The 57,671-nt window shown below is 47.3% G+C and carries 49 protein-coding genes and 1 pseudogene (1 of these 50 running past the window's edge); 16 read left to right on the top strand and 34 right to left on the bottom strand.

Annotated features, from left to right (window positions below; all coding sequences use genetic code 11):
* Window positions 1-195: the 3' portion of a sigma-G-dependent sporulation-specific acid-soluble spore protein CsgA gene (locus tag ABMB67_RS19420; RefSeq protein ID WP_251193662.1), read on the top strand. Its footprint begins 57 nt before the window's first position; 195 of the gene's 252 nt are visible here — the last part of the coding sequence; the start codon falls outside the window, past its left edge; the stop codon is at window positions 193-195.
* Between the two features lie 51 nt (window positions 196-246).
* On the opposite strand, the gene ABMB67_RS19415 is transcribed toward ABMB67_RS19420, so the two are convergent.
* The 6 genes from ABMB67_RS19415 to ABMB67_RS19390 form a co-directional block, all read right to left on the bottom strand.
* Complete coding sequence (locus ABMB67_RS19415) at window positions 247-1,305, bottom strand: S-layer homology domain-containing protein (RefSeq protein WP_354573079.1); 1,059 nt, start codon at window positions 1,303-1,305, stop codon at window positions 247-249.
* A gap of 158 nt (window positions 1,306-1,463) precedes the next feature.
* Window positions 1,464-1,835, bottom strand: coding sequence for an iron chaperone (locus ABMB67_RS19410; protein ID WP_354573078.1), 372 nt, complete (start codon window positions 1,833-1,835; stop codon window positions 1,464-1,466).
* A 187-nt stretch (window positions 1,836-2,022) separates the two neighbouring features.
* Entirely contained in the window at window positions 2,023-2,769 is a 747-nt protein-coding gene (map, locus tag ABMB67_RS19405; protein ID WP_251225097.1) for a type I methionyl aminopeptidase, read from the bottom strand.
* A gap of 49 nt (window positions 2,770-2,818) precedes the next feature.
* Window positions 2,819-3,370, bottom strand: coding sequence for a DUF4825 domain-containing protein (locus ABMB67_RS19400; RefSeq protein WP_251225096.1), 552 nt, complete (start codon window positions 3,368-3,370; stop codon window positions 2,819-2,821).
* Entirely contained in the window at window positions 3,360-4,043 is a 684-nt protein-coding gene (locus tag ABMB67_RS19395) for a hypothetical protein (RefSeq protein WP_354573077.1), read from the bottom strand. Before ABMB67_RS19395 ends, ABMB67_RS19400 begins: the two co-directional genes overlap by 11 nt.
* On the bottom strand, window positions 4,040-4,387 hold the full coding sequence (locus ABMB67_RS19390; RefSeq protein ID WP_354573076.1) for a PadR family transcriptional regulator: 348 nt from the start codon (window positions 4,385-4,387) through the stop codon (window positions 4,040-4,042). Before ABMB67_RS19390 ends, ABMB67_RS19395 begins: the two co-directional genes overlap by 4 nt.
* Before the next feature lie 161 nt (window positions 4,388-4,548).
* On the opposite strand from ABMB67_RS19390, the gene ABMB67_RS19385 reads away from it, so the two are divergent.
* From ABMB67_RS19385 to fbpA, 4 genes are all read left to right on the top strand, one after another.
* Entirely contained in the window at window positions 4,549-5,535 is a 987-nt protein-coding gene (locus ABMB67_RS19385; protein ID WP_354573075.1) for an ABC transporter substrate-binding protein, read from the top strand.
* Between the two features lie 38 nt (window positions 5,536-5,573).
* A complete protein-coding gene (locus tag ABMB67_RS19380; protein WP_390188847.1) occupies window positions 5,574-6,584 on the top strand; it encodes a FecCD family ABC transporter permease in 1,011 nt (336 codons plus the stop codon).
* The gene (locus tag ABMB67_RS19375; RefSeq protein ID WP_354573074.1) at window positions 6,581-7,600 is read left to right on the top strand and encodes a FecCD family ABC transporter permease; all 1,020 of its coding nucleotides are present in this window, start codon (window positions 6,581-6,583) and stop codon (window positions 7,598-7,600) included. Before ABMB67_RS19380 ends, ABMB67_RS19375 begins: the two co-directional genes overlap by 4 nt.
* Before the next feature lie 153 nt (window positions 7,601-7,753).
* Window positions 7,754-7,921, top strand: a complete 168-nt coding sequence (gene fbpA / locus ABMB67_RS19370) for a Fur-regulated basic protein FbpA (protein ID WP_251193671.1) — start codon at window positions 7,754-7,756, stop codon at window positions 7,919-7,921.
* Between the two features lie 48 nt (window positions 7,922-7,969).
* On the opposite strand, the gene ABMB67_RS19365 is transcribed toward fbpA, so the two are convergent.
* From ABMB67_RS19365 to ABMB67_RS19340, 6 genes are all read right to left on the bottom strand, one after another.
* Entirely contained in the window at window positions 7,970-8,584 is a 615-nt protein-coding gene (locus tag ABMB67_RS19365) for a YitT family protein (RefSeq protein WP_251193672.1), read from the bottom strand.
* 23 nt (window positions 8,585-8,607) lie between these two features.
* The gene (locus ABMB67_RS19360; RefSeq protein ID WP_354573073.1) at window positions 8,608-9,873 is read right to left on the bottom strand and encodes a glycosyl hydrolase family 18 protein; all 1,266 of its coding nucleotides are present in this window, start codon (window positions 9,871-9,873) and stop codon (window positions 8,608-8,610) included.
* Window positions 9,874-9,932: 59 nt separating this feature from the next.
* Window positions 9,933-10,769, bottom strand: coding sequence for an STAS domain-containing protein (locus ABMB67_RS19355; RefSeq protein ID WP_251225090.1), 837 nt, complete (start codon window positions 10,767-10,769; stop codon window positions 9,933-9,935).
* A gap of 205 nt (window positions 10,770-10,974) precedes the next feature.
* On the bottom strand, window positions 10,975-11,925 hold the full coding sequence (locus ABMB67_RS19350; RefSeq protein WP_251225089.1) for an agmatinase family protein: 951 nt from the start codon (window positions 11,923-11,925) through the stop codon (window positions 10,975-10,977).
* Window positions 11,926-12,001: 76 nt separating this feature from the next.
* Window positions 12,002-12,196, bottom strand: coding sequence for a PLDc N-terminal domain-containing protein (locus ABMB67_RS19345; RefSeq protein ID WP_354573072.1), 195 nt, complete (start codon window positions 12,194-12,196; stop codon window positions 12,002-12,004).
* Between the two features lie 147 nt (window positions 12,197-12,343).
* The gene (locus ABMB67_RS19340) at window positions 12,344-12,838 is read right to left on the bottom strand and encodes a YtxH domain-containing protein (RefSeq protein ID WP_354573071.1); all 495 of its coding nucleotides are present in this window, start codon (window positions 12,836-12,838) and stop codon (window positions 12,344-12,346) included.
* Window positions 12,839-13,112: 274 nt separating this feature from the next.
* Between ABMB67_RS19340 and ABMB67_RS19335 the strand changes: the two genes are divergently transcribed.
* Window positions 13,113-13,868 carry a gamma-glutamyl-gamma-aminobutyrate hydrolase family protein gene (locus ABMB67_RS19335; RefSeq protein ID WP_251225088.1) on the top strand — a complete coding sequence of 252 codons (756 nt, stop codon included), beginning with the start codon at window positions 13,113-13,115 and terminating at the stop codon, window positions 13,866-13,868.
* A gap of 149 nt (window positions 13,869-14,017) precedes the next feature.
* Here the strand turns inward: ABMB67_RS19335 and ABMB67_RS19330 are convergent, their stop codons facing one another.
* Together ABMB67_RS19330 and ABMB67_RS19325 are read right to left on the bottom strand one after the other, a co-directional pair.
* Window positions 14,018-15,256 (bottom strand): L,D-transpeptidase family protein, encoded by a 1,239-nt coding sequence (locus ABMB67_RS19330; protein WP_349775640.1) that lies wholly within the window; start codon window positions 15,254-15,256, stop codon window positions 14,018-14,020.
* Between the two features lie 39 nt (window positions 15,257-15,295).
* The gene (locus ABMB67_RS19325) at window positions 15,296-16,612 is read right to left on the bottom strand and encodes a stalk domain-containing protein (RefSeq protein ID WP_354573070.1); all 1,317 of its coding nucleotides are present in this window, start codon (window positions 16,610-16,612) and stop codon (window positions 15,296-15,298) included.
* Window positions 16,613-16,936: 324 nt separating this feature from the next.
* Between ABMB67_RS19325 and ABMB67_RS19320 the strand changes: the two genes are divergently transcribed.
* The 3 genes from ABMB67_RS19320 (at window position 16,937) to ABMB67_RS19310 (ending at window position 22,077) form a co-directional block, all read left to right on the top strand.
* Window positions 16,937-18,235 (top strand): M14 family zinc carboxypeptidase, encoded by a 1,299-nt coding sequence (locus tag ABMB67_RS19320; RefSeq protein ID WP_354573069.1) that lies wholly within the window; start codon window positions 16,937-16,939, stop codon window positions 18,233-18,235.
* Between the two features lie 71 nt (window positions 18,236-18,306).
* The gene (locus tag ABMB67_RS19315) at window positions 18,307-19,944 is read left to right on the top strand and encodes a stalk domain-containing protein (RefSeq protein ID WP_354573068.1); all 1,638 of its coding nucleotides are present in this window, start codon (window positions 18,307-18,309) and stop codon (window positions 19,942-19,944) included.
* A 234-nt stretch (window positions 19,945-20,178) separates the two neighbouring features.
* On the top strand, window positions 20,179-22,077 hold the full coding sequence (locus ABMB67_RS19310) for a copper amine oxidase N-terminal domain-containing protein (protein WP_354573067.1): 1,899 nt from the start codon (window positions 20,179-20,181) through the stop codon (window positions 22,075-22,077).
* A 193-nt stretch (window positions 22,078-22,270) separates the two neighbouring features.
* Here the strand turns inward: ABMB67_RS19310 and ABMB67_RS19305 are convergent, their stop codons facing one another.
* Window positions 22,271-23,491: a DUF6612 family protein gene (locus tag ABMB67_RS19305; protein WP_354573066.1), complete on the bottom strand. Its 1,221-nt coding sequence runs from the start codon at window positions 23,489-23,491 to the stop codon at window positions 22,271-22,273.
* Between the two features lie 229 nt (window positions 23,492-23,720).
* On the opposite strand from ABMB67_RS19305, the gene ABMB67_RS19300 reads away from it, so the two are divergent.
* Window positions 23,721-25,235: a glycine betaine uptake BCCT transporter gene (locus ABMB67_RS19300; protein ID WP_354573065.1), complete on the top strand. Its 1,515-nt coding sequence runs from the start codon at window positions 23,721-23,723 to the stop codon at window positions 25,233-25,235.
* 78 nt (window positions 25,236-25,313) lie between these two features.
* On the opposite strand, the gene ABMB67_RS19295 is transcribed toward ABMB67_RS19300, so the two are convergent.
* The 7 genes from ABMB67_RS19295 to ABMB67_RS19265 form a co-directional block, all read right to left on the bottom strand.
* The gene (locus ABMB67_RS19295; protein WP_354573064.1) at window positions 25,314-25,766 is read right to left on the bottom strand and encodes a hypothetical protein; all 453 of its coding nucleotides are present in this window, start codon (window positions 25,764-25,766) and stop codon (window positions 25,314-25,316) included.
* Window positions 25,767-26,030: 264 nt separating this feature from the next.
* The gene (locus tag ABMB67_RS19290) at window positions 26,031-27,611 is read right to left on the bottom strand and encodes an S-layer homology domain-containing protein (RefSeq protein WP_354573063.1); all 1,581 of its coding nucleotides are present in this window, start codon (window positions 27,609-27,611) and stop codon (window positions 26,031-26,033) included.
* A 165-nt stretch (window positions 27,612-27,776) separates the two neighbouring features.
* On the bottom strand, window positions 27,777-28,352 hold the full coding sequence (locus ABMB67_RS19285) for a TetR/AcrR family transcriptional regulator (protein ID WP_354573062.1): 576 nt from the start codon (window positions 28,350-28,352) through the stop codon (window positions 27,777-27,779).
* Complete coding sequence (locus tag ABMB67_RS19280) at window positions 28,342-31,449, bottom strand: efflux RND transporter permease subunit (protein WP_251225294.1); 3,108 nt, start codon at window positions 31,447-31,449, stop codon at window positions 28,342-28,344. Before ABMB67_RS19280 ends, ABMB67_RS19285 begins: the two co-directional genes overlap by 11 nt.
* A gap of 1 nt (window position 31,450) precedes the next feature.
* Window positions 31,451-32,851 (bottom strand): efflux RND transporter periplasmic adaptor subunit, encoded by a 1,401-nt coding sequence (locus ABMB67_RS19275; RefSeq protein ID WP_251193686.1) that lies wholly within the window; start codon window positions 32,849-32,851, stop codon window positions 31,451-31,453.
* 364 nt (window positions 32,852-33,215) lie between these two features.
* A complete protein-coding gene (locus ABMB67_RS19270; protein WP_354573061.1) occupies window positions 33,216-33,893 on the bottom strand; it encodes a stalk domain-containing protein in 678 nt (225 codons plus the stop codon).
* 276 nt (window positions 33,894-34,169) lie between these two features.
* Complete coding sequence (locus ABMB67_RS19265) at window positions 34,170-34,736, bottom strand: CBO0543 family protein (protein WP_354573060.1); 567 nt, start codon at window positions 34,734-34,736, stop codon at window positions 34,170-34,172.
* A 280-nt stretch (window positions 34,737-35,016) separates the two neighbouring features.
* On the opposite strand from ABMB67_RS19265, the gene trpB reads away from it, so the two are divergent.
* Entirely contained in the window at window positions 35,017-36,171 is a 1,155-nt protein-coding gene (gene trpB / locus ABMB67_RS19260) for a tryptophan synthase subunit beta (RefSeq protein ID WP_390188849.1), read from the top strand.
* Between the two features lie 150 nt (window positions 36,172-36,321).
* On the opposite strand, the gene ABMB67_RS19255 is transcribed toward trpB, so the two are convergent.
* Both ABMB67_RS19255 and ABMB67_RS19250 read right to left on the bottom strand, forming a co-directional pair.
* Complete coding sequence (locus ABMB67_RS19255; protein WP_354573058.1) at window positions 36,322-37,524, bottom strand: mandelate racemase/muconate lactonizing enzyme family protein; 1,203 nt, start codon at window positions 37,522-37,524, stop codon at window positions 36,322-36,324.
* A gap of 26 nt (window positions 37,525-37,550) precedes the next feature.
* Complete coding sequence (locus ABMB67_RS19250) at window positions 37,551-38,198, bottom strand: GntR family transcriptional regulator (protein WP_354573057.1); 648 nt, start codon at window positions 38,196-38,198, stop codon at window positions 37,551-37,553.
* A gap of 321 nt (window positions 38,199-38,519) precedes the next feature.
* Between ABMB67_RS19250 and ABMB67_RS19245 the strand changes: the two genes are divergently transcribed.
* Together ABMB67_RS19245 and ABMB67_RS19240 are read left to right on the top strand one after the other, a co-directional pair.
* Window positions 38,520-39,890 (top strand): T7SS effector LXG polymorphic toxin, encoded by a 1,371-nt coding sequence (locus ABMB67_RS19245; protein ID WP_354573056.1) that lies wholly within the window; start codon window positions 38,520-38,522, stop codon window positions 39,888-39,890.
* 24 nt (window positions 39,891-39,914) lie between these two features.
* Entirely contained in the window at window positions 39,915-40,571 is a 657-nt protein-coding gene (locus ABMB67_RS19240) for a hypothetical protein (protein WP_354573055.1), read from the top strand.
* A gap of 79 nt (window positions 40,572-40,650) precedes the next feature.
* Here ABMB67_RS19240 and ABMB67_RS19235 read toward each other — a convergent pair whose 3' ends face one another.
* Entirely contained in the window at window positions 40,651-41,265 is a 615-nt protein-coding gene (locus tag ABMB67_RS19235; RefSeq protein WP_354573054.1) for a class D sortase, read from the bottom strand.
* 17 nt (window positions 41,266-41,282) lie between these two features.
* Window positions 41,283-46,346, bottom strand: a complete 5,064-nt coding sequence (locus ABMB67_RS19230; protein WP_354573053.1) for a collagen binding domain-containing protein — start codon at window positions 46,344-46,346, stop codon at window positions 41,283-41,285.
* 316 nt (window positions 46,347-46,662) lie between these two features.
* On the opposite strand from ABMB67_RS19230, the gene ABMB67_RS19225 reads away from it, so the two are divergent.
* Window positions 46,663-47,793, top strand: coding sequence for a response regulator (locus tag ABMB67_RS19225; protein ID WP_354573052.1), 1,131 nt, complete (start codon window positions 46,663-46,665; stop codon window positions 47,791-47,793).
* A 190-nt stretch (window positions 47,794-47,983) separates the two neighbouring features.
* Here ABMB67_RS19225 and ABMB67_RS19220 read toward each other — a convergent pair whose 3' ends face one another.
* The 3 genes and pseudogenes from ABMB67_RS19220 to ABMB67_RS23480 form a co-directional block, all read right to left on the bottom strand.
* On the bottom strand, window positions 47,984-49,948 hold the full coding sequence (locus ABMB67_RS19220; RefSeq protein WP_354573051.1) for an amidase family protein: 1,965 nt from the start codon (window positions 49,946-49,948) through the stop codon (window positions 47,984-47,986).
* A 175-nt stretch (window positions 49,949-50,123) separates the two neighbouring features.
* The gene (locus ABMB67_RS19215; protein WP_435528588.1) at window positions 50,124-51,326 is read right to left on the bottom strand and encodes a type II asparaginase; all 1,203 of its coding nucleotides are present in this window, start codon (window positions 51,324-51,326) and stop codon (window positions 50,124-50,126) included.
* A gap of 111 nt (window positions 51,327-51,437) precedes the next feature.
* Window positions 51,438-51,608: pseudogene (locus tag ABMB67_RS23480) on the bottom strand (S-layer homology domain-containing protein); the annotation flags it as partial.
* Between the two features lie 363 nt (window positions 51,609-51,971).
* On the opposite strand from ABMB67_RS23480, the gene ABMB67_RS19205 reads away from it, so the two are divergent.
* The gene (locus ABMB67_RS19205) at window positions 51,972-52,496 is read left to right on the top strand and encodes a sigma-70 family RNA polymerase sigma factor (protein WP_354573050.1); all 525 of its coding nucleotides are present in this window, start codon (window positions 51,972-51,974) and stop codon (window positions 52,494-52,496) included.
* A gap of 60 nt (window positions 52,497-52,556) precedes the next feature.
* Here the strand turns inward: ABMB67_RS19205 and ABMB67_RS19200 are convergent, their stop codons facing one another.
* A complete protein-coding gene (locus ABMB67_RS19200; RefSeq protein WP_251224369.1) occupies window positions 52,557-53,054 on the bottom strand; it encodes a competence protein ComK in 498 nt (165 codons plus the stop codon).
* Between the two features lie 409 nt (window positions 53,055-53,463).
* Here ABMB67_RS19200 and ABMB67_RS19195 point away from each other — a divergent pair, with 409 nt between their 5' ends.
* On the top strand, window positions 53,464-53,937 hold the full coding sequence (locus ABMB67_RS19195) for a DUF4306 domain-containing protein (RefSeq protein WP_354573084.1): 474 nt from the start codon (window positions 53,464-53,466) through the stop codon (window positions 53,935-53,937).
* A 38-nt stretch (window positions 53,938-53,975) separates the two neighbouring features.
* Here ABMB67_RS19195 and tatC read toward each other — a convergent pair whose 3' ends face one another.
* The 4 genes from tatC to ABMB67_RS19175 form a co-directional block, all read right to left on the bottom strand.
* Complete coding sequence (gene tatC / locus ABMB67_RS19190) at window positions 53,976-54,701, bottom strand: twin-arginine translocase subunit TatC (RefSeq protein ID WP_251224367.1); 726 nt, start codon at window positions 54,699-54,701, stop codon at window positions 53,976-53,978.
* Window positions 54,702-54,931: 230 nt separating this feature from the next.
* The gene (gene tatA / locus ABMB67_RS19185) at window positions 54,932-55,135 is read right to left on the bottom strand and encodes a twin-arginine translocase TatA/TatE family subunit (RefSeq protein ID WP_251224366.1); all 204 of its coding nucleotides are present in this window, start codon (window positions 55,133-55,135) and stop codon (window positions 54,932-54,934) included.
* Window positions 55,136-55,165: 30 nt separating this feature from the next.
* Complete coding sequence (locus ABMB67_RS19180; protein ID WP_354573049.1) at window positions 55,166-55,693, bottom strand: Rid family hydrolase; 528 nt, start codon at window positions 55,691-55,693, stop codon at window positions 55,166-55,168.
* Window positions 55,694-55,724: 31 nt separating this feature from the next.
* Entirely contained in the window at window positions 55,725-57,329 is a 1,605-nt protein-coding gene (locus ABMB67_RS19175; RefSeq protein ID WP_354573048.1) for a flavin monoamine oxidase family protein, read from the bottom strand.
* Window positions 57,330-57,671: the final 342 nt, after the last annotated feature.

Here is a 57,671-nt window from a genome sequence, read left to right as displayed (position 1 = left end):
CCGCTTTGCCAGCATATGTACGATAAGCTGGAGCAGTCTGCTTACAAAGACGAGGAGCAATTCGTCCGCAGCCTGAATGAACAGGAAACAGAAATTCTCAATCTGATCCTCCGCGCCGAGATCAACTATGCCCGACAGGAGGAGGATCAGGTCAGGGAAGAGCAATTGATTGGCGTTTATGAATTATTAATTTAGAAAAAGGGTGTGTCCGAAAGGTAAATCCCCTTTTGACACACCCTGCCTTCCTTATGACAATGCTTCAAATTCAAGCGGCATGTCGCTATAATAAATCTTCCATATGCCGTCTGTTTTCTTCAGATAATAAACCGGATGATAGTCAATCGTCGTTTCGAAATTCGTCGTCCGGTCTTGATAGCGAACATTCAACTCGCCCTGCAACGAAACTTGCGCAAAGCGGTTGCTGCTCTGCTTCATTTCAAGTTTCGGCTCTGCTGCAAATGCCATCGTTTCTGTCGTCTCATCGTCAAAATACCACATCGCCAAATCATCGGCCAATGCTTTTTGGTAACCAGTCAAATACTTCTTATTATGGCTCAGCAAGCCCGAAGCATCCTTTTGTTCAAAAAGCGGAAAGCTTTCCACCTCACTGTCCTTGACAATCTGCATCAGCTCGTTCGCATTTGGCAGGTTACTCGTTTCCTTTTGGAGAGCCCGGTGCAGCATGACTCCAGCCTCGCCTCTTGTTGCCTTTTTATTGAAGCCGAATTGCGTGCTAGTGATGCCCCGGACGATTTCAGCGCCAGCCGCTTTCGCAATGGATGGAGCAGCCCAATGATCTGACGCGACATCATGGAAGGACTGACTCCCCTCTGCCGGAAATGAAACCGTATCTGAAAAGGCGCGGACGATCATCGCCGCAATTTGCTCACGAAGCACCGGCTCATTCGGGGCGAAACGGCCCGCGCCGACACCTTCAATAATTCCATGATCGCTTGCTATCGCGATTTCAGCCTGAAGGCTATGCGTCACCGGGATATCGTCGAAGCGTTCTCCCTCTCCCGTCGCCTGCAGGTCAAGCGCCCTTACGATGATCGCAGCGAACTCCGCTCTCGTGATAAGATGATCAGGCTTAAACGAATACTCATGATCTCCCGTTGGAAATCCTTTAAATATATCGGCATTGACGAGGTCATCAAGCTCTTCAAAGCCCCAATGCTCCCAAATATCTTCAAGAATGTAGCTTTCCACCGTTCTCACTTCTTCTTTTGCTAAAGCCGGCGTACCTCCTGAAAATCCGCCGATAACAAGGATACTCGCCAACACCCATGCTCCAATTTTTTTCAATTTATTTCCCTTCTCCCTCAGTGGACTTACGACAATGACAAGCAATGTCATACATCGTCATAATATTGCACGGGAAATAAATTCACACGGGAAATTAGTCGGATTTTCGCCAGGGAATTACAGGAAACTGCTGTTTTCCCGCTAAAACAGCATCTCCTTTACTTTCGCCAAAACGTTTCACAGTCAGCCTTGTCCATTATATTGAATTCGATTATTCTCTCAAGCAAGGAATAATCAACCGGGCGGTCCCAAGGCATACGGATTAACTCTTTCGTATGGTCATAGCCTGCCTGGATAATGTCATTGGCAAAATGAATCATCGCCGCCCGCTCAGGCGCAACTGCCAAATGATGCTTAGCGACGCTAAACCCGATAATATACGTCCCGTGGTCGGTAAACATCGGCTGCTTCCATTTGATTTCCTGCATTAAGGCTGGAAATTTTTTCGCCACCCAAGCCAAAACCTCTTCCGTTCGCTGCTGATGCTGCGGGTTCTTGATGCCCGCTAAAAATTCTGCAAATGCGTCCATTTTCTTTCCTCCTACCCATCTAGTCTGGAGAACAACTTTTCATACAATTCGAGGCATTGATACGCTTCTCCTGTTCCCCGCTTTTATTTTCACCTTTTTTCTACTAGTCATTGCTTCAAGCTTGTCTCAAAGGAAAAAAATCGACCTTTCGGAACGATGCCGATTTGGTCGATCTTATCTAAATGAGTCATTGCTCTGTTAAGATGAGAGGGCCATTCTTCGTGATCGCGATTGTATGCTCATATTGAGCGGAACGTTTGCCATCAACAGTTTTTGCCGTCCAGCCGTTCCCTTCCATCCTGCTTTGCCATGCCCCTTCATTAATCATCGGCTCAATCGTAATGACCATTCCTTCCTTAAGACGCAGCCCTTTTCCCGCTTGCCCGTAATGAAGAATTTGCGGGGCTTCATGCAGTCCTGGTCCGATCCCATGTCCCGTAAAATCGCGTACGACCGAAAAGCCTTCCGCCTCGACATACGACTGAATCGCATGCCCAATATCCCCCGTTCTTTTGCCAACAAGCGCTTGTTCGATCCCTTTATCCAATGCCGTTCTAGTAACGGCAAGCAAGCGCTCCGACTCTTCTGAAATCGGACCAACCGCGTAGCTCCACGCCGAATCAGCGAGGCCGCCATTCAAATTCACGACCATGTCAATCGTGACAATGTCGCCTTTTTTCAATGGCGCCTTACGTGGGAAGCCATGGCAGATCTCGTCATTAATGGAGGCGCAAGTGGCGTATTTATAGCCTTTATAGCCTTTCTGCTCCGGTGTTGCGCCATTCTCCTTTAAAAAACGTTCGACAAATTGATCGACTTCCATTGTCGAAATACCCGGTTCAATCAATTTGGCAATTTCTTTATGGCAAGCCGCCAGCAGCTTGCCGGCCTCATGCATCAAATTAATTTCCCGCTCTGATTTTAACGTAATCATCTTCATCACACCTTACTCTCTAATTCATTCACTAAGAAAAACTCTTATTTCAAAAAAATGCTTCAGTACAGCTTTCGAGATAGTCAGCATCCGCAAGCGGCTGTCTCACCATTTTCTCCCAGCTGCCATCCTCTATTAGGGATGGCAACGGCTGCTCATACCATTCCTCTACCGCCTCGCGCTCGACAACAAAAGAGCGGTCATTAAAGTGAAAATCAATTTCCTGCAAGTTTCCAATCAAGGCAAAGGCTGCTGTCGCATTATAGATAAACGCCTGTTCCCGCTTCCGTCGATCCAGCTCATCAACATTACCTTCAAAATTCACTTGAACGCGATAACGCTCCGAATCGAGTTCAAAGCTCATCGGCACTTCACGTAATGGCAAAGAGCGAAACAGTTGCGTCAAATTCCCCGCATCTCCCATATAGTTATGCTGATAGCGCCTACTTTGTTCAATGTCATGGCTCATCGCTTCATTCTGCGCTGCCTGATATGCTTCTTCTTTTTCAGCGATGGAAGGAAGGACCATTGTCTGTACGATGAAAAAGCCGATCACCCCAATGACACTTATCATCATAATCAATCGATGCCTAACGTTCAACTTCATCACCTACTTTATACTTGTCAACGAGCCGAAGTGCAGCTGAGACGACGAGTGGAAGAATAAGGCTGACAAACGGCAGGCCATAGCTGACAGCCAGTGTTGCGAATTGGTAAGGCCCTGAAATCGAAACAGGCCGCTGAAACCAAATATTGCTGCCGAACTGTGAAAGCGTCAGCCCGATGAGCAGAGCAAGGATCAAAGCACTCCAGCCAATCCAGACAAGCTTCCGCAGACGGAGCAGCGCTTTTCTACTGAATGACACAATTCTCTCATCCAGACGGCCGCCTCTTCTGAGATATAACGAAAAATAAATGAGGCCAATTACAACCGAAGCAAGCAATAGCACGAAATGAAGGCGCATCGCCAGGCCGAGAACGGTCAACGGAATCGTGATAACCCAGGCAATCAGCGTGTACAGGAGCAGGATTTGGATGACCTCCAATCTCCAGCGGTTGAGATAGAGCGCGACAGTGTCGGCAAAGAAAAAGTCCACTCTTTCCAATGTACTGACCGCCTTTTGATCAGCTTCCGCCGCTTCAAGACCCTCGGCCTGAAAGTCCGCTGACTTTGCTTCCAGGTTACTAAGAATTTCCTCTTTTAATTCCTTCACTTCTGCTGTCTCCTGATAACTAGCAAACAGTTTTTCAACGTGTCGCTCTAAGCTGTTCACTCCGTTTCCTCCTTCATCTCAATTAATTGATCGATCAGCCGGCGGGCTGTTTTCCAGGCGCTGACATTGTCACGGTATGCTTTTATCCCGCTCGTAGTAATCTGATAATACTTCCGCCGTCCTCCCTGGCTTTCGTTCCCCCAGTAGGATTCGATCAGCCCGTGCGCTTCCAGTCTCTTTAAGCTTGTGTATAACGAAGGCTCTTTCAGCTCATAGTGTCCGCCGCTATTTTTGAAAATGGCTTTCATAATTTCATAACCGTAATTATCGCCTTCCATTAGCACCCGCAAAATAATTGTATCGATGTTACCTCGAATCAGCTCACGACTAATCCTTTCTGCCATCCCCTTCACCTCACTATTACAATGTAGTTTATATTACTATGTATGTCAATGTAATATGTAACAAATAACATCCAAAAAAAAGTTTGACATCTTGACTGCAACAACTTATTCTTTAATTGATAATGATAATCAAAATCAGATGATGAGGAAAGGTGAGAACAATGCAGCAAAAACGGAAGCTCTCTTTATCCATTTTTCTTATTAGCAGCTTTCTTATCGGCTTAGGGGCATGCGGAAGTGAAGATACTTCGTCACCAAATGAAGACGGAGAAGCACCTCCTGTGGCTGCAGAAGATGTCCGTGAAATTATCCATCCACTCGGGACAACAGTAATCGAAGGAACGCCCGAACGGATTGTGACCCTCTATCAAGGAGCAACTGATGCGGCGAATGCGCTCGGGATTGTCCCTGTCGGCGCTGTTGAATCATGGGAAGAAGCTCCTGTGTACGAATATTTAAGACCGGAGTTAGAAAATATGGCCATCGTCGGGGTCGAAACGCAGCCAAATGTCGAGGAAATCGCCAAGCTGGAGCCTGATTTAATCGTTGCCTCCCACATCCGTCATGAGGAAATTTACGAACAATTATCGCAAATCGCGCCGACTGTCGTGAATGAAACGATCTATGATTTCAAAGAATCGCTTCAGCTGCTTGCAGATGCAACGAACAACGAGGAAAAGGCCGAGGAGATTTTAAGTGCATGGGATGAGCGTGTCGCCGATTTCCAGACGAAGATCAAAGAGAAGCTCGGAGATGAATGGCCGATCAACGCTGCTGTACTAAACTTCCGCGCCGACCATGCCCGGATTTATGTAACCGGTTTTGCCGGCTCCATTCTTCAGGAACTCGGTTTTACAAGCTCGGAACAGCAGCTTGCTTTAAATGAAGACATTATTATGCTCAATGATAAAGAGAGCATTCCTGATATGAATGCCGATGTCTTTTATGTTTTCTACTATGATAGCGATCCCGCCGTCCAACAGGCATTTGAAGAATGGACAAGCCACCCACTATGGGACAGCTTAGACGCGGTGAAAAAAGATCAGGTTTATATCGTTGATGAAGTGATCTGGAACTTGGCTGGCGGCGTCCAGGCAGCTAACTTAATGCTTGATGACATTTATGACCGGTTTGACTTAGAAAAATAGAGCTGTCTTTAGCAACCTTACAGGAGAGAGAAAATGCTATGAAGCCTTTATTTAGGAAAATCCCGCATCCACTTGGACTGTTGCTCGCTTTTTTCGTCTTTATCCTTTCCTGCAGTTTAAGTCTGCTGGTCGGAAAAACAGCGATTCCGCCTGAGATGGTACTCGATGCTTTGATTAATTATGATGCGACAGTCACTGAGCATGTCATCGTCGCCTCCTCACGCCTGTCGCGCACAGTTATAGCCGCCGTGGTCGGGGCCAGTCTCGCTGTCTCCGGGGCATTGATGCAAGCTCTTACGAAAAATCCTTTAGCTGCTCCTGACATTTTCGGCATTAATGCGGGAGCGCTCTTTTTTATCGTAAGTGCGGCCACTATCTTTTCCGTGCAATCGTTACTCCATTATATGTGGGTCGGTTTCCTCGGCGCGGCATTAGCGGCAGCCTTCGTCTACACCCTCGGCTCTTTTGGACGAGACAGGTTATCACCTGTCAAGCTGATCCTTGCCGGTGCGGCGATAACCGCCTTATTCGTCTCCTTTACGCAAGGGTTGCTCGTCATGAATGAGCAAGGGCTGCAAAGTGTCCTATTCTGGCTTGCCGGCTCCGTCGCCGGCCGCTCGATCGATATGCTTCTGCCGATTCTGCCATTTATGCTTGGGGCGAGCCTCATCGCTTTATATTTAGGGCGGGCGATCAACATCCTGCTGATTGGAGAGGATGTCGCGACAGGTCTCGGACAAAGAACGGTGCTCACCAAGCTTGTTATCGGCTGCATCGTCGTTTTTCTAGCAGGCGGTTCAGTCGCGGTCGCCGGCTCGATCGGCTTTATCGGTCTCATCATCCCCCATATTGTCCGCGGCCTGTTCGGAACTGATTACCGGCTCGTGATCCCTTACAGCGCTTTTTTAGGTGGGAGCCTGCTATTGATCGCCGATATCGTCGCCCGTACAATCATCATGCCGCGTGAAATGCCGATTGGCGTCATGACGGCGCTTGTCGGTACACCTTTTTTCATTTATATCGCACGCAAGGGGTTGGCACGAAAATGAACACCATCACACAAAAAATCACTCAACATAAATGGCTGACCGTCCTTACGTTTATGTTGCTCAGCCTGCTGCTGCTTGTTTTTGCGCTTTCAGTCGGAAGTGAGTGGTTGTCTCCTATGACCGTCATCCTGCATCTGCTCGGAAAAGGAACGGGAGAATATGATTTTGTCTTGCAAACGCTAAGGCTCCCCCGCGTCCTGCTCGCTTTTCTCGTCGGAGCAGCCTTGGCGGTCTCCGGCTTAATTTTGCAGTCGATTATCCGCAACCCGCTCGGCTCACCGGATATTATCGGCATCACCGGTGGCGCCTCAGTCGGCGCCCTCTTATTCCTGACCTTTTTCGGTGGTACGGTCAGCATCAGTTTCCTGCCGATCGCCGCCTTGATCGGGGCGGCGGCTGTTTCCGTGCTGGTCTACCTTCTATCGTGGAAAAATGGTGTCGCGCCGATCACGCTCATTTTAATCGGCATCGGCGTTTCAGCAGCAATGAAAGCCGTCACGACGATGGTCATCGTCTTCAGTGACACGGTTACGACTTCGAAAGCCTATCTTTGGATGACAGGCAGCGTGTATGGGGCCAATTGGACTCAAGTGTACGGCATGCTGCCGTGGGTTGCCATCTTCATTCCGCTGACTCTGTTGTTTGCCAAAACCGTTCAGGTGAAATTGCTTGGCGATGATATCGCGACAGGACTCGGTGTCCGAGTCCAGCTTCAGCGTTTCCTGCTTCTTTTCATCAGTGTCGCCCTCGCAGGTTCCGCCGTTGCGTTTGCAGGAGGAATCAGCTTCGTTGGCTTAATCGCCCCGCATATCGCCAGAAAACTGGTCGGCCCCTCCTTTGCAGCCCTCGTCCCATTATCAGCCATCGTCGGCGGCTTTATCGTCGTCATCGCCGACGTCGTCGCAAGGACAGCCTTCCTGCCGCTTGATCTTCCGGCGGGAGTGTTTACAGCGGGTATCGGCGCTCCTTTTTTCATTTATTTATTGTTGAGAAAATCGCGCAGCGGCTTTTCTTAAAAGCGGCGCGCGAAGCCGCCCCTTTCCGAGCGATTGTTTCTCCTTCAGTCCCCTTCACACACGAAAGGTTGTCATAATTCCCACGTCTTGACAGCTAAAATCGAAGGAGGTATAATAGATATTGTAAGCGCTTTCATAAAGGAGTGAATGATTTTGCTAAAAGAAAAGAAGTTGAATAAAGACCAGCTGATCGATGCTCTTTTATCCTATCATCATTACAAAATGCCAGACGGCCGGCAATTTTATGAAGCGACCGAATCGGAACTTCTCCAGCTAATCTGCAAAGAAACAGACAATCAGTTCACCTCTTGTCATATATAACGAAAGAGTGTGCCTTAAGGGTCGGACTTTCCTTGTGGCACACTTTTTTTATGAGGCCTCTGTATAACCGGCTTTTTTCTTCGTCCCACCGAAAGGATTGGGAACCGTTTTCATCACATCCATCATTCTCCCCATCATTACTGCCGCGATAAACGTATAGAAAGCCGTCATCACATCGAGCAGGAAAGCACCCAGAAACAAGACACAAAAGTCAAACGCAATATGAATCGGTCCCATTTTCCAATGCGGATAACGAAGCTGGATTAAACGCGCCAGCAATCCGACTCCCCCGCTCGTCAGCCCCTGTCGAAAGACAAGCCCCGTCCCTACTCCCATCAGCAATCCGCCTAACGGAATACCGAGCCAAAGCGGCGGGTGCACCCATTGACTGAGCGGATAAAGGAGGTCAAGGAAAATCGACAGCACGACCGTCACGACGATGTTTTTAAAGACGAAAACACGCCCAATATAACGCCACGCCAGCAAAAACAAAGGAATATTCATGATAAAGACAACAAGCCCGACTGAAAGGCCGAGCGTGTAATGCGCCAGGACCCCCATTCCCGGAAAACCGATGCTAAACAGCTGCAACGGAATAAAACCAAGATTGACACCCAGAGCGATTAATAAACAGCCAATGAACGAAATAAAAATAACAACCACTCCTACGTCATACCCTTGACGTTCTACTTTAAAACCATTATATGCTGCTTCATATAGGCCCAATTTTGCGGAAAAGGCAGTCTTACTTCCCAAAATGTAACGCCGAGAAGCCCGTAGAGATCCACTAACTGATATTTACTAACATAACTTCTAATATCCTCAAACCAAACAAGATGACGCCCTTCTTCCTGCCAGTATGCAAAATGCGGGGAGAGCGCGGTCATATCGAACTCAATCACGGCCCCTCTGTCGAGAGCAAGATTTTGCGCCCCGAGAGCGGACAGGCCGCTTGATTCATTTGTCCCTTCCAGCCAGTCATACCCATAGAGCGGTAAGGCAATTTGCAATTTATTTGCCGGAATCTCGGTTAACGCATAGCGAATGACCTCATCGACCCACCAAATCGGCGCTATCGGATTGGGAGGGCCTCCCGGATAGCCGTAATCCATCGTCATCACAGCGACAATATCAGCCTCCTGACTGATCGCCCGGTAGTCGTACGCGCCAATAATCGGATTATCAGGAATGTCAGCCGTTTTCGAATGAACATTGACATGCAGAAGCAACGCTCCTAATGCCTGCTTCAATTCGCGGAGAAAGATAACAAAATCATTGCGCTGACCAGGAGGAATAAATTCAAAATCAATACTGACGCCGCCATAGTTTTTTTCAGTTACGAAGGCCAATAGCGAGGCGATGAGACGGCGCCGCATAGAAGCACTTCCAAGAACAGCGCCAATCAGCTCCGGGTTAAACGTCCCATCAGCCATAATGTTGCGAATCATCAGCAATGGCGTAACTTGCAACTGACGGCTCCGTTCTGGAATCATGTCATCCGCCAGCAAAACATAAGCCTCGCCTTCTTCCGTGACCGAATACGAGGCAACCGCTACATACGTCAGCTGCTCTGCAAACCCTTCCAAAGAAGCGAGAAACTGTTCAATCGAATAGGGCACGATAAAGCCGACCGTTACCATCTCCGGCAAAAGGGGAGAGGGAATGATCATCGTCTCCCCCACCGGTAAGCGGTAAGGGTCTAACGCCGGATTGGCCGCGCGGATGGCCGTCACCGTCGTACGAAATTGCCTTGCCAGCAACCAAAACTGGTCCCCTTCCTGAATCCGGTAAAGACGATTTGTCAAAACACGGTCCGGCACATAAAGAGCCAGACCTGGCATAAGCAGGGAGGAAGTCAGTCCATTCGCCGCGCTGATTTCGTCAATCGTCACTTCGTACTGTCGTGAAAGCTTCCACAATGAGTCCCCTTCTTGCACGATATGGATCGTCACAGATTTCACCCTTTTTGATACATCTTATGAATCGAAAGGGGGCAGTTATTACAGTCGCTCTAATCCAACGACAAATAGCTTACAGCATGATGAAGATTATTCATGATCGTAATCCCATCCAGCGTAATATTGCTCTGTACGAAAGATTTGCTCAGCTGCGGTCTGATCCCGGTCAAAATCGGGGTTATGCCAAGTAATGTCAAGCTGCCAATTAATTTATGGAACATATCAATGACAATCGGCGTCGCTGTTTGCACCCCTGAGACATCAATAATTAAACTGTCGTACCCTTGTTCCGAACTTGCCTTCAAAGCTTGCTGGATCAAAATCTCGGCACGCTTTTGATGGATTTCGCCAATCAATGGCAGAATTGCCACCTTTTTTGACAGCGGGACAATCGGAACAGAAATTTTGAGATATTCATTTTGCGACTCTTCTAATAGCCGATTGGAGTGGGAAATAAACGCTTGGGCAAACCCGGCGACTGTCGTGGTGACGATGCTGTCAGCCTTACTAATAATCTCAATTAAGATCTTGTTGTTCCACTTCGCCTGTTCTCCCGCTTCCAAAATATACGACAACAAAACCTTTTTATAATGCGAACTCATTTTCAGCGTCGGGATCAGTTCTCCTCCCTTGTCAATCGTCATGAAGCCGACTCTTTCACCCCAGACGGCCGACTCCTGTTCTACGCATTCATCAAATAGGCCTTCGCCGATAATTTTCACCAGACGGCCTAAGATCTCTATTAACTCTTTGTCCGCCGCTCTTTCTCCTGAATCGATGTTCTCGTAAAACGCTTCAACCATTTGCCGTGCTAATTGCTCTGAACCTTCGATCATTTTTTTCCCTAATGCTTCTTTTGCTTCTTTTATCTGTTTCAACTCAAGATCCATGGCCTTTTTCACTCCATTATCGTTTCCCTGAATTTATATAAGTACTTGCTGTAATGTCTAGTATTCTCATTATATCATTGTTTGATCAACTAAAGTAGTAGAGGAAAGGGAATAGAACAAGAAGAGAGGCTGTTCCTCAGGCCCATCATTAACCTTTCAGAACAACCTCGAAGCAATCTACATGAGCTTTTTTCACCTGCTCATCTCATGATTGGCCTCTTTTTCGGTTTGAAACTTCGCCTGCTAAGGCATAAAGTGAAATCATTGAAGCAAAATGAGACGATACATCGGTCGGGTCCTGTTGAGGATACACTTCCACGAAGTCCATTCCGGCGATCCCGCGCTTCGTAAATTCATAAATAAGAGTTAACAGTTCATAAGAGCTGAGACCGTTGCCATCAACAGGACCACCCGGATTAAAGGCAAAGTCCAGCACATCACTGCACACACTGAGATAGACGACCTCCGTTCCTTCGCTGGCCTGTTCATACATCTTTGCTGCCAGGCTGCGCAGATCCCCGTGCTGCCGAATATCATTAATCGTCCACGTCTTTGCGCCTGCTTCTCTGGCAAACCGTCCGCTTTCAGGCTTGTTGCGCGGGCCGTGAATACCGGCATGTATCAGGCTTTCATTTCGCACTCCTTCTAATTCATACATGCGCGCGAATGGGGTAGAACGGGCATACTTATCTCCTTCATGATGAGGCATATTATCATAATGGGCATCAAGGTGAATGATCCCGACCTTACCCTTTACTTTTTCTGTCAAGGCTTTCACAATCGGATATGTAATACCATGATCGCCGCCTAAAGCGAGTGGAAATTTCCCGGTCTCCCAGATCTCGCCGGCAAACTCTTCAATCCGTTTCATCGTTTCCTCCACGTCTGCCGGAACGACATCCACATCACCCATATCAGCGAGCGTCAGATGCTCAAAGACATCTATATGATCAAGCTCCGGCAAATAGCCGCTGTAACGTGCTGAGCATAACCGCATCACTTTCGGCCCGAGCTCACATCCTGTATAATCTCCCCACGTCACGGCTCCTTCCCACGGCACGCCATAGATGAGAACATCCGCCCCCTCTATTGAGTCTGTTGTTCCATTGATCGCACCGAGGAAAGGCGGCGTATTTCCATACATCACTTCACTCATAACTGACACCTCCTTTTTTAAAAAATGACAGACTCTTATTCCTATACCCAATTACACCTTTTTTAATCGTTATTACTCAGCGTCTGATAATCAAATAAATAATAAAGCCGAGAACCGGAAAAAAGAGGGTCGCCACAAGGATCAGCAGGCTGTATTCCTTGCTGTTCCTCTGGTTCAACGAATCACGGTAACACCAAATACTAGTGAAAAGATTAAGCAAAAAGCCCCCTAAAACAAACAGCAAAACAATAGGAAAGAATAACAATTCCATGGAGAACACTCCTTACTCTTTCCTATATCTACGGTGGAACCGTCCTCCCGGTTCCCGTTTTGTTTTTTTGTTTAAAGAGGAAAAGCCTGCCGAATGAAGCTGCTGCCAGGCTTTCCCTCTCAACTTCGACTTCTGTCCCCGCCCCGCTTACGATCTGACTCCGGGCGTTTCCATCCGATCCTCATCAGCCGACGCCGCACCCGGCTGCGGATGGGCGATCTCTTCTCCGGCTTCTTTTACCTTCTCTCCAATTTCTTTTAACTCTGCCGACGCTTCCTTAACTGAAGAAAGCAGCTCTGTACTTTCTTCGCCAATATGGTTTGCCGGCTTGATGACCGTATCATTGACCTTATCATAAAGCGCTTGTGCATCCTTCATGATCTCGCTGATTGCTTCCGATGTTGTCCGTACTCTTTCCTGCAGCTCCTGCTTGATCTCAGCAGGATTTTCCTTCACCTTTTTCATCGCTTCAACGGTCGTTTCTTTCATTTCTTTTGTCGTGGAGGTCACCTTCCTCCTCGTGTTCGTGTCGACAAGAATCGCCAAAGCTCCCCCTACCAATGCGCCGATCATCATCGCCTTCATCAATTTACTGCTCTGTTCGGTCCTGTCCATTTCCGGATACGTCAGATCCTCTTTCATGATTTTCTGCCTCCTTTTGTTAGGTAATGTCTACGAGATCTTTTTCCATTATTCCCTGATTCCCCGGCATGAAACGTCAGCGGCGGGGCAAAAAGCCGTTTTTCCTTTTTTCACAGTTGTCGGACATTCCTTCATTAATGTCCGTGAGCCTCTCTATTCGTTTTGTTAGACAAGCAGCAGCTTTCCCATACTTTTCTTGTTTCAACAGCGAAATCGCTGGTTATATAAGCAGTAGAGAAGCCTGGTCTTTGAATGAAGAAAGGAGATGAGTTTGATGACTGCTTCAGCTTATCCAAAACCGATAATCGGGATCTCAAGCTCGGTAATTGACCATAATGCGATTCCGAGTGTTCACGTCCATCAAAAGTATATAGAGGCTGTATCAGAAGCCGGTGGCATCCCATTGGTCATTCCACTCGGCTCGAAGGAAAAAATTGAGGCCTGGGTATCCATCTGCGATGGCCTTATTTTAAGCGGCGGAGAGGATGTTGATCCACATTCATATGGCGCCCAGCCCGATCCAGCGCTCCGAAAAACGAAAGCAGCCCGCGACGAGACGGAGATTCAGCTGGTCAAGGAGGCGGTTAAAAAGAAAAAGCCCGTCTTTGGCATTTGTCGCGGAATTGCGATGATGAACGCAGCTTTAGGCGGGACGGTTCTTCAGGATATTGAAACCTTGCATGATCAGCCGATTAATCATTATCAAAAAGCAGCGCGCCCGGAGGCCACTCATGATGTGCTCATTGAGCGGAACAGCCGTCTTTATGAGTACCTCAAAAAAGAGCAAATCCGCGTCAACAGCATGCATCATCAGGCGATTGGCAAACTAGCTCCGACTTTAAAGAAAGTCGGTCAGGCAAAGGATGGGATTATCGAAGCCGTTCAGGAAACCGAAGAGGCCCCTTCTTATTTGTTAGGTGTGCAATGGCATCCTGAGGAAATGGCGAAGGACGACCGGCTCATGAAAAGTCTGTTTGAGCATTTTATCGAAGCATGCCATCAGCCGGATCGCGCTGCGGTGTCGCAGTAAGCTCCAGCTGACAGAGAAAGAGGATGTGATAAAACCAGCTTTGACCTATTAGCAATGGCTTCACTCGCCACATGTCCCGGTCTGAGAAACCCATCAGGGCTGGGAAAAAGGTAAAAACAATCCTTTATCCCAGCCCTGTGGTCAAACATTTACTGTCTCACTGTAATATGAAGAGTGCTTCCATCCCAGCGGATACTGCCGGAAAATGTTTCGGTGACGACGCGGGCCGGGACGTATAATCTGCCGGCTTCAATAAGCGGTGACTGGGGCAGCGTCGTTTTCGCCCCGTTAATGACTGCCGCGGAATTACCAGCCGACACCGTCAGGCTCTTTCCTTGGTGAGACGCGCGGACAGTGGCCGAAGCGGCGTCATAAGAAAACGGGACGCCAAGCCATTCGAAAATTTGGCGCATCGGCACCATTGAGACACCGTCCAAAATAAAGGCATCTCCTTCCACCTGGTGACCATTAACCGTAACCTTGATCGGTGTCTTGGCCGGCGTGGCCGGATCCGGCTGAGGGGCTGGCTTTGCCGGTGACAGAAGCGAGACGATCCGCTTCTTTCCGTCCCATTTCACAGAAGCCCCTAAAGCTTCGCTGACGAAGCGTGTCGGGACAAATGTTTGCTGGCCGGAAATGGTCGGAGCGACATCAAGCATATGCGTCCGGCCGTCAATTTTGGCCCGCTTTGAATCAATTGTCAGTTCGATTTTCCGTCCGTTCTTTGTCGCTGTCACCGTTTTCGTTTGCGCGTTCCACGCTACCGACGCTCCTAAAGCGTTGAAGATCGAGCGCATCGGCACGAGGACACGATTGTCTTTCATGAACGGATCCTGACTGACAGCCAGCTTTTTCCCGTCGACATATACGCTGATCGGCGGCACCAGTTGATAGCCATTCAACCTAGCAAGCTCCTCAAAGGAGCGCGATGATTGAACGATGAGGACGTCCGTCTTCAGCTTCACTTTTTCAAATAGCCAGTGAATGTCCTTATTATGCATACGCACACAGCCGGCGCTGACATATTTGCCAATCGACTGTTCATTATTGTTTCCATGGATGGCATAGGTTGTGCCGTATGTTCCCCGGGCGTCAAGACCAAGCCAGCGGTCGCCGAGTGGATTGCGCGGATCACCGCCCGGTATTCCATCTGTGTAGTAAGGCCGGTTTTTAATTTTATTGACGATCGGAAACCGTCCTTCCGGTGTCAGTGCTAACGTCCTCCCAGTGGCAACCGGAAAAGTCCGTACGAGTTCACCATTTTCAAAGAATGCTAGTTCGTTTGTTGACTTATTAATAATAATCAACTGTCCTGATGACGCCGCTTCAGCTTCTTGAGGCAGCATCCATGCAAGTGCGAGCAATAGCACCCATATCCATTTTTTCAAATTGACCCCTTCTTTCTTCTCTCTATGTCTCTCTTTTTTTTATAATGGTGTATAAAAATTAATAGTATAATATGGCTTTTCTCCCAGAAAGGCAACTCCTGTGCCTACCCTTTCAAAGCCCGGCGCCAGCATATTGCGTCGATGTCCGGCTGAATTCATCAGCGCTTCATGGGCAAAGATCGGGTGAAACTGACCGACCGCCAAATTTTCCCCGGCTTGATAAAAGGCAATTCCTTCACGGTCAAAGCGGTCAAAAGGAGACAGACCATCCAGGTTCGTATGACTGAAAAACTGATTCTCCTGCATATCCTCACTATGCTTACGCGCCAGCTGCGCGGCCTCATCGTCCCACATTAACGGCGGTACACCCTCCCGCTGGCGGACACCTTGAAGCAAGTAAAACAGATGCTTCTCATAATCAGCTCGCCGCTCTTCCGTCGGCTCGCCGAAATAGCTGTCATGAGCAAGCTCTACATCCTTGGCGATAATTTGAACCGCAGTGACGGCCCCTCCTTTAAGCTGATCGTAAAAAAGCGTGTAAAAAGCATCGTCGGTCTGAAATAAATCCCATTCTTTCTTTCCTTCATAACGGAAGACGCTTCCTTTCTTCTCAAGCTCTCCGAGTCGCTCCTCCCCGAAGTCGGCCAGCATCTGTTCACGTCTCATTCCATCGATAAAGGGAAGGCCGGTTACATGCCGGCTTGTATTCGTATAGAAGGCAACAACACTTCCCTCTTCCAATCCGACATGAAGATAAGAGGAATCGGCCAGCTGATAAATATTCCAGTCAAAGGAATAGGCACTGGCTACTGTTGCCAGCGGCTCCCCAAGCTGCTCCTGTACGCTTTCAAGCGAATCACCAAGCCATAAGGAAGCAACTCGCGGTTCAGGAGCGATCGTCTGCTCCGCTACAAAGGTTAGCCGCTCTGCCGTTGAAAGAAACACAGCCTGCTTCTCCTTCTCCCATTTCACCTTCGCTCCAAGAATATCCGAAGCAAATCGGACGGGAACATACGCCGTCTGATCGGTAAGAAAGCTCGGAGCATGCAGGAATTGCTTTTTTCCATTCACAACCGCATAGCTTTTGCCGACAGGGACTTCAATCGTTTGCCCGTTTTTCTTAATAAAAACAGTGTCGGTTTCAGCCTCCCAGCTCAGCTCGGCATCAAGCTCCCGCATGACGGCTCTCAGCGGGACAAACGTAATCCCGTCTTTCATCACAGCTTCATGCTCAAGTTCGAGGGGATGCTCATTTATGTAAACACTGATCTGCTGTTCAGCCGCCGCAACTGTTTGTGTCGCTAACAGTCCAAGCCAGAGAATCATCGCGCCGACTCCGACATTCCACCATTTCATCCCATCCCCTCCTGTATTCTCACAATATAACGATTCATTCGCCGTCCATGTTTCACTTTCCTACTTACTATTTCCATTCCCCTATGATTCGTAAAAGAAACAAAAATTTCGGCATTTTATGTAGTTTTCTCGTGATTTAGTCAAAATGGAACATTGACTTCTGACAATGATTGCTATTACTCTACAAATAGTTTTCAACTATGACAGATTGAGATAAGGACGTGACATAATTTGACAGCTCGCAAACATCTCTTCTCACTGATTGGTACCAGTATATTCACTTTCCTTCTGTTCTTTCCTCCATTTTCAGCCGAAGCTTCCATCGTGAATCCTAAGCAAGTCTATTCCTATGCACAAATGGAACGAGATATGAAAAAACTTGCTGAAAGATATCCTGATTTAATTGAATACCATGTGATCGGCACAAGCGAATTCGGTCGTCCGATCTATGCCATTACGCTCGGAAATGGCATGTCTACTTCTTACATAAACGGCTCCAACCATGCCCGCGAATGGATCACGACTAATTTAACCATGTATATGATTGATCAATATGCCCAAGCGTATCAGCAGCGCCGCTCCATCGGCGGCTACGATGTAAAAACATTGCTTGATAAACACCGTATCTGGTTTGTGCCGATGCTTAATCCCGACGGGGTGATGATTCAGCAGCAAGGCTTGACGAGCGTCCCTCAAGGTGAGGTGGCTTCTGTTATGGTCATGAATCAAAACAGTTCGAACTTTAAACGCTGGAAGGCAAACGGCAAAGGAGTCGATTTGAACCGGCAATTCAACGCGAACTGGAACAATCTCGCGAACAGCCCGGGAGGTCCGAGCTTCGCCAACTATAAAGGAAAAACCCCTCACAGCGCTTCTGAGGTGAAAGCTGTCTTAGAGCTGACGGAGGAGATTCGTCCGGAAATGGCTGTCTCCTATCACAGCAGCGGACAAATTCTTTTCTGGAATTTCCATCAGCAGGGCGCCCAGCTGATCCGTGACCGCACTCATGCCCGGGCATTGTCGCAAATGACCGGCTACCGTCTGATGGGAGAACCCGGCGCAACAGGCGGTGGCGGCTATACGGACTGGTTTATTCAACAATACAAAAAGCCGGCCTTTACGCCGGAAGTGTCACCGTATGTCGGCGCGACCAACGTCCCGCTCGCCAATTTTGATCGCATCTGGCAGGAAAACCGCCTTGTCGGCCTTTATGTTGCCCGTGAAAGCCAGAAAATGTTCGAAACAAGACTGCGCAATACCTTTTCTCCTGTCTCGATTGAAGTTGATGGAGAACGGATCGCTCTTGCTGAAGGCGCATTTACGGTTCAAAATCGCACCGTTGTGCCATTACGTAGCATTTTCGAACGGCTTGGCGCCTCGGTGAAATGGAACAGCGCCAATCGCGAAGTACAGATTGAATCAAGTGAAAAGAGCATTCGTCTGCCGGTTCACCGTCCCTACGCTTATCTTGACGGGGAAAGAGTTGAGCTAGATGTTCCGGCACTGTTGGTCGATAACCGCACCTATGTCCCGGTCCGTTTTATCGCCGAAGCGCTAGGCGCCAAAGTCGAATGGCAGTCGAAGGAACAGACGGTCCGGATCACCACCTCTTCCACTGAATAAGCGGAATGCAGAATTATGGATTAACAGAATAAGAGAAAAACAACATAGTGCCTACTCGGGAGGAGTCTATTATGTTTCAAAAAAGTATGCTGACATTCATGATTCTATTATTGATAAAGCTGCCCGGCCTTGCAACGGCCACGGCAGCCGCCTTTCAGGAACCAAAGCAAATCCAGGTTTATGAAGAATCCTACTATTACCATTTCCAGGGGGTTGAATCAAAAGGGAATGGCCCGCTCCTTACTTACAAACAACAGGCCTTTCTCCCGGTTGAAGACGTTGCCTCGATACTTGGGCTAACGCTCAGTCAACAGGGGGCCGATCTTCATCTCGATAGCGCGCCGACTGTCAACAGCTCTGTCACAGTAGAGGGTGAGCTTCCGAAAGACGCCACGATTGCAGCCGAGCAGCTACGCATTAATCCGAAGATTGGCGCTCAGGCAAGTGTTATGCTTGAGGATGACGCGGCGCAGCCTGTCTTTTCAAAAAATGCGAACCAGCGCCTTTATCCCTCCAGCGCGCTGAAAATCATGACTGCCCTGCTCGCGATTGAACGCGGTCAGCTGCAAGAGCTTGTCACCGTCGGCCCCCGTGCGGCCGCTGTCCCCCATGATAGCTCTAAAGCGGGACTAGTACCGGGCGACCGTCTTACGCTTGAGCAGCTGCTATATGCGATGATGCTTCCATCCGGCAATGACGCCGCAGTCGCGATCGCCGAACATATCGCCGGCTCTGAACAGCAATTTGTCCAGCTTATGAACACCCGGGCGAGGAAGCTTGGCATGACGCGAACGAATTTTGTCAACTCACATGGGTACCACCATCCGAATCAATATACGACCGCTGCCGATCTCGCATTAGTCGCCAAGGAAGCAGCCGCATCTCCCGTTTTCATGAAAATTGTCGGCGCCCCAAGTTACTATGCTTCTTATCGCGGGCCAAACGGGGCGGCAAAAGCAAAGACGTGGAGAAATTCCAATTCTTTGATCCGTACTGATTCGCCTTATTTTACGGCGACCGTGACCGGCGGCAAGACGGGCTATACAAGTGCTTCGCGCTACAATCTTGTCAGCTTTGCCAGCTCGAATGACCATGATTATGTTACCGTCATCTTAAGAGGTGAACGAAATCAGCGATATGTTGATACGAGAAACCTTTTACAGTCAGCTTATACAAAACGTGCCCAGCTGAATGGCGCAAAAAAGCGAATCAACGTTACGCCTTTTCCCGGACGACTGTTCTTTAATGGCCGGGAGCTGACAAACGAAGTTCAACTCTTTAACGAAAACGGGAAAACGTTTGTTTCAACCGATGTTCTGGCGTTGATCTCGACTCACATCTCACGCGTGAAACGGAGCGACAGCCAGCAAATGAAAGCAGCACTCGACCAGCAGCTGCTGACGTTTGATCGCGTCGGCCCGGTTATTCGTAATGGGAGAATGCTCGTACCTGTCCGCTCATTCTTTGAAGAAGCCGGCCTTCAGCTGAAATGGGACGCTGCGGCGAAAAGGATCGAAGGACGGGCCCCGGGTACGGAAATTGTCATGACACTGAACTCCAAACAGGCCTATGTCAATGGACAGCTCGTCAGCCTTGATGTCCCGGCCACGATTGAAAATGGGCGTACTCTTGTCCCGCTCCGCTTTATTTCCGAGGCGTTGGAAGCGAAAGTTGATTGGGGACGCGGACGTGTTTTATATTTTTACTGATGGTGAAACTTTTTCCAACTAATGGTCGTTCAAAAAGAGGAGAACCGACTTTTTCGAGATGACACGGTAAGGGGAGAGGGAAACAGTCTTTTAAAATTTTTTACACAATTCGTGACAATTGTCTCAATCTGTAGAAATTCCTCAAAAGACACATTTTTTTCTATATATCTCCTAATTTTTATGTGTTATTATGGGATTGTTCGGAAAATGCTTTTAAAAATAAGGAGATCACACATGCTCAAACGTTTATTTACTGTTTTAATGGCTTTGACTCTGATTACAACGACGGGCTTGTCTGTTAACGGAGGACAAGCACTGGCAGCCACTCACGTCCAGGGAGATTTATATACGAAAAACAATATGACAATCATGCTCAATGGGTCCAGATTACAGCTTTCGGATCCGATTCTTAATAAAAATGGTCACACGCTTTTACCAATGAGAGCGCTCTATGAAGCTGTCGGCGCCCAAATCGAATGGAATAAAGCGTCGCAAACGGCCAAAGCGATCAAAAACGGAACGACGATTGAATTAACGATCAACTCAAGTTCCGCTCGGGTAAATAATCAGCGGGTGGCGTTAACGGCCCCTTCAATTATGTACAAGAACCGTACATACGTCCCGTTACGTTTTGTCATCGAAAACTTTGACGGCACTGTTAACTACAACCATCAGGCTCAACTAATTACGATTTCAACGACAGGTTCAAGCCAGCCACCTGTCAGCGGTGAGCCTTATACGCTGCATTTAAACAATCAGCGAATTCAAATGGAAGAATCGGCGATCATTCGCAACGGCCGTAACTATATTCCAGCGAAGTATTTCTATAATTACTTGGAAAACTCATCCGTTCAATGGCTTGATTCGCAAACAGTCGAGCTTCAGATTGAAGGTCTTGTCTTTACGTTCCGTAACAACCAAAGCAATATTTTGGTCAACCAGGAACCGACTGCATCAAATGAAGTCCCATTTCTTGTCGGCAATGAAATGTATGTGCCTGTCCACTTCATCGTCAATGCCTTAGGAGGGAATCTGCGTTTCCGCAGTGATACGAATGAAATTTATATTTATTTGAATCAATTTATGTTCAGCAGTGAGTTCCTCCCTAAACAGGAAGGCAGCCTGCGTGTTCCCGATTTAGTCCCGGAAGCTGAATTAGTAGGCGACCGCCAGCTGCTGGTCAGCGATAACCCGGAAACATTGACACCATCTTTGATTCCGCCGGCTCCGCGCCTGACACTGTCAGAGCAACGGGTGACACCGGATAAAGAGCAGATCGACCACCGTGTGTTCGGCTGGCATTTAAATCAGTTAGGGACAAAGGTTAATATCGGGATTACGATTGAGAATACATCTGAAACCGAGTCACTGACCATTCCAGCTTCCAGCGGGATCGTAAAGAAAAGCAACAACAGCTGGGTCAACTATGACATTGGATTACCGATTGCTGATGGTGTTTTAAACAACCGACAGCAAACAAAGAGCAGTCAGGGCTTGACGATTGCGCCGGGTGAAACGGCGATCATTGACGAATTTGAGCTTTATCCGCGGTATATTGTCGGATTCCTGAATGATTTCACCGTCCAAACTTCAGGTGATGACGAGTACATTATCCGTACGGTTTTAAGTGAGTTTGAGGATCTGACCTCCATTCGCACTGAACCAATCCAGATTAATCCATACGCCGCTCACCCACGCGGGGCATGGCCTGCGTCTGACCTTGCCGCGACATTACCGGAATATACAATCGGTTCTGTTGAACAAGGGTATAATCTTTCAAACGGCCGCAGTGATCACCTGTTGACAGCGGAGAACTCCCTGTCGACAACAAATGGGGCAATTGGCAACCCAGGCCATTTCGGGATGACTTATCATGTGACGATCCCACTCGTTAACCAAACATCACGGACAGCGACGGTGCGCCTGAAAGCAACCGGCCGCGGTGGTCTCTACAGTGGAGCGATTAAAGTAAATGGAGAAAGTCATTTAATTCCAACCTTAAAGCCAAACCAGGATTATGTGGAATTAATCGATTACCGCGTTGAACCGGGAACGGATGAAATCACTGTTGAGATTATGCATGCCGGCGGAGCCGCCCTCCCAGTCGCCTTATATATCGAAACAATCCGTTAAAAAAGCCGCACAGCGGCTTTTTTTATTACGTCGTGCGGAGCCGTTACTGTCTTTTGAGCAAGTCTGAAAGTGGTCTTCTTTCAGACTTGCGTGTAACGCGCGCAGCCGACGTCCCTTCACAGATTCAACTAAACTAGAAAAAGCTGTGCCAACGGTTAGTGAGAAACCGGCACAGCTTTTTTCTTTGTGAAAACTACATCGCTTCCTCGTAGTCCATTTCTATTTGCTCCAAATATTCATCAAACGTAATCGCAGAATCAATGACTTCCTGTGGAATATTGATTTCACTTAAGCTGTTGAAGTTGGAATAGGTGGAATCAGCTTTCTGCCTGATTGCAATCTCTTCCCCTTCCACTGTGATGGTTAAGTCGGATTCCATTTGCTCCGATAGCGGGAAAAGCGTTTCTTTATCAAGCGTTGTCACAATGGACATTTCATCAATATGAATAGCAAGGTTAAGATCCTCCAGCAATTCCTCATCCAAACCGAGCTCAGACATATTCAGAATCAGCTCCAGCAGTTCCTGAAAGCCTTCTCCCGACACATTAAAATGCATCTCGTACGTATCTTCCTGCTCATATACTTTTAAATCCTCGATATATGCTTCCATCAGCTCAAACTGGGCGACCGGGTCGAGCTGAGTCTCAGAAAGTCCGATCATGCTTTCATACATATCCTCATCATATTTGATCCATTGATCAAACATCGAATCATAGGAATAGAAACCGTCCTCCGTAAAATACGCTTCAGAGCTAACCGATTCCCCTAATTCTTCCATTTCCATCGTCATATGCTGATAAAAGCTCAGTGGATCCGTGACCATATCCATTTGCATTCTCATATCCATCTCGATATTTTCATCGGCCATGCTCATTGCCTGCTCGATATCCACTTCCGCTGAATAACTCGTTAATTGTTGCCCGGCCGCAATCAGTTCTTGCAAAAAGGCTGCGGTATCCGTCAGCTCTTCGCCAAGCGCTGGAGTTTCCAAATAGACCGTGTGCTCCTCCTGATTCCACTTCACCTCAAAGCCAGCTTGCTCGACAACAAAACGAAGCGGGATAAACAAACGACTCTCCTTCATCATGACAGGACTGTCTATCGCGGTCGCCTGACCATTCACCTGTACCTGACTTTCTCCAAGCTTTATGTCAATCGTTACATCGTCTCCACTAATTGTCGCAGTTTGCGAATCCTGATCCCATTTAATTTCTAGACCGAGATGGGCAAATACACCGCGGACAGGGACAAATGTCCGGTTGCTCTCCAAAAAGGCCGCAGCGGAATCAGGGAGAATGACCTCTTCCCCATCAATAACGATATCCACCGCTGTCTGCGGCGCTGCTTGAACCGGGGCTGCCACCACCATCAAGAAACACACTGCCAACATCATCCAAATCGCTATACGCTTCAAGTGATCACTCCTACTTATTATTTGGTCACTCCACACATTCTCGCTTCATTCCTCTCTCCCCTTTCTCGCCGCAAATAAAACATAGTATCACAAAATATTAGAGATTTTTTGAGCCACTGCTCTTCGGTGACCTGATTCGAAAACAGTGATGCTTGTCAGAGAAAAAACATAATGTTCCCTGTTTTCGTGCAGGCTAAATAGTAAATGACGTAGAGAGTAGGGAATAAAAGTGAAATCATTAACGCGTACATTTAAAGTTTCTATACTGCTGGCTATCGGTTTTGTGTTAATTGGAGCTTTGTTCCCCCGTCCTCTTGAAGCAGCTATGCTTCAGGCGCAAGCTTTTTTTCTCAATGCCTTTGGCTGGTTTTACAGCCTTTCTGCGACGTTTTTTTTATTGCTTGCTCTGTTTCTGATCATTAGCAAGTACGGAAAAATCAGACTTGGAAAGGATACCGACCGGCCTGAATTTAGCAGACCAACCTGGTTTGCGATGCTGTTTAGCGCCGGCATGGGTATTGGACTTTTATTTTACGGCGTATCTGAGCCAGTTTCCCATTATGCCACTCCCCCTTACGGCGACGGAGGGACGCGGGAAGCGGCTTTACTTGGTTTGCGCTACACTTATTTGCACTGGGGGTTTCATGCTTGGGCGATTTATGCGATCGTCGCCTTGGCGCTGGCTTACTTTAAATTCCGTAAAGACGCACCCGGACTAATGAGCGCTACTCTTCAGCCTGTATTAGGAGACAGGGTGAAGGGAGGAATTGGACAGGTGATAGACATCGTTGCCGTCTTCGCCACCCTCTTTGGTGTCTGTGCTTCTTTAGGACTCGGATCCCAGCAGATTAATGCGGGGTTGAATTATTTGCTCGATGTCCCGATTCAATTTAGCGTTCAGCTACTGATTATCGGGATTATTACAGTGCTGTTCATTGTCTCGGCAAGTACGGGAATAAAAAAAGGAATTAAGTATTTGAGCAATACGAATATGATTTTGGCGATCATCCTGCTTGTGACAATGGTGATCCTCGGACCGACTTTATTTTTGTTGAATTTGTTCACTCACACGCTTGGCACCTATGTCCAAAATCTGCCGCAAATGGGGCTGCGCCTCGCTCCCTTTGACCGCGAACAGGCCGAATGGACACAGAGCTGGACAATTTTTTATTGGGCGTGGTGGATCTCATGGTCGCCATTTGTCGGTATGTTTATCGCCCGTGTTTCCAGAGGAAGAACGATTCGTGAATTTGTGATTGCCGTTCTCCTGCTTCCTACGCTCGTCTGTGCGTTTTGGTTTGCAACCTTCGGGGGAACCGGAATTTATCTCGATCTTTTTCACGGAGTTGATGTGGCCGGACAAAGCCTCGAAACAGGGTTGTTTTTTGTTTACGACAATCTCCCTTTTGGCGGGTTGCTCTCGGTTATTACGCTTCTGTTAATCAGCACGTTTTTTATTACATCAGCCGACTCGGCTACGTTCGTTCTCGGGATGCAGACAACAAATGGAGAGCTGAACCCTTCCAATTTCATCAAAATTTCATGGGGGCTCGTATTAGCGGCCTCGGCCATTGTTCTCATGGCCTCCGGTGGGCTGCAGGCTATGCAAACGGCGATCATTGTCAGTGCCTTTCCCCTGACTCTTATCTTACTCGTGATGAGCATCGGTTTAATGAAATCATTTAAAATCGAAGTAAGGCCTTTTGCCAAAAAGAAGAAAATTCCAAAGCCTCAGTTGGAATAACCGGACGATTTTCAGCCTTTGAGAAGAGTCTTACTACCTCCATTATTCGTAGCAAGGCTCTTTAGGTTGAATTAAGAACTACTGTACTTTTAAAACAAATGCATAAAAAGCGTCTCCATTGGAGACGTTCTCCCGCTTTTCATCCTTCCACCAAACCCCATACGAATAATAATATATACCTTTTTGCATAGGGGCAGAAAACTCATTTTCATCTATTAAGATTTCTCTTTCATTCGTTCCATTAATTTCATTAAGATAAATTTCATTTGGCAGAGGATCGTAGTCCATACTGAAAAAGATTGTCTCCCCAGGATTTACTACAATCGGTTCTTTTTCTTTTAAGAGTTCAACAGGCCCCACTGTATCAACGCATTCACTTGCCCAACAATAGGAACCAAGCTTTGTTTCATATTTTTCATTTTCAATGACTATGTACATCTCTGGTGGTTTTTCTCCTGAAAAGCTTCCATCTGAACAACCGAAAATGGTAAGAATTAAAATAAACGCCCCTATAAATCGATACTTGTTCATAAATAACCTCCTTTATAGGTAATATCGTTAAGACGTCACGATAAAGGAAAACAAAGCTTCATCCAAGAGGTTTTTACAATTTTATTATTTTTCAAATGACTTCCGCACATCAGCGACCCGCGTAGTATCTGACCATCTTTTTAAAAAAAGCCTGAGACAACGAGGCGTAATTTGAAGAAGAGTAATGGCTACGCTCATTAAGAAAAAGCTGCTGAAAAAGTGAAAATCATACTTTTTCAGCAGCTTTGGACAATCCGTATTCTCTTAGTATTCGATTTCCATTAGCTCATCAAGCGTGATGACACTGTCGGCATCTGGAATTCCAATTGAGAAGTTTGGTTCTTCGTTAATACGAGATTTCGATTGATCACCATTGATCACCAAGCCCATCGTTTCACCCTCGAATGCAAATTCAAGATCAAGGTTGAATTGGTTGTGAGCAAGGTAATGGTTACGGTCAATCACAACATACTCTTCAAAGTTCTTAATGTTCAGCACGTTCTCAATTTCTGCGAGAACAGTTTGAAGTTCAAGCTGTAGAGCGTCAAGCTCCTCTTTCACTAATTCCGCATCTTCAACGGAAATGCCAAACAGTTCAGCAAACTCAGGATCAGCCATTAAGTCGACCATATCCGGCATAAACCCGCCGATGAAAACAGTTAAAAATTCTTCAAGCTTCTCGTTCGTAAGCTCAAATTTCACCACATGCTTTGCATCAATGGAGTTTGGATAGTCAATCGCATTCAATGCTACCTGCTCATAGAAACCATCTGTAAAATGATCGAAGAATAGATCATAGATCGCCGCAGCAAGCTCAGTTTGCAGATCAAGGTTCATCATTAATGGATCTTGACCTTCAAGCTCCGCCAGTTCTTCCAAATCATATTCAATGAATTTCCCGTTCAGCTCTTCAGGTAACGGGAACAATGGTGAATTTGGCATCTTCAGCCACATTTTTGTTTCTGTCATCACAATCGGCATTTCCAATGTTACATTCATGTCACCGCCAAGTGTGACAGCGAGCACCATTTCAAGCTGCATTGGATCAAGCTGGTATGTGCCGTTCTTGATTTCAACCGAAATATCTTCAAGCACACCGGCAACCATCGCGAATTCCGGATCAACGTCTGTGAAAGAAGCAGGAAGGCTAATGCCCATTTCAAGGTCTCCTGCAAAATCGTAAGACTCAATTTCAAGCTCGTTCGCATAAACTTCTTTTAACAATGACGTTAGGTCTTCAGTATCCCCGCTTTGCATCGTTTTTACCAATAACACGGCAAACTCGGCACGAGTTGTCGCTTTGCTCGGAGCATATGTACCATCCTGGTAGCCTTCAGTAATGCCGTTTGAGTAAATCGCATCAATGGCTTCCTTTGCCCAGTGACTGCTCGCTACATCCGTAAAAGTAGCTTCGCCAGTCGCTTCTAAAGAGAAGGCATCCGTTAACACAGCCGCCATTTCAGCACGAGTTAACGATTGGTTAGGGTTGAATTGATTATAGCTTCCTGACATAATTCCTGCAGCTGTTACTGCAGCAATCTCATCATAAGCATAATGACTCGTTTCTACATCTTGATAGCTCGGCTCTGCAACCGCCGTATCTAAATCAAGAGCATTTGTCAGCATAATCGCTGCCTGTGCCCGAGTAACCGCCTGGTTTGGACGGAATGTTCCATCATCAAATCCGTTAAGCACTTCCTGCTCAACCAATGTATAGATTTCTGTTTCTGCCCAATGCCCCTCTGCTACATCGCGAAATGTTGTCTCAGCGCTTGCCTGTAAAACCGGCAAAATACTAAAGAGAAGCAAGGTTACTAGTGTTACTACAATACCTGATTTACGCATAAATATCCTCCTTGATTTTTGATCCATCCTACTTATTCTAGCTTGGATTGTCTAAATCCTGCATTTATTTTATATTTTTTTTACTTTTTACCGCTAAAAATAAAAGAATACCATAATTGGCCGTTTTTGCCCTTTATGGTATCCTTTGTTCTTTTTCTATTGCTGTTATCTTTTATCAAGTCCGTGGAAAATTAATTTCAAATAATGCTCAATCACGGATTCATACGTTTCTCCCTTTTCAAGCTGATAGGTGTAGATCACCTGCAGTCCATTTAAGACGGCCGCCGCCGCAATCCGCGGCGGGACATCTACCATCTCATCAGCCCGAATCGCTTCGGTTAATATTCGTTCCATCGTACCGAGAAGCTCCCGTTGCTTTTCCATTAACTGACGATGAAGGTCGGCAGGTATTTTCCCTATATTGTTAAGCATGATCGCCCGCAAATCCGACTTCGTGCGAAAGATCTCCAAGTTTTTCTGAAACAGCCTTTCTACTTTTTCATGGACAGTTCCCGGCTGCTGCAATACCGCCATCAGTTCGTCAACCATGTTTGAAATGCCCTTTAAGAGTACTTCGCAAAATAGGGCTTCCTTGCTTGGAAAGTATTCATACGTCGTTCCCTTTCCGACACCGGCACTTTTGGCGATATTCTGCATCGTCGCCCGGTCAAAGCCCTCTTCTGCAAAATTGCGCAGAGCCGCTTGCAAGATTAGTTCTCTCTTCTCTTCTTTATTCTTCAACTTCCACCGCCCCTGTCTGAATGCTCTTCTTTCTTGTAAAGAGACGCTTCACTCTATTTGCAAAGTCATCCAAGAAGGTATACATTACCGGGACTAAAACAAGCGTAAATATCGTTGAGAAGCTCAGTCCGAAAATAATAACGACTCCCATTGGCGCCTGCGATTCAGCTCCCTCACCAATTCCCATCGCGATCGGGACCATCGCTAACGCAGTCGTTAACGTTGTCATCAGGATCGGACGAAGACGGCTTCGACCGGCTTCAATAATCGCTTCAAAACGATCAATGCCCTGTTCCCGCAAAATGTTAATATAGCTGACGAGAATAATCGCATTGTTAACGACTATCCCCGCTAACATAATCAGCCCGATAAAAGCAGGTATACTTAGAGGCTGACCTGTCACAAACAGCCCGACTAACACCCCGACGACAGTTGTCGGTAAGGCGAACATAATCGTAAATGGATGAACAAAGGATTCAAACTGGATCGCCATTACTAAATAAACTAGGAAAATCGATAGAACGAGCGCCAATGTCAACTGCGCGAATGACTCAGCCATATCTTCAACCTGACCGCCAATCGAAACAGAGTAGCCGTCCGGCAGGTTCAAACTGTCAATACGCTGTTGAATCTGCGTCGTTACTGTACCAAGATCCGTTCCCTCCACATCGCTTGTCACGCGGACCTGGCGTTGCTGATTGCTGCGGTTAATTTCAGCCGGTCCTTGAACCTGCTTCAGCTCGGCAACCGCCTGAACCGGCACATCAACACCGGCATTTGAGCGAACGACCATCGTCTCCAGGTCACGAATCGTTTTTCGGTTTTCTTCCGGTAAAATGACGCGAACATCATACTCATTACCGTCGGTGCGATACTGTGTCGCCATTTGTCCGTTGAAGCCGAGGACAACTTCATTCATTACCTGCTGGTAAGACAAGCCATACTGGCTGGCAAGATCGCGGTCGACAATCACTTGAAGCTCCGGACGACCTTCGGCTACACTGCTTTCAACATTAGCTGTGCCATTTACTTCTTCCAGCATCCAGACAACCTGCTGTGAGAGATCCTCGAGCACTTCGAGTTCAGAACCACTAATGTTAATCTGAATCGGCGAACCTGCGCTCATCCCGCCTTCAACTCCCTGAACTGTAATCTCAGCTCCTGGAATATCGCCGATGGAGGCGGTCAATGCACTTCTTAATTCGTCTGTCGTCATTTCACGCTCGGAAGGCGGCACCATCTGAATCGTATAGCTCGCTTCATTTGAAGCGGTACCGCCAAATCCGCCACTGCCGCCACCAATTGAGACATAGCTCGTATCAATCACTTCGGCAAACGAATCTAAATGGTCATTAATCTGCTCGACAATTTGCTCTGTCTCTTCAATCGTCGAACCGCTTTGACCAACAACGCTGATACTTAGCTGTCCTTGGTCAGCACCCGGCATAAATTCCGTTCCAATAAACGGAACTAGCGAAAGACTGGCAACGATGACAGCTCCGGTGAGCAGCAGCGTCGTTTTTCGAAAACGGAGAGCCCGTTGAAGCAGGTTACCGTAACGATCACGTACTTTATTAAGCAGTTTATTAAATCCTTTATTATCCTCACCGTCAAAAGAGACCTTTACATTGCCGAGCATCTTCGATGACAGCATCGGAATCAAGGTCAGCGACGCAATCAGCGACGCAAACAGTGAGAAAGCAACAGTTAGAGCCAATGGACGGAATACTTCAGCAGCCAGGCCTTCAACAAAGACAATCGGTACGAATACGACAACCGTCGTCAAGGTGGAGGCGACAACAGCCGGAGCCAGTTCCGCTCCCCCTTCAATTGCCGCTTTCTTGATCGGATACCCTTTTTGTATCTTACTGAATGTATTCTCCAATATAACAATCGCGCTATCGACCATCATCCCGACTCCGAGGGCAAGTCCCCCCATCGAGAGGATATTCAACGTTTCCCCGGTAAAATACATTAAGGTGAAGGTTGAAATAATCGCAATCGGGATCGTTAACCCGATAACAAGCGTTGTCCGGAAACTGCGTAAAAAGAGTAGCAGAATCAAGACAGAGAGCACAGCCCCCATCAACATATTATTGACTACACTGTTAATCGACTGTTTGATAAATTGTGACGTATCCATGACGACAGATAAGGACAGCCCTTCTCGTTCAAGGTCCGGCTGAAGCTCGTCAACGGCCGCCAAAAGACTGTTGGCAACATCGACCGTATTTCCGTCTGATTGCTTCATCACCGATAGAACAAGCGCTTCCTCGCCATTCACCTGCGATTTCAATGCCACTTCTTTAAACGTATCATGAATATTGGCCACATCCGACACTTTAATACTGCCGCCTGTTTGCAGGGCAATTGGTGTTTTCGCAATGTCGTCAACCGAAGTGAACTCACCATTGACACGAAGTTGAAGATCCTGCGTTCCCCGTGTCAAATTCCCGGCCGAAGCATTGTTATTTTCTCCATTGATTGCCTGCACAACCTCCATCCCGGTCACTCCGTAATGGAGCAGCTGAGCCCGGTTCAATTCAACGAGTATTTCGCGTTCTTTCCCGCCTTCAATCCCGATGGAAGCCACGCCGCTCAGTCTTTCCAAATAAGGTTCAATATCATCTTCAGCTACTTCCTGAAGACGATCCGCTTCCGCTCCGCCTAAGCCGAGCCACATCACCGGCGTTTGCTGTGGATCAATCCGTAAAATCGACGGCCTGTTCGCCCCATCTGGCAACATCCCGGCGACCTGATCAATCCGTTCTCGAATATCGTTCATCACATCATCGATATCGCGCCCATAGTCAAATTGCATAATGACAAGAGAAGCCCCCGGAGAGGAAACGGATTCAACCGTCGTTACCCCTTCAATCGTACTAAGCGAGGACTCCACCGGCCTGCTGACTAATTCTTCAACCTCCTGCGGCGCCGCGCCGTCATAAGTCGTCGTCACGACCGCCACAGGAATATCCATTTCCGGAAACAAATCAATCGCCAGGTTCTTTAAAGAGATCCCGCCAAGAACAAGAGCAGCGATAACCAGCATGATGACCCCAACGGGGCGTTTGACTGAAAGTTCTACAAGCTTCACGTTAGTTATCCTCCTCTATGATTCTGACCAGGTCTCCATCACTCAAAAGGTTTTGGCCTTTTACGACGACCTCTGCTCCTTCCATGATGTCCCCTGTAATCGCCGTAAACTCAGTATCATAGCGGACCACTTCAACATCCTTCCGGACAGCAGCGCCATCTTCCACAACAAAGACATATGTCTCTTCCTGGCGCTCGACCACCGCCGCAGTCGGTATAATCATACTGTTTTCCACAAGCACTTCTTCAATATTTAACGTCGCTACCATACCAGGGCGAATGTCCCGGGCTTCGTTGTTGACTTCAACCTCGACCGTGATCAAGCCGGAATCGTTGTTCGTTGGTGAAATATAGGCAACCTGTCCTTGCTTCGGCTCTTCCAGACCGGCAAATTCCACCTCGATCTGATCACCGATATCAAATAACATTAGCTGCTCGGCTGTTACTTGCACCGTTGCATTGATAACATCGACTGTGATTAAACGGGCAAATGGTGCCTGGCTGGAAACAAGCTCACCAGAGCGGGACTCCACCGAAACAATTTCTCCATTTGCCGGAGCGGTAATCACATAATTATCAAGCTGCTCCTGAGCGCTCTCCACGCCGAGCTGAGCCTGCTCGACAGCGAGTTGTGCCTCCTGTACGGCGATTTCCGCATCACGCTTTGACGAAAGAGCCGACGATACGCCGATCTCCGCCTGTTCAACGGATGCCTCTACAGAAGCCAGTCCGACTTCGCTTTCAGCCTGGTTCTTATTCAATCGCACCTGCTCGTAGGCCGAAGCGGCCCGAGTTTCGGCATTTACCGCCTCTTCATATTCAACCTGTGAAATGAGCCCATCCTGATAAAGAGCGGTCATCCGCTCGAGGTTTTTCTTCGCTTCATCCCATTGCGTCTGTGCGTTCTTCAATTCGAGCTGCAAACTATCAATATTGTTTTGACGGTTTTGCTTCGCCTCAGTCAAGCTGGCTTCCGCCTGCCGCTTACTGGAGAGCGCCTGCTGATAATTCGCCTCAGCCTGATTCAAGCCATTGCGTGCTCGCTCCAGCGCACTTTGGGCTTGCCTTACAGAGCCCTGCTCTCTTTCTAATGCCCGCTGCTGCTCGCCGCCGTCAATACGTGCAAGAATTTGGCCGCGTTCGACCTGATCTCCCTTTTCTACCAATACTTCAATCAGCTCTCCCGATGCTTTCGGTATAATATCAAGATCCGTTCCAGGAGTTGCTTCCCCTACTAAGCGGTTACTACCACTTAAAGAGCCTGTTACAGCTTCGGCCACCGCTACCGGGGTCTCCGGGGGTGGTTCGTCACTTACCTCCTCAACATTATTACAACCTGCTACAAATAAACCGAATGCCATCAATAAAAGTGGTAATGTTTTTTGCTTACGCACCTGTCCCATTCGTTCTTAATCCCCTTTTCCATCCTAATTATAAAATCATCAGCTCACTGACTGACCAGTCAGTTCTGGATTTCAATAGTTTCATTGTAGGGCTCTGGAAGCACTACGTCAATTCATATCAAAAAAGTTTACAAAGTCTACACAGTTTTAATGGTACTAAGTGGAAAACTCTTCTCTCTCCTGATCATGATCAAACTACGGCCTACGCCTCCTATCCTGGGTATTTTGCAACATGCCATCTCTCTACATACGCAGTTGCCATAAAATAGTTTCATTAATTTAAACAAAAAAAGAAATGCCCTAACCAGGCGCTCCTTTCCGCCTTAATTAAGACATTTCCTTCCTTATTATTCAGTAGAATGTATTATTGATAGTCTCCTGTAATAAACAGCTTTTCCGAGGAACCAGGCGCAGCAACAGCCTCAACTTTAAGCTCTTGAATACCACCAATTTCCAAGTTCACTTCCTGTAATGGCTGACCCGCTGTCAACGTAACATCCTTTAAGACCGTTTCACCGGCAATGACTTGAACGCGAATATCTTTATCCGCATCGATCGCCGCCAGAGTCAGATTTACTGTCTGGTATTTATTCGCTGGAAGTAGGCTTATATTTTTAGCAGCCGAGTTAATGCTTTCCAACACGATTCCGGATTGATAGTCTTTGCCTTGCTGTACGGTATATCGCTTATCCACAGTTGTAAAGGCGGAATAGCCGACCTTTACCTCCTCAGACGTCACGGGCACCGACTCCGTCCCTTCTCCTAGAGAAATCGTCTGTGTTTGCTGATCCCAGTCGACTGCGACTCCCAACGCCTCCGACACTGCCCTGATTGGCAGATAGGTTGTGTTTTGATATGTAATTGGAGCTAATTTCTCATTATTTTGATCTGTCGGCACCCAATTATTCCCGTCAATAACAAAAGAAATAGACCAGTTTAAGTGAGCCGAGATCCGCTCCAAAATCGGCGACGCGCTCGCTCCTAAAGCAAAGCCAACCACCAGTACACTTGCCATCATAAAAACCATCAGCTTTTTCTTCATAAAAAAATCCCCTTCCCTTTTCCTAGTTATATGTACACCCACACCGCAGTTCAGGGAACATTTTAAACATTCTAAATTCAATCGGCAAGTTTACTTCGTACTGCATATTTTTTCCTTCATTCTTAAAAAGTGTTGAAAATTTCTGTTAAAAACAGCCCCACCTGACCTTTGACGTATGCCTAAAGGTCTGGACGCTTTAAAATAAATGATGCCGACTGCCTGTCTGCCGGAAGAACGCACTCCCAGCAGACTTCATAAACCATTGTTCAGCTAATCCTACTCCGCCTTCTTACGCAGCATAATAAACACATTCGTAATGAACTTTGAAAAGAGAAGCACGACGATATACAAGAAGAACATGTAGAATAACGTTCCCTCATATAGGCGCAGCAGGCCGATGGCAATAAAGATCGGCTTGCAAATAAAAGAGAACACCGCGGCTAATAGGATGGCGTACAAATAGTAATTTTTGTTGTGCTTTAATGTCCATTGATACATCAGCATGAAAGATACTGGAACAAGTGAGGCATCCAGGCCAAGATTGCTTGATACTTCGACCAGAATCTGATGGGGATAGCCCCAGAAGCCGTGCCTTATCCCGATCGAATCAATATAGGTGATCCAGACATGAATGTTAAAACCATAAAACCCGAGCAAAAAAGCACGCTTTTTATCAATCTTAAAATAGAGGACGATTAACGGAATAATGAGGAGTGCGAGATTAAACCAGAATTGCCACGCATCAAAGCCGGAATGCAGCTTCCAGTATTCCTTATAGGCTTTCGTTAACTCGATTTGCATGGAACGAACCTGTTCAAACATTTCAATTTGATTACTATTCATCAGACTGACTCCTTCATCTATTTCCCTATAGAATTCCCATTTTTTTCTTACTGCTATACCCTTTATGTACAAAAAAGCTGAATTTCCTGTTAATCAGCCTTTTCTCTTGCCCTCCTGTTTACGTTGAACAGCTTGCTATAACAGCTGGATTTCAGAAAACGACAGAATTTCCCTTCTCTCTCCAGGTAGTGACACGTATCATTCAACGCTTTATAATAGCAGTAAGGTTGTACAGAATTTTCACACATTTTTCCATGCAAATAGATAGGAGTTGAAGGTCATGAGTGAAAAAGGAAGCTTTGGTCAATTTGGCGGCAGCTACGTCCCTGAAGATTTAGGGAAGGTGCTTGGACTGTTAGATGAGCAATTTGAACGGTATAAAGAGGATCCCGAGTTTATCGAGGAATTCAAGTATTACTTAAAGGAGTTCGTCGGCCGCGAAAATCCGCTGACGTTTGCCAAGCATTTAACAGAGAAAAACGGAGGGGCCAAAATTTATTTAAAGCGCGAGGACTTAAATCATACAGGCGCGCACAAAATCAACAATGCGATCGGACAGATTCTGCTGGCGAAACGAATGGGTGCCACGCGCATTATCGCCGAAACCGGCGCTGGGCAGCATGGCGTGGCAACGGCTACAGCCTGCGCGGTTTTCGGGATGGACTGCACAATTTATATGGGAAAACTCGACACGGAGAGACAAGCATTAAATGTATTTAGAATGGAGCTGCTCGGGGCCAAGGTCGTCGCCGTCGATGCCGGGCAAGGACGTTTGAAGGATGCCGTTGACGCCGCCTTAAATGACCTCGTTGAAAACTATCAGAACACGTTCTATTTATTAGGATCTGCTGTTGGGCCCCATCCGTTTCCAACGATGGTGAAATTCTTTCAGTCGGTGATAAGCGAAGAGTCGAAGAAGCAAATTCTTGAAAAGGAAGGTCGCCTTCCGACCGCGGTTGTTGCTTGTGCCGGCGGCGGCAGTAACGCAATCGGGGCCTTCGCGCACTATCTCGATGAGCCGGACGTGCGTTTAATTGGCGTCGAACCGGCCGAAGCGCCTTCTCTTACAGAAGGAGTGCCCGCTGTCATCCATGGTTTTAAATGCTTAACCTTGCTTGACGAAGAAGGAAATCCGAAGCCGACCTACTCGGTTGCCGCCGGGCTTGACTATCCGGGCATCGGACCGGAGCACAGTTATTTAAAGGAAACGGGACGGGCGGAATATGTTACCGTCACCGGTGCCGAAGCGCTCGAAGCATTCCGGCAGCTTTCAAAAATTGAAGGAATCATTCCAGCTTTAGAAAGCGCCCATGCTGTCGCCTATGCCGGCAAGCTCGCCCAGTCGCTCAACAAGGACGATATTATTATCGTCAACCTTTCCGGACGTGGAGACAAGGACGTCCAGCAAGTGTACGAAATGATCAAGGAGCAGTAAAAATAAAGAATTGGTTCCATGAGGCAGGGCCCGTTCAAAGAGAGGAACCACAACGATTGTTTAAAAGCCCGTTATGAGAAACCCGCTCATAACGGGCTTGTGAAGTATGAAGCCATTGAAACGAGTCTTGCACTGTTCTTTCCGGCAGGCTTAAAAATGGTTCCCGACTTCCCCTTCCCACGGATCGCCTGACGTCCAGCCAATTGTCGTGCTTTTTTGCGTGCTCACTTTGCGTATGAGATCATCACGTTTTAGCAACGAAGGAGAAAGCTCCGTTCCAAGTCCGGGGCTTTCCAGTGGATATAAATGCCCCTCTTTAATAACCGGCTGCTCAGTGACTAGAGCCTCATAATAACTTCGATAGAAAGCGCGTACCGTTTCGACGATCATGACATTTTCCGTGCTCGTACAAACGTGAGAGTAGGCAATCGTTTGTACAGGTCCGCCGCAGTTGTGAGGGGCAATCGGCAGCTGGTACGCCGAAGCAAGCGTCGCTATTTTCTTTATTTCAGAAATTCCGCCGACCCAGCAAATATCAGGCATGATAATCGTTGCCGCCCGCTGCTCAAGCACCGGCATAAATTGAAAGCGTGAGAACAGGCGCTCACTGACACAAAGCGGGGTTGATGTCGCTTCTTTTAATTCCTTCAGCGAGCTAATCGAGTCGACAGCAATTAAGTCCTCAAGCCACATCGGCCGGTAAGGCTCCACCGCTTGGGCAATTCGAATCGCGCTCGGCACATTCCAGCAAGCATGTCCTTCCAAAGCGATCTCGATTTCATCTCCAACCGCCTCTCGTATTTGTTTAAAGGCGCTTACCCCTTTTTGCAGATCGGCGTTGGAAATCGAATGTCCTCTCGTTTTTTCGCTAAACTGGTCATAGGGCCAAATTTTCATCGCGGTAATGCCGTCTTTCAGCAGCGATTCCGCCAGCTCACCCGGTTTTTTGCGCGAGAGCTCCCAATCATTGTAGGCTCCATGACTCACACATGTATTGTACACCCGAATGGACTCCCGACATTTTCCACCAAGCAACCGGTAAAGCGGCTGATTCGTATATTTGCCTAAAATGTCCCACAGCGCCAGATCAATCGCACTGATCGCCCGCATTTCAGAGCCGGCATAACCGTGATAGTGGGCGCTCTGGTACATATCATGCCAGAGCTTCTCAATATGTAAAGGGTCCTGACCAAGTAAAATATCCGCCAAAATATCATGGATAATCGTTTCAGCCCCCATGACACGCGGCGTCGTTTCTCCAAGCCCGATGATCCCTTCATCGGTATGAAGCTGTACCCATAATAAATTGGGGTGTTCCGGTGTTCGAATCGTTTCAACCTTTGTAACTTTCACTTTCCATCCTCCTTATTGAGCCGCTCTTACAGCCCAAGCTTCGTTAGCATATCGTTAACTTCCATATGGCTTGTAAATGTCTCTACTGCCTGTTGGACATCCCTGTTCTTCAACGCCTCGAATAACGCAACATGAGTTTCCGCAATATCCTCAAGCTTATGAAAATAGCGGGGGTGCGTATGGGCAATAAAACGGCGCACATGCATATCCATCCGGCTCCAAATTTTCAGGCTGATTGTTTTTCCGGTTTTTTCGACGAGATAACGGTGGAAAAACATATCATAAGATATCAGCTTCCCCAAATCCTTTTCCGCCGCTGCTTCCCTCATTAACTGGATCGTGTCAGCCAGCACCTCCAGGTCTTTATTTGTTAAATAGTCGATCACCTTTTTAACGGCATTGAGCTCGATCATCTTCCTGTATTCAAACAACTCTTTCATTTCTTCGACTGACAGCGCTGTCACAAATGACCCGGTAAATGGAATCAGCTCAACGAATCCATCTTCCTCTAGCTTTTGCAGTGCTTCTCTTACCGGAGCCTGACTGCATGAAAACCAGCCTGCGATTTCAAGTTCCACTAAACGCTCCCTCGGCTGAAGCTCTCCGGTGAGGATCCTCTGCTGTAATTCCGAGTAGATTTTTTGTTTAAGCAATTTTTTCTCAGCTTGAGCCATGCGATTACTCCTATCTCATACAACTAAGATTATCAATAGATTATCGATAATCTATTTTTACAGTACATAACCTTTCCCTGTTTGTCTATGATCAATTTCAAAAAAATCGAAAAACTGAGCTTTTTAGACTGGTAGCTGCACACCAACGACTTGTTCCATTGGCACAGAGCTCCGCCTTTCCTCCCCATACTCTTTACCCCTTTTCTTAAAAATAGAGAAATTTCCGATCATTTATCTATACTTTTTCCTATGTCATCTCGGTAAAATCAATTTTATAATAAAAAAAGAGTAAATCTTTCCAGTGAGAGAGGAGGGTAGCCGATGAAAACATTGGTCGTCAGCTCGCTGCATCATGATCTCCAATCCCTGCAGACCAAGCTACACGAACAAGCCGGACAAATGGCCAGGCTTGAGGCAGAACTTTCAGCTTTTATTAGCATCGATTCTTTTGAAGGCGAAGGTGGAGGAGCAATCCGCAACTTCTTTCAGGAATGCCACCTGCCGTTTTTACGTTTTTTTCAGCATTTCCTCTTAGACTACCAGCGGACGATCCAACAGATGATAAACTCCCTTGAGGCTATGGAGACCGCGCAAGAAGGGGTTATTCAGCAAAGCTACCTTGACCACAATATTCAAACCGGAATTGAACAGGCGAAAACAGTGATCACTCAATTAACGGATTCGGCCAATCAGGCTATTCAGCAAGTGGGCGACATCCTCTTCCTGCCACGGATTCAGGACGAAGAGGCGTTGCACCATCTTGAACGGGCACGACAGGAAGCGGATGAAACGGTCGAGAAGCTGCTGACATTCGACCATCGGCAAACATCGGCCCTGACGAATGTGGCGGCTGATCTCCAACTGATGAAGCAGTATGTGACTGATGTGGAAAGAATGTTTCAATTTGGCAGGCTGACGGTCAATACGTTCCATCCGGGCCAATTGACGTTTCAGGCCTCTCACATTAATCTTAGAACCGAACTGTTTCAGAAACAGTCTTCCTTTCTGGCTTTGGCTGGTCATGATCCTTTCCGGTATCCGCCAATCGGCTTTCCCAACTGGTTCAATCCAACATTGCAGCCTTATGGCAGCCTGACCTTTGGCACGGTGCCTCTCGCTCATTCTGCGCACAACGTGCAGCAAGTATCGAACACCGACGATGCGCAGTATGAAATCGATACTCCTTCCGGCTGGGCGGAAGCGGGGTCGTTCGTCCTCGACTTCATCCCGATTGTCGGCAATATTAAGGCCGGTGTGGAGGCGGGAAGCGGCAGTGATCCAATTACAGGGCGTGAGCTGGAAGGCTGGGAACAGGGCTTGGCCGGTGCCTCCATTCTGTTGGGCGGCTTCGGAAAACTTTTCTCGCGTGGTACGAGAGCGGTGACAAAGCTTGGATCGAATGTGCCAATCCGCTATGATGACCGCGTAATCAGAAGAATGAGAGAGGATGGAGGCACTCATCATAACTTCCCTTCTTCTTTTGATCAGACGATTCTTTCAAAGAAACCGGCCGTAAAACGGGCGGACGGACGCGAGGAATTTTTAAATACGGGCTCAATTAACGGACAGCCGGGCGTCTACCATATTACAATAAAAGATGATGTCATTACGCACCGTTCCTTCATTCCGGAAAGTGACTGGCAGCGTTACTCCAACCGCTGGGGCTTACCGTCGATAAATGACATTAATTAGCACTTATTGAAGGAGGAGAAGCACTTGAAGCAGCTGCACTATCAAACAGAGGGCGAGCTGACAGACGAACGTCTTAAACTCACTTATGGCTCCCAACTGATTTTTGAAGGATACACCGATGATTTGGTCACCTCCGCCTCAGGTGATCTGCAATTGAAACTGAACTTTGGCACGAAGGAGATTTCCAGGGTCAATGCGCGAAAGCTTGGCGACCATATTATCTGGACACCGGAACTGCCTCTGCCCGGCAAAGATTCATATGTACCTCTCCTGTTTACCGAGCGGCAATTTACTGAGCTATGGACAGCCCTGCGCTACGATCCGGCAGCCGACCTTGCGCTGGTCTCTGACATCAGCTTGGATGAGCTAAAACGGATATGGCTGATTCCCGCCGTAGCGGAGCCTCAGCTTACTGACCTCGCCGACCTCGCTCGCTCAGTCAAGGAACAGATCATTGCCTGCTCAGACGAGTTGGAAGAGCAGCAGCAATACTTAGAGCAATTAATCGAAGAAGACTGGTCGAAGATGGATACGCTACGTCTCCAAGCAGTCGAGAGCAGCCCGGACTGGAAAGATGCCACAGCTTACCTGAACGATGGCAGCGAATGGATCCCCCTTAAAATCGACCTTGATGGCACGCAGTACCTTTATTTAGGGGCTGGGATTTGTTTACGTACATAAGAAAAAAAGACGGAGTGAAAGGGGCTAAATCCCGTTTCGCTCCGTACTTTTCATGTACCTTAAAGGGTACTTCCTAGCTTTACTCTCCTACAGCAAGTGCGGCTGTCTCATTCATTAATGTCCCTCTTACCGCGATTCGCTCCTGTCCTCCGCGCGTGCATGTGATCAGCGTAATCTCCCGCCGGAATGGATGGTCTTCCAATATTTTCAGATAAGTTGGTTCGATTATTTCTGTAGAGAATACTTGGTACTTATATGTTTTATCATTCGCATGCAATAAAACCGTATCGCCTTTGTCTATCTCCGGTAAGCGGCTAAAATGACGCTCAGCCCGATATCCTCTATGCCCTGCAATCGTAAAATTCCCTTCCCCCGGTACTTGCTCCTTTTTTATTTGCGTGAGCGCTACCTTCAGGTTTTGCTCTGTTGTCTCAGGTAAGACAAGCTGATTAAGATCAATGACCGGGATTTCAAGCCTCATCACCTGTTCGAGCTCGTTCTCGGTCATCGTCTTCCCCATCACATTCACTTCGATATTGCTCTGCTCCGAATCAGCAACGAGAGAGAGGGCTTCTTCCAAAGCCCTCGCGTCTCGATTACTTTGCCATTCAGATAAAAAGGGAATCAGAATCAGGATGAAGCCAACCAGCAGCAGCCAGATACCGATAATTAATTTGCTTTGACTGTTCCTCATATCAATCACTTGATCCCTTACTCAATTGTTTTGAATCGGCGATGAAGAAGAATTCCGCCCCCGAGCATGAGGGAAATGACTCCAAGGATTAGCATATAAAGAAGTTTTTCTTCCCCTGTTTGCGGAAGCTGCTGTCCTGAATTAGTTTCTTTTTCTAACACTGGCTCGCGGTCATTTGGCGTCTTCCCCTCTCCAGCGCCGCCGCCATTCGGATGTTCCTCATCATCTTCTTTCCCGCCATCCCCCGGGTTATCTCCGGATCCAGGACCCGGCTCTGGTTGATCATCTCCGCCATTGTCACCCGGCTCTTCCGGATGACCTGGATCATCACCGTCTCCATGATCACCAGGCTCCTCACCATCATTGCCACCTGGTTCTTCCTCGTCGTGATCACCCGGTTCTTCACCATCATGATCGCCCGGCTCTTCTGGATCTTCGTCTTCCACCTCGTCCGGATCCTCAGGCGGTCTTGGTCCACCTCCTCCTCCACCAGAGCTGCGGCGCTGATTTTCAACAAGAAGTTTAACGCTCTCCTTTTGGTCTACTTCAATTATGAATGGATGGGGTGTCTGGTCAAGCCGATAGCCGGCCGGTGCCTTCGTTTCGATAAATTGATAGGAGCCCGGTCGCAGTTCATCGACAACGAGCTTTCCATTTTCGTCTGTCGTTAACCCCGCTTGCAACGTTACGCCGTGGCGGTTCTGCAACTCAAATTCCGCCCCGGCAAGCACATTTCCATGATTTCGGCGATCAACCTTAGTTAGTTCCACAGCGCCCGGTATCAATTGATTCTCGATGCTAACAATCAGCCGCTCTTCTTGCCCTTTGACAATCGTAAATTCAAACGGTTTAGCAGGAAGCATGTAATGTTCGGCTGCTTTCGTTTCCACAAATTGATACGTTCCCGGCCGTAAGTCGCCAACAATCAGCCTGCCGTCCTGATCCGTCGTTAAGCCGGTCTGTAGCGTCGTTCCTTGACTATCTTGAAGCTCAAATTCGACTCCTTCCAAAACTAGTGTCGGTTCGTCCTTGTCAGCTTTTACAAGCTCAACCGCTCCCAATACAATCGTATTTTCCATTTGCAGCTTGATCAATTCAACTTGGTTGTGAGTGATCGTAAATGGAATTGGCGTCTGATCAAGCTCATATCCGAAAGGAGGAATGGCTTCAACGAATTGATACTCGCCCGGTTCCAAGTCGTGACGTAATAACAAACCGTCTTCATCCGTCGTCAGTTGCTCAAGCGTCACAAATTCATTTCCTTGTTTTTGCTGCAACTCAAACACAGCTCCCTCTAATGTTTCCCGTGTATCTTGATCAAGCTTCTCAAGCTGAACCGCCCGCTTCAGCTTTCGGTTTTCAACTTTGACTGCATTGTCCCCATCAATTGCCACAAGCAATGTGTCCGTAATGCCGACGACATACCCTTCCGGGGCCTTGGCTTCCTTCAATAAATATTCGTCATACAACAAATTCTCAAATTTCACCTTCCCGTCAGCTCCGGTTTCCAACGTTCTGATGGCAATGGTTCCCGAACTGTCATAGAGCGTAAAACGCGCGCCCGCTAACGGTTTATCAGTTCCAGCAGCGACCTTCGTCACTTCGAGGCTTCCTGTTACACCGCTCCCCGTTCCGGAGCCATCCGTAAATCTGACAATAATCGTTTCATTTGATTCTGTTTCTTCTATTGTAATATGCTCGCCCGATAAAACTGCTGTATTCGTCACGCTATCTTCATGCTTAGCACTAATATAAGATTGATATTCCAGAAGATAGGCACGATCAAGATCGCGCTTGAAGTGAAGCTTAAAGTACTCCACGTTCTCATCCTCTAAAAATTCAAGCAGATAATCCTCGCCAAAATTCAATTGCTCTCCCTTTGATAGATTGCCTTCTTCATCGACATTCGTCGCATAAAGCTTAAATGAATCGCGCATTAAAATTTGATTCGAGCTTGGCCGGTCGGTCAATACAGCATTGGAAATATGTGACTGGCTATAATTGATCTTCACTTGCCAATCGATGACCTTACCATGTTGCGTTCCTGTTTTCCCTGTGAATTCGCCGCCATGGTTAATGGAAAGCGAAGCATGAAGCTCAAGTGGGTCATCGTTATCACTTTGAACTGTCGCGCTATTATGATAGCGGTCTTTAATAAGCTGCTCCGCTAAACTTGTTTTGTACGTGATCCAATATGGTGTTGTGATTGTGCCCGGGAATGAGATTTCAAATCCCGGCTCCCCATCATCACCCTCTATCATTCTAAGTGAATAATCCGTATTCGGCTGCAATGGTCCTCCGAGCTTCACCCCGTCAGCACCACCTGTCAACTCCATATGATAGACTGTTATCGAGTCTTCAAGAAGTTGCTGATTGCCTTGAATGTAATCTGTTACGACAACATTCTTCAGTTCGCTCAAGTTATAATTCAAGCCGACATTCCATGTAATTTCCTTTGTAATCGCATTGTAGGAGCCATACTTAAAGCCATTGTTTTGCGTATACCGATCCGGGTTGAACACGGCCTCCGCTTTGAGTTCCCTGTCCTTCCCATCAACATCCGTCCACGTTAAAAGGGCTTCATTGATGAAGTTTTTCGTTTTATCTTGACGTGTCTCATACTCAAAGCCTGTTGTGTATGTTATCGTATGCGGCTTACTGATTGGGCTTAAAAATGTAATTGTAAAGCCGGCATCAAGAGGAAGCCGTTCAAGCTCATAATCCTGTTCTTTTTCCAGAGGTCCATCAGGGCCCGTAATAACCAAGCTGTCTTCAATAAAGCTTAACCCTTTATTCGTAAATTCATCTGTCAGCACAACGTTATTCATTTCGTGAGAGTCTTTATTAAATGCAATCGTCCAATTCGTTGTTTTCTCTTTATAGTCAGCATCTCTGTTGCTCTTTTCAAGAATCTGCTGCCTGATAGGCTGCACTCCAGAGGATTCTTGTTCGCCGAATTCTACTTTATTTTTGACTGTGTCGCCTTGATAGACACGGTCTTTTGATCTCGTTTGATAAATAATTTTATAGGCATGGGAAATGTCCTCATTAAATTGCAGCTCAAACCCGTTTTTGCCTGGGTTAACGGAATAATTGGCAAAATCAATCTGTCCAGCTTCCTCTCCGTTTTCATTAATCTCTACTTGATACACGTTAAAGGAGCCGTCAACAAGCTCATGACTAGCTGAAAACAGATCAGTTAATTTCGCCGCGTCTTTAGGAATTGATTTTTCATTGTAGTTAAATTTGATTTCCCACGTAATGACCTGATTAGGAGCATCATAATGAGCAGCTCTCTTTTCTAACGGCTTCCCGCGACGGGTCTCTACTTCCGCCGAAGCTTCCCGATCAGAGACATTGTCGCCTTTTAAAATCGCTTTATTTTTATAAGAGGTGGCGTTCTCATCAATGACATCCGTTTTAAAGGTAACCCGATAGGCGGTTGAAATGTCGCCAAAGACGAGCGGGAACGTGCCATCTCCAACGGCTACTTGATCGCCCTGCACCGCACTGCCATCGAGCTGCATATTCAGCTCATACACTTCCATTGAGCCTGGCTGAAAGGCCTGACCGTCCTCAATCGGATCATCCAGAACGGCTCCTTCGATCGAATCAAGTCCTTTGTTTACATCAATCGTCCATGTAATTTCTTTTGCATTATAGCCTTTGTCCGGAGTTCCGCGCTTTTCCAGCGTGCTGCCTGGTCGCCCTTGAAAATGAATGGGAATGACGGCAATGACCCGATCTTCGACCTCGAAGATGATTTCCTGAATAATGTCTCCGCCAAGATCCTCCCGAAACCCTGTCCAGAACGTAAGCGTACCGATAATGTTAGAAAGCTGCTCAATTTTGTCATTGAACGTCATCGTTACTTTTCGATCCATCCCAAGCTCAAATGCTCCCACATTAGTCGAGCCGAAGACGAGTTCTCCGTCCACCTCATTATAGACTTCAAAAACGTCAGGCAAATAAAAAGTAAAGGTAGAACCTGCTTTGTAGCCGTGACCGTTTTCTAATTTCCAATTAAAATGGAGCTCAACAATGTCACCTAACGAGGGCTGATTGCCTGGATGTTCTTCGTAATGAATCTCGTTGCCATCTTCATCCTTCAACAGGACGCTCGTAATAATCGTTTCTGAAATGATAGAGGGATCATTTTGTTCAAGAAACTCATCTAACAGCCCCTCTTCGTCCTCGATGACCTCAGCCTCTTCCTCAACTGGCTCCTGATCCGTTTCTTCCTCCAGAACGTCCTCCGCACTATCTTCCTGGCCTTCCCCAGCTTCTGTCTCCTGATCTACATCGCTTGGGTTGTCTGCATCCGGCTCAGTTGATTCCATTCCCTCATCATCATGACCGGCTTCTGGATCTGGATGTTCTTCCTTGGTTCCGTCTTCAGCATCCGGCTCGTTCCCTTCCTCCATTTCATCTGCTGAATTGGAGTCCTGTCCCTGTTCGTTTCCTTCTTCCACTCCGTCCTCTGAACCGAAGTCCTCCTCCACTTCTGCTGTCTCTTCCTCAGAAGCAGGAAGCTCTTGCTCTTCCTGTTCTCCAGGCATTTCAGCTTCTGCGGCTTTTATCTTGTCAGTGAAAGCAATCGTGCTCGTATATGCCTTTCCACCGGCAGATATGCTAAGTTGCATGTGATCACGGTCCTGGACCATCCCCTGATTGAAGCCAGCCTTGAGCGTAAATATGCCTTTTCCTTGTTGCTGGCTGTCGACCGTCGCTGTAATGGTTCCATTCGTAGTGGCGCGATACGTCCCAACGTTCGTCCCGCCTTCTCCGTTTAAGACACCACTTTGTTCCTGAGAGATTGTTAGTTCCTTAGGCAATGTCAGCGAAAATGTTTCTTTAGTGACATGTTGATTGAGTTCCCAACCAATATGTACATGGACTAACGAGTTTTTATCCACTGCCGTACTTTCATCAATGCGTTTGCCATTTTGATCCGTCAGCACTACATTTGTAAAAATTGATTGTTGCGAAGCACTTGCGCGAGGTACCATTCCCATATTTAGCGTCAGTGTTTGCATGACAAACAGCAAAATAAAAGCAGCTAAACCAATTTTTCTAACCAATTGCTGCTTCCTCCTTTTCCTTCCGAAATTAAGCCTTACATGATTCGGCTTTTACTGTGTCATCATAAGCAAGCACTCTTATTCAGCTCTTTATCTTTTCTTACAAAACACTTATACAACGCCCGTTTCCCATGAAATGCCCGTTCGTGAAAAAGAAAATATTTGCACTTCGCAGACATTTAGAACTATGCTAAAAGGATCATTTTATCTTTCTGATTGATAAAGCTGCTTTCAATCGACAAATATTGAATGGAAGTTATAGTAAGTTACTTGTAATATAAAAATTAAAATTATTTAGGAAGAAAGAGGGAATGTCATGATTCGAGCAATCGTTGTTGAGGATGAAGAACTCTCTCGCCAAAGATTGGTCCGAAATTTAGAGGAAGTAGATGTTACTGTTGTCGCTTCATTTTCCAGCGGTGAGAAAATGATGAAGGAATTAGCGATGATCGATTTCGATGTCGCCTTTTTGGATATTGAAATGCCAATGATAAACGGGTTAGAGTTATCCAGCGAAATACAAAAGTGGAAGCCGACCGTTCAAATTGTGTTTGTCACCGGCTATACAGATTATGCCGTAGCTGCTTTTGAACAAGATACGGTCGATTACATACTAAAACCGATCCTGCGGCACCGTTTAGAGAAAACGATAGCGAGAGTGAAGAAAAAGCTGGAACAGACTAATAGCCTCTCCGTTCCTCCAAAGGTAATGGAGAATGCGCCGTTACAAATCAACTGCTTTCATCATTTCTCTGTAAAAATCTACAATACACCGGTCAAATGGAAGACATTGAAGGTTAAAGAGTTATTCGCTTATCTGTTTATGCACCTTAACACTCCTGTACACCGGGACACAATTATTGACCAGCTGTGGACTAACCATGAATATCGGAAAGCAAAAATCCAGCTGCATACCTCTCTGACCTATTTAAGAAAATTGCTTGCTACGATCGGAACTGAAGAGAGTATTACTTTTTCGAGCCAGTATTATCAGCTGTCTCTCGCAAATTATCAATGCGATGCTGATACTTTTGAACATACACTTGACACCTGTCATGCAGTCAATCATGAAACGATTAACACCATTGAGAAGACGCTTGAGCTTTACACCGGGGGCAATCTCGAGCAGGAGGGGTATGAATGGGCTCACGCCAAGGCGAGCTATTTACATGAACGAATGATCGTGCAGCTCGACAGACTGGCCAGCTATTTTGAAGAAGCCGGGCTATCCTCCTCGCAGATCAAATACCTTCATTGGCTGCAAAGGCTGAGTCCGTACGCTGAACATGTCGTGCAAAAATTGATGATCGCGTATACGAAAGCCGGTTCCCGAGCGAAGGCGCTCCAAGTGTATGAACACTTTAAAGCTACCATTCTTAACGACATCGGCCTCGAGCCGGAAGAAAAAACGCAAAGGCTGTATGCGCGTATCCAGCATGGTCAATGAGTGCTTCCATGGAAATACCACCAGAAGGCTACTCGTTCACATTCTAAAAAAGAAGACTGATTTACATAAGGAACTTGCAGGCAGATCATCCAGGCTTTTTTCTCCTGCTCATTTGTTGAAATCGTTTTCAAAAGGATTCATACGAAAAGCATCCCGGAAGGCCTCGGCCCTGGGATGCTTTTCAACTTTCTTATTGAAGTAGAGCAGGCGCTTTTCGATGCCGCGTTCCTTGCTCGTATGAGTAACCGAGTTTAAGTAATGTCGGTTCTTCAAAACGGCCAGCCAGCAATTCAACGCCAACCGGTGTTCCAACAGACGTATATCCGGCCGGAAGAGAAATCGCCGGAAAGCCGCTGAAGGCCGAGAGACGATTATTTGCGCCGGAAGTCTGGCTTTGACCGACCATTGCCGCCGGATGTGTCGTTGTCGGATAAACAATTGCATCCAACTCATGATCGGCCATCACTTTCATAATCGATTCCTGCGTGAGCCTTGTGCGGAAAAGAACAATATCCTTATACTCTTCTTCATCCAATGATTCGCGCTCATTTCTTGCAATCAAGGAATCTCTCATTGAATCTTCAATGTCACCGGATTCAATAATATCGGTTAACGATTGATGGGCGGCGTCCGGTCCCAATTCAGCTAGATAATCATTTAATTGGAATTTGAATTCCCAGCTGCTCAAGCTTGGATACTGACTGATTTCCTCAAGATTCGGCAAGGTAATGTCAATCATTTCCGCACCGAGACGCTCCATATCCCGGACAGCCTGCTCGACAAGGCGATTAACCTCCTCACTTTCAGCCGCATCACTAAACAGCTCGCGAGCGACGCCAATTCGCGCTCCTTGCAGGCCATCAACATCCAGATAATCAGTATAACTAGCCGGGATTTGTCCTTTGCTCCACGCGGTCACCACATCTTTCTCATCATAGCCCGCGGTCACATCAAGCATATGCGCCGCATCCGCGACCGTCCGCGCGAGAGGCCCGCCGACATCCTGTGTCAAGGCTAACGGAATGATGCCGTCGCGGCTCGTTAGCCCGATAGTAGGGCGGATCCCGACCAGGCTGTTAAAGGCGGCCGGAATCCGGATTGACCCGCCGGTGTCCGTCCCAAGTCCGGCAACAGCAAAGTTCGCCGCCAGCGCCGCCCCTGTTCCACCACTTGATCCACCGGGCAAATAATCGAGATTATACGGATTAAGCGTCTGCCCGCCGAGTGAGCTGACCGTTGTAATACCGAATGCAAATTCATGCAGATTCGCTTTCGCAATAATGATCGCCCCAGCGTCTTTCAATAGCTTAATTTGCTCGGCATCATCAAGCGGGAAGGAATCTTTTAAACATAGGCAGCCGGCAGATGTTGCCATATCTACTGTATCAAAATTATCCTTCACGACGACCGGAATCCCGTGCAGCGGGCTGCGCGGTCCGCTTACAGCGCGTTCCTCGTCCAATTCCCGCGCAATCGCTTCGGCCTCCGGGTTAATCGTAATAATCGAATTAATCGCCGGCCCTTGCTGATCATATAAGTCAATCCGCTCAAGATACATTCCGACAAGCTCTTCGGCTGTCAGCTTCCCACGATCCATCGCCGCCTGAATATCGGCAATCGTCGTTTCCTCAAGCTCAAATGGATCGAGATAGTGATAGACACGAAGAGCAAATACAGCTGCCTGGGCCCGGGTCAATGTATCGCCATAGCCAAAGTGGCTTTCGCTATAGCCAGTAATGATTCCTGTCTGCTGAACCGCGCCAATATCTCCGGCATACGGACTGGAATTAGGCACGTCGCTGAAACCTTCAGCCTGCTTTTCCAATCCAAGTCCCAGATTCATATAATAAGCCGCTTCTTCCCGTGTGAGAGGTGTGGCATCGCCGCTGCCAAGCGACACGTCCACTTCATGCTCTGCAAAGACGCGCGATAAAATCGTTGAAAACTGAGCAGTCGTGACTTCCTCGTTTGGCCGGTATGTTCCATCAGGATACCCGTTGACCAATTGAAGGTCATAGGCCTCCATAATATCCTGCCCCATTTGCCCCTGTATGTCGGAAAAGACATCCGTTTCCGCCAATGTCGGGAGCGGACTCACGAACAGCACCGATAAAAATGAAATGACCATAAACAGTTGTTTCATCTCGTTTCGCATAGTTCCCTCCTAATTGAATTAAAGTTAAAAAGAAAAACAGCAGCTTCTTTCCACTAAAGTGCGCCCAGAAAGGAATCACTGCAAGGGGCCGGGCAAAAAGGTTGTTTTGTTCCCTTTATGCCCGACCCCTTCCTTCAAAGGTCTATGGCTTTCGCTGACCATCGGACTACTAAGCTTAATATTCGTTAAAGTACCTCTGAATCTCAGCCGGGTCATCGGTTTCTGTCAAAGCAAGCATTAATAGAATACGGGCCTTTTGCGGGTTAAGAGAATCAGCCGTTAAGGCGCTTCTTTCCGAAACCGTACCATTGCCGACGCGGGTCGAGCGCACGACATGAACACCTTTTTCTGTTGCGGCTTGGGCCCCTTCCGCGCTAATGCTTGACATCGAACCATTACCTGATCCGGCGACAACAATTCCTTTTGCCCCATTTTCAACAGCGGCATCATACATATAGCGATTGTCATTCTGGTAGCCGTAAATAATATCAACCTGCGGCAATGTTGATAGATTGCTAATATCAAAGACGGTTTCCGTCGTATGCTTACGTGTTGTTTCGTTATAAAAATACGGTTTGCCGCCAACAATTCTTCCTAAATAGCCTTGCTCGGTTGAGCGGAACGTATCCAGCGCCGTCGTGTTTGTTTTCGTTACTTCCCTCGCCGCGCCGATCCGGTCGTTAAAGGTTACAAGGACGCCTCGGCCTTTCGCTTCTTCATCTCCCGCTACGAGTACAGCGTTGTAAAGATTCATCGGACCATCGGCGCTAATCGCCGTCGCCGGTCTCATTGCTCCTACGACGACAACCGGCTTCTCACTTTTGACAACGAGATTGAGGAAATAGGCTGTTTCTTCAAGCGTATCCGTACCATGAGTGACGACGATTCCATCAACTTCGTCGGTAGCCAGCAGTTCGTTGATCCGTTTGCCCAATGTAAGAAGAGTGTCATTCGTAATGTTCGGACTGCCGACACTGACGATTTGCTCGCCACTAATGTTGGCGATCTCCTCCATCTCAGGAACCGCTTCAATCAAAGTTTCAATCGCAATCGCGCCGGCCTGGTAACCAGTCGTAGCCGTATTGGAAGGCGCGGAACCGGCAATTGTCCCTCCTGTCGCCAAAATCGCGACGTTCGGCAATTCGTTATCTGCAGTGAAGTCAAGCTCTTCAGCCGGTGCGATATATTCATACAGTCGAACCGCCAAAGCCGCCGCCTGAGCGCGGGTCAGCGTGTCGCCATAGCCGAAGCGCTCCGCCGAATAGCCGGTGATCAGCCCCGTGTCGGCAATCGCGCCAATATCTCCGGCATATTCACTTTCATCCGGGACATCACGGAAGCTTTCATTTGCTGGTTCAAGCTGTAAACCAAGATTCATATAATGGGCAGCCTGCTCTCTTGTAATCGGAGTCGCATCTCCTTCTTCAAGTTCCACGCTCATTCCACTCTCCTGGAACACTCGTGAAAGAATAATCGAAAATTGACCCGTCGTTACCTCAGCTTGAGGCCGATATGTACCATCTGGAAATCCATTTACGAAATGTAACTCGTACGCTGCGATGATTTCATCCTTCAGCGCTCCTTCCACATCCGAAAAGACCTCATTGGCTAATGTGGTCAGCGGGGTCACCGCCAGAAAAAAGAGCAACGAGATGATCATCAGCATATGTTTGCCTTTAAGCTGCATTTTTTTCCTCCTTTTTGAAATAATCACCACCCATTTTAAAATATTTCGCTAAACTAAATACATATTTTTGACAGATTTTCTAACAGAGCTTTTTTCTTACTGGTCAAAAAAATCGTGAAACAGACAATCGCTTTCCTTAAAAAAAAATGGTGGTTTGGCTCAATTTCACAAGGGCGCTCTGTTGAATTCCATTAAACAAGCGTATCCAAAACGGCGTTATCCTCCTTTGGACGAAGGCGGTTTCCCCTATTTAAGAAGATGACCCTTTGTCTGTTCTTTTGTACGCTAAGACTACCGCGGAATCTTGCAGAAGCGCTTCTGAAAAAGGAAAGAGCGATGCATGATCAACCATTTGAACAACTTGTAACAGATTACGAGCCATTACTGAAAAGCTGTATTCAAAAGCTGAACCTTTACCGGGATTACGAGGAGTATTACCAAATCGGAATGATCGCCCTCTGGACCGCGTATTGCCAGTTCGATCCTGAAAAGGGAGCATTCCCTGCCTATGCACAGAAGGTTGTCCGTGGGCATATGCTAATGTTTATGAAGAAAGAACAGCATTTCAGCGAGCGCCATTTGCTGCATGATGACGACACCACATATCGACTCGCCGATCACGATGCAGAAGAAGCGTTTGAAGCGGTCACCGCACCGCTTGAGGAGTATCTTCATCCTCTTTCAGCCCGGGAACGGCTATGGGTTTTGGAAACCTTTGTCCAGCAAAAAAAGCTCGGTCAAATTGCGACCGAGCAGGGCGTATCCCCCAATACTGTTGCATCCTGGCGGAAACAGGCGCTAAAGAAATTGCGCGATAGGTTCAAGCCTCTCCACCGGGAGGCCGGTGCCGACGGAATGTAGACTAAAACGGACTTAAAGGCTGGGCACAACCATTTGTCCCAGCCCGGCACCCTCTTTCTTTTAGTAGTTTTTCGGCTTATGCCGTAAGGACCTTGCCTGGAAATATCCGAGGCACGCCCGGCTAACTAGAAGCTGTGAGCGGAAAGAGGCATAGGAAACAGGTAAGGTCAGCTTTAATCCGGTATGAAAATGAATCGTTGTCTTTTCATCCGGGCCGGTACGATCCGGGTAAAGATCAGTGACATGGGCCGTCAAAATCCAGATGCAGTCAATATGCTCAGGTGAATGAGTCGGACTGGCAATCATACTGCCCCGCTCCTGAATGAGGATCGGGAGTTTGTATGTATGCTTCGTGACATAGGCTGCCCACTCCCTTCTGCCGGCATAGGAGGCACCATTCAGCTTGCAGGACTGCTCAATGATCCGCAAAGGAGGCTCCTTCACATAATAAACCGCTTCCATTTCAATGACCTTCGTCTGATATTCCACATCGCGGTGTGGATAGAGTGCAAGGGTCTCTTCATGAATTTCGTACGTACTCACAAAATATGATTTCATTTTCCATTCCCCCATTTTATTATTGTTTCTTGTCAGACCTTGTCCATCGACGACGCAAAACAAAGCAACAATGTGGAAACAAAGAAACATCCCAGTGAGAACAATGCCTGCTACACCTCGTGAACAGGCAGCAACGTGTGCCATGATAGATTTGCAATCTTATCAGCAGCATGCCAGCTTACTATTTTCCTACAGCCTCCACTTCTCTCCCTTCTTCATTAGATCTTCTGTCGACCTAAAGATTTATGAAAATAATACTATTTTCTCCTAAATTATACATCTTTCTCCTTGCAGATCGCAAGTAATTTTTTCATTTTTTTGAAAATTATAGTCTGCATCCTGATCTAAAAGATTGAAGAATCTTTCCCTTTTATTTACTATAAAGGAAACAAACTAAGGAGGGAGTCCTATTTCATTTACCATTTTACTGCAAATTGGGGTATCGTTGCTCGTCTTTCTTTTTTCTCTATTGGCAGCGTGGTATGAAGGGAGTGAACTGTTAATCAACCCGGGAGAATGGGAGTATACGGCGATTTTCACCCAGCTTTTGACCGGCGGCCGGATAGAGGATGCGGGTGAGATTTTGGTGATTGATCATTTTGTCTATGCGCTGAAATTCAGACCGCTGTTTCCCATCCTCCTCTATTTAAGCGGACTCTATTTTGTTAGTTTGCTCGTCTATTTGTTGAGCAAACGCACAAAGGCTTTTTGCTATTATTTATTTGGGGCGGCAGCAATCAATCTGGCGTTATCCCTGCTATTCATCGGCTCTTCGACGGATGGGGTGCGAGTCTTTCTGAATGTGATGTGGCTGGTGACGCTCACAAGCTCGCTTCTCGCTGCTTATTTGCTGCGCAAAACAGGGGTTATCGCAAAAGGCTGATCCTTAGCCTTTCGCGATAACCCCTAAAGCCTTTCCGCCTACGTTTCACTAACCGCTTCAAGGCGGGCGAGCCGTCGTTTATAGACAACCTTCGAGATCGAAATGCTCATTTCATAGAGCAGCGCGAGAGGCGCGAGCACGATCAAGGCGGAAATCAAATCAGGCGGGGTGACGAGCGTCGCCAATAATGTCAGCACGAAGTAGGCGATTTTGCGTGTCTTCGCCAGCCGCGCCGGGTTCAGCAGCCCGAGCCGTGTCAACAAAATGATCAGGATCGGAATTTCAAATAGAAGCCCGATCGGTATCGTTAAATTGAACAAAAAGCCGAAGTACCTTTCGGCTGTGTACATCATCACGAGATGATCCTCCGCCAGCGTTTGCAAGAATGCTAACACGCTCGGGAACAAAATAAAATAACCAAATAAAATGCCGATGATAAAAAATAAAAACACAGCCGGAATGTAAACACCGACGATTCCCTTTTCTTCAGCTGTAATCGCTGGTTCCACGAATTTCCAAAGCTGATAGAGAATCAGCGGCGTCGTGATAATCAACGCGCAGGAGCCGGCAAGCGTGAAGTAAATCCACAGAATGTCACTCGGTCCGAGAATCGCCAGCTGTTGACCTGCCGTTTCGACAATCCAATCATACACGTTAGGAACAAAAGCGAAGGCACCGGCAAAAGAGAGAACAAAAAAAACAAGGATAATAATCAGACGTTTTCTCAGCTCTCCCAAATGCTCCTCCAGCCTGAGCTCTTCCATACACACACTCCCTTTCCCCGTTCACCATGTAAAAATAAGGCAGAGACCGGCCAAAGGTTGTTTATCGTTTGCCCAGTCCCTAAGCAATGAGGAGGCTGCTGAAAAAGGACGGATTTTCACTTTTTCAGCAGCTTTCGCATTCTCACAACTGGCTTTTGACGGATGAAGCTATCGCCAACAGGGCAAAGCTCGTTTTATCTCATCCTCACCGCCTCTTTTTTCTCAAACTATTACTGCTTCTTTTCAGCGCTTTGCAGCTCAGTCGGTTCCTTTTCAGGTTCACCGGACACGAGCTCTCTCGTCGCGCTCTTAAACTCTGTTAACGTTCGCCCGAAAGCCCGGCCGATTTCCGGCAATTTTGACGGACCAAAAATCACGAGGGCAATGATTAAAAGCAGAATCAAACCTGGTATTCCAATATTTTGAAGGAACATATCCTTTCACTCCTCTCTTTTTTCCGTGCCTTATTTAAACGCAACATCCGCTTCTATTTCAATCAGCCAGTCTGAATTCACCAGGCTGCTCACCCCTACCGTTGACCGGGCTACTTTCGGTGTATCCTCCGTATCAAAATACTCGGCATAAGCGTCAAACCATCCCTGATAGTCAAACTCGTTTCCTTTCATCGGATCAGGTGTAATATAGACTCGTAAATAGGTAACATCGGCCAGTGACAGTCCTTTTTCCTCCAGGTCGACTTTAAACTTTTCTAAAATCGACATGGCCTGTGTTTTCGTGTCGCCGTACCGCTCATACAAGGTTGCCCCTTCGCTGTTAATCGCGCTTGGGACTGTGCCGCTAAAGGAAAGAACATTGTAATCGCTTGGAATCGCGACAGAGCTTGAGATCGAAGAAGAAGGGTTTCCAAAAAAAGTCACCTCGGAAAGCTCTTCAATCGCCTGTTTATCACTATTCGCCCCTACTAAGGAACCTATTAGAAAGCTTGTCCCGATAAAACAGGAGGCCAGTGTCATTTTCAACGTTTTTTTCATCTTTACTCATCATCCTCCAGTCATTTTCAAATTAAGCCGATACCGGTTCTTCTTTCATGACTTGTTCGTGAATTTCAGTGACCACTTTGCGTGCCGATTCAAATGCACCTGCCATCCAGCCGGTATAATAGCTTAAATGCTCCCCTGCCAAATAAACGCGTCCTTGAGGTCTGTTCAAGATTGGATAATAGTTCTGCAAATCCGACTCGGAATAGGAAGCCCATCCGCCTTCATTGTACCGGATCTTATGCCACGCTAGAGAGAATCCGGTTTCAAACTCCGCGGCGTACTGAGGATGAATCTTCGTCCCTTGTGCCAGCGCGTGTGCCTGGCGCTCGGCTAATGACATATTGCCCAGCGCCACCGCATTATTTCCGAAGTTATAATAGCCGACCAAAATTCCTTTTTGCGCGAGGAAGTCCGAAGACGGATACCAGATTTGGTTAATATCCATATTCGTCGTCGTGATTCCGCCATAAATGCGATCTTCGTTTTCCCAGAAGCGGCTCTTAAATTGCAGGCCGATTTTTCCGGTCGTCGCATAGCCGATCTGGTTCATCGCATTTTTCATTTCCGCGCTGAAGTCAGCCGGGATTTTTTTCAAAACCGGAAGTGGAATCGTACAGATACAATAATCTCCTGACATCGACTGGGTTCCACCAGATCCGGTGGTGTAGACGATTCGCACTCCACCATTTGTCTGGCGGATTTCGCGGACGATCGCTCCGAATGTGATCTTACCCGGAAGCTTCCTCTCAAGCGCTTTCGGAATTTGATCCATCCCGCCAATTGGCTGGAACATCATCATCTGCTGATTAAAGCTGTATTCTGAACTGAAATTGTTCATCATGCCTGATTGAAGTAAATCAGTAAATGAGTGCAGCTGTCCTAACGTGCCCGGCTGATCCCCGGCTCCCGGAAGCTCCCCGTAACCTCGGTTACTTGAGCCTTGATAAGTATAATCGGATGAAAGTCCGCCTTCTCTCCTTAAGTATTCTAGCAACCGCTCTGCATCCTCACTTGTCAAAGGATCGTCAAGCGCCGATTGATTGACCGCTTTGGCGAGCAGCTCCGCCACATACCCGCGCCCGTCCGCCTTCACTTCATATTTTCTGTAACGTTGATTAGACAGTGCGCCGGCATTCTCCTGATAATAGAAAGCATGCTCGTTTCCATTCGAGAATACTTCCAACGGAACACCAAGCTCCTTACAGTAATCCATCGTCACATGGTGCTGAGGAATCCGCGCCGGTCCGGCATTAAAATAGTGCCCCGGATCGTAAGTCGCTGTTTGCATCTCACCGTTGATTTCCTGCTCTTGGGTGCCCCGGCGCACTGTCCAATTTCGTCCACCGGTGCGCTGACGAGCTTCAAGGATATGGCAGTCATAGCCGGCTTTCCCAAGCTCATAGGCTGCCGTCATTCCAGCAATCCCCGCTCCTAAGATGAGAATCCTCTTCCCATTTCTACCAGTAAGGGCTAAATCTCCTTGAGTCGGAGGCTGAAAGGAACTGGCTGAAGCTGATGTTGATAAAAGCCCAAGTGACTCCATCGCTCCAAATACTGCTACTGCTCCTCCAACCTTTCCAACCCGGTTTAGAAAGTCTCTTCGTGTCATGCCGCGTTTCTGTTCCAAATTAACCCTCCTCTTGTTAGTAGATTCATCATCAGTATAATTTGATCTTTTCTGAATATTTTTTATTTTGTGATATAATTTTACAGACTTTTTTGAAAATTGGTTCCGCTATTCTAACCTGACGATGATGAAAACCCGCGCCATGACAATAAGAAAGCCGTCCAGCAGCTTTTCTGAAAACGCCGGTCAAAGCTGCCCTCCGTCCCTATACCACTTTCCCCCCAAAAAAAACTAGCTTTGAACCTATTGGCAATGGCTTCACACGCCACAAGCCCGTTGTGAGAAACCCACTCACAACGGGCTTTAAAAGATCGTGGCGGTTCCGCTCATTGCTTAGAGGCT

The sequence above is a fragment of the Halalkalibacter oceani genome (assembly GCF_040544555.1).
Lineage (GTDB): Bacteria > Bacillota > Bacilli > Bacillales > Bacillaceae_D > Halalkalibacter > Halalkalibacter oceani.
The sequence above is the reverse complement of the archived record's forward strand: the minus strand, read 5'-3'. Positions and strand labels throughout refer to the sequence as shown.

Bases quoted from the DNA above. Each gene is read 5' to 3' on its own strand.
- ABMB67_RS19410 (WP_354573078.1), bottom strand. From the start codon at position 1,835: ATGGACGCATTTGCAGAATTTTTAGCGGGCATCAAGAACCCGCAGCAT.
- map (WP_251225097.1), bottom strand. From the start codon at position 2,769: ATGATTACGTTAAAATCAGAGCGGGAAATTAATTTGATGCATGAGGCC.
- ABMB67_RS19390 (WP_354573076.1), bottom strand. From the start codon at position 4,387: ATGGCAGAAAGGATTAGTCGTGAGCTGATTCGAGGTAACATCGATACA.
- ABMB67_RS19385 (WP_354573075.1), top strand. From the start codon at position 4,549: ATGCAGCAAAAACGGAAGCTCTCTTTATCCATTTTTCTTATTAGCAGC.
- ABMB67_RS19380 (WP_390188847.1), top strand. From the start codon at position 5,574: ATGAAGCCTTTATTTAGGAAAATCCCGCATCCACTTGGACTGTTGCTC.
- ABMB67_RS19375 (WP_354573074.1), top strand. From the start codon at position 6,581: ATGAACACCATCACACAAAAAATCACTCAACATAAATGGCTGACCGTC.
- ABMB67_RS19355 (WP_251225090.1), bottom strand. From the start codon at position 10,769: ATGGATCTTGAGTTGAAACAGATAAAAGAAGCAAAAGAAGCATTAGGG.
- ABMB67_RS19350 (WP_251225089.1), bottom strand. From the start codon at position 11,925: ATGAGTGAAGTGATGTATGGAAATACGCCGCCTTTCCTCGGTGCGATC.
- ABMB67_RS19345 (WP_354573072.1), bottom strand. From the start codon at position 12,196: ATGGAATTGTTATTCTTTCCTATTGTTTTGCTGTTTGTTTTAGGGGGC.
- ABMB67_RS19340 (WP_354573071.1), bottom strand. From the start codon at position 12,838: ATGAAAGAGGATCTGACGTATCCGGAAATGGACAGGACCGAACAGAGC.
- ABMB67_RS19335 (WP_251225088.1), top strand. From the start codon at position 13,113: ATGACTGCTTCAGCTTATCCAAAACCGATAATCGGGATCTCAAGCTCG.
- ABMB67_RS19325 (WP_354573070.1), bottom strand. From the start codon at position 16,612: ATGAAATGGTGGAATGTCGGAGTCGGCGCGATGATTCTCTGGCTTGGA.
- ABMB67_RS19315 (WP_354573068.1), top strand. From the start codon at position 18,307: ATGTTTCAAAAAAGTATGCTGACATTCATGATTCTATTATTGATAAAG.
- ABMB67_RS19310 (WP_354573067.1), top strand. From the start codon at position 20,179: ATGCTCAAACGTTTATTTACTGTTTTAATGGCTTTGACTCTGATTACA.
- ABMB67_RS19295 (WP_354573064.1), bottom strand. From the start codon at position 25,766: ATGAACAAGTATCGATTTATAGGGGCGTTTATTTTAATTCTTACCATT.
- ABMB67_RS19290 (WP_354573063.1), bottom strand. From the start codon at position 27,611: ATGCGTAAATCAGGTATTGTAGTAACACTAGTAACCTTGCTTCTCTTT.
- ABMB67_RS19275 (WP_251193686.1), bottom strand. From the start codon at position 32,851: ATGGGACAGGTGCGTAAGCAAAAAACATTACCACTTTTATTGATGGCA.
- ABMB67_RS19270 (WP_354573061.1), bottom strand. From the start codon at position 33,893: ATGAAGAAAAAGCTGATGGTTTTTATGATGGCAAGTGTACTGGTGGTT.
- ABMB67_RS19265 (WP_354573060.1), bottom strand. From the start codon at position 34,736: ATGAATAGTAATCAAATTGAAATGTTTGAACAGGTTCGTTCCATGCAA.
- trpB (WP_390188849.1), top strand. From the start codon at position 35,017: ATGAGTGAAAAAGGAAGCTTTGGTCAATTTGGCGGCAGCTACGTCCCT.
- ABMB67_RS19250 (WP_354573057.1), bottom strand. From the start codon at position 38,198: ATGGCTCAAGCTGAGAAAAAATTGCTTAAACAAAAAATCTACTCGGAA.
- ABMB67_RS19245 (WP_354573056.1), top strand. From the start codon at position 38,520: ATGAAAACATTGGTCGTCAGCTCGCTGCATCATGATCTCCAATCCCTG.
- ABMB67_RS19235 (WP_354573054.1), bottom strand. From the start codon at position 41,265: ATGAGGAACAGTCAAAGCAAATTAATTATCGGTATCTGGCTGCTGCTG.
- ABMB67_RS19225 (WP_354573052.1), top strand. From the start codon at position 46,663: ATGATTCGAGCAATCGTTGTTGAGGATGAAGAACTCTCTCGCCAAAGA.
- ABMB67_RS19220 (WP_354573051.1), bottom strand. From the start codon at position 49,948: ATGCGAAACGAGATGAAACAACTGTTTATGGTCATTTCATTTTTATCG.
- ABMB67_RS19215 (WP_435528588.1), bottom strand. From the start codon at position 51,326: ATGAATCTTGGTTTACAGCTTGAACCAGCAAATGAAAGCTTCCGTGAT.
- ABMB67_RS19205 (WP_354573050.1), top strand. From the start codon at position 51,972: ATGCATGATCAACCATTTGAACAACTTGTAACAGATTACGAGCCATTA.
- ABMB67_RS19200 (WP_251224369.1), bottom strand. From the start codon at position 53,054: ATGAAATCATATTTTGTGAGTACGTACGAAATTCATGAAGAGACCCTT.
- tatC (WP_251224367.1), bottom strand. From the start codon at position 54,701: ATGGAAGAGCTCAGGCTGGAGGAGCATTTGGGAGAGCTGAGAAAACGT.
- tatA (WP_251224366.1), bottom strand. From the start codon at position 55,135: ATGTTCCTTCAAAATATTGGAATACCAGGTTTGATTCTGCTTTTAATC.
- ABMB67_RS19180 (WP_354573049.1), bottom strand. From the start codon at position 55,693: ATGAAAAAAACGTTGAAAATGACACTGGCCTCCTGTTTTATCGGGACA.